We start from the raw sequence: 54,481 nt of genomic DNA on the forward strand, positions 1-54,481 counted from the left end.
CGCCCGGTTACATTCCGAACCCGGAAGCTAAGCCTTACAGCGCCGATGGTACTGCAGGGGGGACCCTGTGGGAGAGTAGGACGCCGCCGAACAATCATTGAGAAAAGGCCCACACCTTATGGTGTGGGCCTTTTCTGTTTTCCCTCTGGTCCCTTTCAGGACGGGCGGACCAGCTTTGTGTCGTACGCGAGAATCACCGCCTGGATGCGGTCCCGGGAACCCGTCTTGGCGAGGATGCGGCCCACGTGGGTCTTCACCGTCGACTCGGCCAGGTGGAGGCGGGTGGCGATCTCCGTGTTCGTCCAGCCCATGCCGATGACCGTGAGAATTTCCCGTTCGCGTCCGGTCAGGGACGCGAGGCGCGGGTCCTCGGCAGGGGCGGCGGAGGCGTCCGCGGGGCCGGCCGGCAGGTGATGGGCGTACGCGTCCAGGAGGCGGCGCGTGAGGCCGGGGGCGACCACCGCGTCGCCCGACGCCACCGCGCGGACACCGGACAACAGCTCCTCGGGCTGGGCGTCCTTCACCAGGAAACCGGAAGCTCCGGCCCTGAGGCCCGAGTAGGCGTACTCGTCGAGGTCGAAGGTCGTGAGGATCAGGACCCGGGTGCGGTCGCCGGCCGCGACGATGCGGCGGGTGGCCTCGATGCCGTCCAGGCCGGGCATGCGGACATCCATGAGGACCACGTCGGGCCGCAGCTCCGCCGTCATGCGGACCGCTTCGCTGCCGTTGGTCGCCTCGCCCACCACCGTCATGTCGTCCTGGCTCTCCAGAAGCATCCGGAAACCGAAACGCTGCAAGGGCTGGTCGTCGGCGATCAGGACCGTGGTCACTGCGGGTTTTCCTCCGGTAGGTGAAGACGGACGTACCAGCCCTGCTCCGGGGCGGGGCGGGGACCGGCCTCAAGTGTGCCGCCGTACAGGGCCGTCCGCTCGCGCATTCCCGGCAGTCCGCGGCCGTCGGAGGCGGTGACGGGCCGGCCGCCGCGGCCGCTGTCGGTGACCGTGACGGTGACGGCGCCGCCGGGGCCGTAGGAGAAGACGATGTCGGCCGTGGCGTGGGGGCCGGCATGCTTGAGGGTGTTGGTGAGGGCCTCCTGGACGACGCGGTACACGGTGAGCTGACGGCCCGGGGGGAGGGCGGGGTCGCCGTGGACCGTGGTCGTGACGGGCAGGCCCGCCGACCGTACGCCGGTCAGGAGCTGGTCCAGATCCGTGAGGGTGGGCTGTGGCGACAGTTCGGCCGAGCCGTCCTCCTCCTCGCGCAGGACGTCCAGCAGGCGGCGGAGTTCGCCCATGGCCTGACGGCTCGTGGTGCCGATGGCGTCGAGGGCCTGTGCGGCGCGCTCGGGGGCCTTGGTGGCCGCGTACTTGCCGCCGTCGGCGAGGCCCGTGATGACGGAGAGGTGGTGACCGATGATGTCGTGCATCTCGCGGGCGATGCGGGCGCGTTCGGCGGCCGTGGCGAGCTGGGCCTGCTGGTCGCGTTCGATCTCCAGGCGGCGGGCACGGTCCTCCAGGGCCTCGGTGTGGGTGCGGCGGGTGCGGACCGTGATGCCGATCAGGATCGCCACCGCGGTCGACATCAGCTGGGAGCCGATCTGCTGGTCCCAGGAGCCCTCCCCGTACCGGGCCGTCGACACCGCGACCGGTGCCAGTGTCAGGGCCGACGCCCACCACAGGTCGCGCGGGGGGCGGGCCAGGGCGATGTGGTAGACGACGCACAGCTGGAGCAGCGCCGCTTGGAGAGCGGCGCCGGTCCACGCGTTGACCAGGGCGAACGGCGCCATCGCGAGCAGGACGGCCGCGGGGTGGCGGCGCCGCCACAGCAGCGGTACCGAGAGGCCGAGGCTCAGGGCGAGGACGAGCCAGCCGGGCACATCCGGGTGGTGCGCGTTGTTGTGCCAGCCGCCGCCGATGTAGTCGGTGAGGGCGGCCGTCACCCAGAAGCCGGTGAAGTGCAGGTCCCACAGCAGCGGGTGGCGCCGGTCGAAGGCGCGCGCCCGCCGGCTGATCCGCTGGACGTGCTCGGTGAGGGGCTCGGCTGCCCGTTCTTGCGTCACGGGCTCCATGGTGGGGTGCGCGGCCCCCGGGGAGAACCTCATACGTCCCGGCGCCTCAGGGTCACCGCGGCCAGCGCCAGGGCGGCCGCCGCCCACAGGGCCATCGCCAGCAGTGCCGCTCCCCACGGCAGGGAGCCCGGGTGCGGTTCGGCGGTGGTGAGGGTCTGCAGCGCCGGACCGGGGAAGTGGCGCGCGGCGTCGTCGACGAACTTGTACGGCAGCATCGAGAGCACCTCGGGGAGGATCATCACCAGGGCGATGAAGGCGCCGGAGGCGATCGGGACGGAGCGGGCCAGTGCGCCGATGCCGAGGGCGAGGACGGTGAGGAGGGTGAGGCCCGCCGCGTTGCCGGCGAGGGCGCGCAGGACGCCGTCGTCGCCGAGGGAGGCCGCCTTGTCGGTGCCGGAGAGGAAGGACTGGGCGAGCGGGAAGGTGAGGAGGTTGGTCCACAGGGTGAGCGGGAAGGCGACCGCGGCCAGGACCGCCGCCTTGCACCACAGCACGGGCAGGCGGCGCGGCACGGCCGTCATCGTCGCCCGGATCTGGCCCGTCGAGTACTCGCCGGCCGTCGCCATGATGCCCAGTACGCCCAGGTTGATCTGCGCGAACTGCATGCCGAGCAGCACCAGGACGACCGTGTCGAGCTGTTCTCCGCCGCCGTCGTAGGCGGCGCTGAGGCCCACGCCCATGGCGACTGTCAGGACGGTCGTGGCGATGAGGTTGATCCAGGTGGAGCGCAGGGTCCACAGCTTGTGCCATTCGGAACGCAGCACGCGCGCCGGGGTCACGCGGTACGGGCCCGCGGGGAGGGTCGTCGTGCTCATGCTGCGGCTCCTTCCAGGGTCGCGGCGAACTCCACGTCGTCGCGGGTGAGTTCCATGAAGGCCTCCTCCAGGGAGGCGCGTCCCGGGGTGAGTTCGAACAGGGGGATGCCGTGGGCGGCGGCGGTGCGCCCGATGTGCTCGGCGTCCGTGCCGGCGACCCGGAGCGCCCCGGGGGCCTCGGCGGTGATGTCGGCGCCGGACGCGGTGAGCAGCCGTACCAGGGCGTCGGCCTCGGGGGTGACGACCCTGACGGTGCCCGCGCCGGACTGCCGTACGAAGTCGGTGACGGTCGTGTCGGCCAGCAGCCGGCCGCGGCCGATGATGACGAGGTGGTCGGCCGTGAGGGCCATCTCGCTCATGAGGTGTGAGGAGACCAGGACGGTACGGCCCTCGGCGGCGAGCGACTTCAGCAGGGTGCGGATCCACAGCACGCCCTCCGGGTCGAGGCCGTTGACCGGCTCGTCGAGGACGACGGTGGCCGGGTCGCCGAGCAGGGCCGCGGCGATGCCGAGCCGCTGGCCCATGCCGAGGGAGAAGCCCTTGACCCGGCGGTCGGCCACGTCCGTGAGCCCGGTGAGGCCGAGGACGTGTTCGACGCGGGTGCGGGGGATGCCGTGGGTGAGGGCGAGGGCCCGCAGATGGTGGCGGGCCGTGCGGCCCGGGTGGACGGAGCGGGCCTCCAGCAGGGCGCCGACCTCGGTGAGGGGCGCGGGATGGTCGGCGTACGCCCGGCCGCCGACGGTGGCGTGGCCGCGGGTGGGGGCGTCCAGGCCGAGGATCATGCGCATCGTCGTGGACTTGCCGGCGCCGTTCGGGCCGAGGAAGCCGGTGACGGTGCCGGGCCGGACGGTGAACGACAGGTCGGTGACGACGGTCTTGTCGCCGTAGCGTTTGGTGAGTCCCTGAGCTGAAATCATGCTTCGATGCTCGGCCGTGCGGGGGCGCCGGGCGTCGGGCCGTGGGCGGTATTCCAGGTGAGCGCGGTGGTACCCCGGTACTACGGTGACCGGTATGAGTGCGACGGCCCCCGGGGACTACGTGATCCGCTCCATACGCGCCGACGAGTGGCGTGCCGTGAAGGAGCTGCGGCTGGCGGCGCTGCGCGATCCGGTCGCGCCCATGGCCTTCCTGGAGACGTACGAGCAGGCCGCGGCCCGGGACGACGCGTTCTGGCGGGACCGGGCGGCCGGGTCCGCCGAGGGCTCGACCGGCGTGCGGCAGTTCGTCGCCGAGACGCCGGACGGGCTGTGGGCCGGGACGGTGACCGTCCTGATGGAGGAGGCCGGGACGACGGACTGGGCCGGGCATGCGGTCGAGCGGCGACAGGGGCACGTGGTGGGCGTGTACGTGCGGCCCGGGCACCGGGGCATCGGGCTGACCGAGGCACTGTTCGACGCCGGTGTGGAGTGGGCGTGGGGGCGCGGCGCGCAGCGGGTGCGGCTCATCGTGCATGAGCACAACGAGCGCGCGCAGGGCTTCTACCGCAAGGCGGGATTCGTGCCGAGCGGCGTCGTCGTGCTGCTGCCGCAGGCGGAGGGGGAGCGGGAGCTGGAGTTCGTCCTCGAACGGTGACCTTGCGTGCTACACCGGCAGTTCGTGGTGCGGCCAGCGGGCGCGGCCCTGTTCGCGGGAGCGCAGCAGGGCGAGGGTGTGCATGCCGAGGTCCGCTCCGCCGGCCAGCAGCTCCGGGAGCTGGGGGAGGGGGGCGACGGCCGCCACGTCGTCGAGGACGAGGGTCAGTGGTGGGTCGAGCCGACCGGAGGATGACCGTTCGGCCATGCGCCGGCCGTGCTCGACCACGCTTGCGACGAGCGCTGTCAGGAACGGCATCGCGCCCGGGTTCGTCCTGGGGTCCTCGATGGATTCACCCACCACATAAAGCGTGCCCCCTTCGTGCACGAAGGAATCCAGGGCGAGGGCATCAGTTCGGTTGGGATTGCACGCCTCGCGCACATTGACCCTGAACAGGGCGCCCAGCGCACGGCTCGTCAGTTCCTGGGCGACGTCCCGGCGTTCGGGATGCGCGGTGAGCGCGGCCTCCAGCTCGCCCGCCGAGCCCGGCGCCGCCTTGGGGTTGGTGCGGAGGATGCGTACGGCGTCCTGCACCTGGGTGCCCTGCGCCCAGCGGTGGAGGTGGCGGACGGTACGGCCGTCGACGGCGGCGGCGTGCAGATGGCAGCGCAGCAGGGTCTCTGCGGTGTCGCTCACGGCCTGGTCGATCCTGGCGGTGGGCCGGACGGGGGCGAGGAGCGCGGTGGCCCTGGCGGCTGCCGTCCGCTTGTCCTCGCAGCCCGCCGTGGGCGACCAGTGGAGGCGGGCCGGGGTGTCGCACAGGTGGGTGGGGTCGTAGAGGAGGACCGGGCCCAGCTTGGCGCGGGCGTCCTTGGTGTCCTGCCACAGGGCGGCGTTCGACGTGACGACGAGGGCGGGGCCCGCGGCGTCGCGTACGGCGGTGGCGGCGGTGGCGCGACGGGTGTCTTCCGGGGCGACCAGGACCTTTTCCCAGCCGGTGGTGGGTTCGGTGCCGAAGGGCGCGGTGGTCGTCGTGGCCGGCGGGGGCGCTGCCGGGCCGGGCTCGGGGGCGGTGCGTGGGGTGGGCAGCTCCTGCGGGGGTGCCGCCTCGTACGGGGCCGGGGCGGGCGCCTGCTGCAGGGCCTGAGGAGCCTGCTGAGGCGCTTCGTGACGCGCCGGTGCCGCCCTGCGCTCCGCGCGCCTGCGCAGCCGTACCGCCTTCCAGCGGGCGAGGGTGCCCACCGTGAACACCGTCAGGACGAACAGCAGCATCAGCTCGCCGATGAACAGTCCCCAGAACAGGCCGTACCCCGGCAGCTGGGCGGCCGGGGTGTCCGCCCAGGCGCCGGCCATGTCGTGCGGCTCGCCGATCAGGCGGCGCATGGCCAGCGGCGTACGGGTGAACGTGACGCCGTCGGGCCAGGCGCCGTGGGAGAACAGCCCGGCCAGGCCGGTGGCCGTCCACACCAGCAGGGTCATGCCGAGGAGGAACGCGAGTATGCCGATCAGCAGGCCGTCGGGGATGCCGCCCTGGCGCCGCCGCTCTCGGTGGTCGTCCGCTGTCACGCCCGTCCTCCCCCTACGCCACCGTCGATTCGGAGTCGCCGATGTGCTGCTCCACGAAGGCCGCCGCCCGCTCCTCCGCCTCCAGCTCGGCGGCGCGCAGGGCGTCGTCCGTGAGGTGGTCGTCCGACGACTCGGTCATCGCGCGGTCGGTGAAGACCAGCGGGCGTTCGGCCTCGGTGATGAGGTGCTTGACGACCTGGACGTTGCCGTTGACGTCCCAGACGGCGATGCCCGGGGTCAGCGACGGGATGATCTCCACGGCCCAGCGGGGCAGGCCGAGCACCCGGCCGGTGGCCCGTGCCTCGTCGGCCTTCTGGGCGTAGATGGTCCGGGTCGAGGCCATCTTCAGGATCGCCGCGGCCTCCTTCGCCGCCGCGCCGTCGACCACGTCGGACAGATGGTGCACGACCGCGACGAACGACAGGCCCAGCCGGCGCCCGAACTTCAGCAGCCGCTGGAACAGCTGCGCCACGAACGGGCTGTTGATGATGTGCCAGGCCTCCTCGACCAGGAAGATGCGCTTCTTCCGGTCGGGGCGGATCCAGGTGTGCTCCAGCCACACGCCGACGATCGCCATGAGGATCGGCATGGCGATGGAGTTGCGGTCGATGTGGGACAGGTCGAACACGATCAGCGGCGCGTCGAGGTCGATGCCGACCGTGGTCGGGCCGTCGAACATGCCGCGCAGGTCACCGTCGACCAGCCGGTCCAGGACCAGCGCGACGTCCAGGCCCCACGCGCGGACGTCGTCTATGTCGACGTTCATCGCCTCGGCGGACTCGGGTTCCGGGTGGCGCAGCTGGTCGACGATGTCGGACAGGACGGGCTGGCGGTCGACGACGGTCTCGTTGACGTAGGCGTGCGCGACCTTGAGGGCGAAGCCCGAGCGCTCGTCCAGACCGTGCCCCATCGCCACCTCGATGATGGTGCGCAGCAGCGCGAGCTGGCCGGTCGTCGTGATTGCCGGGTCGAGCGGGTTGAGGCGGATGCCGTGGTTCAGGGCGGCCGTCGGGTCCAGCCGGATCGGCGTTATGCCCAGTTCCTGCGCGATGAGGTTCCACTCGCCGACGCCGTCCTCGCCCTGCGCGTCCAGGACGACGACCTGGCGGTCCTTGAAGCGGAGCTGCCGCAGGACGTAGGTCTTCTCCAGGGCCGACTTGCCGTTGCCGGACTCGCCGAGGACGAGCCAGTGCGGGGCGGGGAGCTGCTGGCCGTACAGCTGGAAGGGGTCGTAGATGTAGCCCTTCCCGGAGTAGACCTCGCGGCCGATGATGACGCCCGAGTCGCCCAGGCCGGGGGCCGCCGTCGGCAGGTAGACCGCCTGGGCCTGTCCCGTCGAGGTGCGCACCGGCAGTCTGGTCGTCTCGACCTTCCCGAACAGGAAGGACGTGAAGGCGTCCGTGAGGACGGACAGCGGATCCCGCATCTGTTCCTCAGCCCCTACCTTCGAATGCCGGTGGCGAACGGAAGAGTGTTCACGAAGGCGCGGTGGTGCTCGCGGTCGCACCACTCCAGCTTCAGGTACGACTTTCCGGCCGACGCCCGGATGGTCCGCTTGTCGCGGGCCAGGGCCTCGGGGGAGCGGGAGGAGACGGTGATGTAGCCGACGAGGTTGACGCCCGCCGCGCCGCTGGCCAGGTCCTCGCCGCGCTGGTCGAGGCGGTTGTGGGCGGCGATGTCGCGGGGGTCGACGGTCCGGTTCATCTTGGCGGCGCGGGACGCCTCGGCCTCGTCGTTCGTCTTCTCCGTCAGCATGCGCTCGATGGCGACCTCGGTGGGCTCCAGGTCCATCGTCACGGCGACCGTCCGGATCACGTCCGGGGTGTGCACCAGCAGCGGGGCGAGGAAGTTGACGCCGACCGGGGTCATCGGCCACTCCTTGACCCAGGCGGTGGCGTGGCACCAGGGGGCGCGGGTGCTGGACTCCCGGGTCTTCGCCTGGAGGTAGGTGGGCTCCATGGCGTCCAGCTCGGCCGGCCAGGCGTTGCGCTTCGACATCGCCTGGATGTGGTCGATGGGGTGGTCCGGGTCGTACATCGAGTGGATGAGGGAGGCCAGCCGGGCCTGCCCGAGCGGCTGGCGCACCCGGATGTCGGCTTCCTGCAGCCGCGAGCAGATGTCGGTCAGCTCGCGCGCCATGACGACCGCGAGACCGGCGTCCCGGTCGAGCTTGCGGCCGCCCAGCGGGCGTGCGGCGCGGGCCATGGCCTGGCCCTCGGCGGCCAGCTCGCGCGTGTAGTGCATGCAGGCGACGAGGTACGCGCGGTGCTGCTCGCTGCTGGTCGACACCATCGACTGGAGCTGGTCGTACGACTCCTGGAGCCAGGCCGGGGCCCGGTCGTCGCCGCGGACGGCGACGTCCTTGGCGTGGGCGTCCGGGTCGGCGGGCAGGGTGCGCGCGAGCATCTGGATGCGGGTGACGAAGCCGTCGCCGTTCGCCACGTGCTTGAGCAGTGTGCCGAACCGGTCGACGAGCGCCTCCTGGTCCTCGGAGTCGCGCAGGCCGACGCCGGGGCCCTCGATCTCGATGGCGGCCGTGACGGTCTTGCGGTCCGCATGCAGCAGCACGGCGATCTCGTCCGGACCGAACGGCGCGGACAGCCAGGTGATGCGGCCGATGCCGGGCGGCGGGCCGATCTCCACCTCCCGCCCGTCGAGCCGGGTGCCGGCCTCCATGACGGCGGAACGGTACGTCGCGCTCCGCCGCAGGGTCCGCTTGTAGCTGCGGTTGATCTCGAACCACTTGTAGAACGTGCGGCGCTTGTACGGCACGTAGACCGCGGCCAGCGCGAGCAGCGGGAAGCCCATCAGCAGCACGATGCGCAGGGTCAGGACGGGGACGAGGAGCCCGCACATCATGCCGAGGAACGCGCCCGCGATGATCAGTGCGATCTCGCCGGTCTCGCGGTTGCGGCCGACGATGCCGTTCGGCCGGGCGCGGCCGATCAGGTATGTACGGCGGGGCGTGACCGGATGGGACAGGTGGGACTCGGTCGTCAACGCCCTTCACCTCCCGTGCGGTTGGTACTGATGTTGCGGGTGTTGCTGGCGTGCGGGGTGTTCGCCGGGCTGGCCTGGCGGGGCGCGGGGGCGGCGGAAGGGACGGATCCGCCGCCGGCGCGGGAGCTGTGCGCGGCGACGCCACCCGAGGCCGGGTTGGACGGGCGGGGCGTGGAGGAGTTCGCCTGGCCGTTGTTGTCGGCGCGGGAGCTGTGCGTCTTGATGCCCTGGGCGACGAGGGTGGCCGGGGAGCTGATGACGGCCGCCGCCTTGTTCTCGGCGCCCTGCATCAGGCGGTTGTTGCGGGAGCCGGCGATCTCGTCGCCGAAGCCGGGGACGAAGCGGTAGATCATCGCGGACGCGAAGATGGCGAGCAGGATGATGGCGAGGCCGGAGACCACGGCGGAGAAGGCGTCGGGCCCCTCCTCGGCGGACAGCGCCCCGGCGAGGCCCAGCACGATGACGATCACCGGCTTGACCAGGATGACGGCGATCATGATGCCGGCCCAGCGGCGGACGTGACCCCACAGGTTCTTGTCCACGAGCCCGGCGTAGACGACCGTGCCGAGCAGGGCGCCCACGTAGAGCAGCGCGGCGCGGATGACGAGTTCCAGCCACAGGACGCCGGCGGCGACGATCGACACCAGCGACACGACGATGAGCATGATCGGGCCGCCGCCGATGTCCTCGCCCTTCTTCAGGGCGGCGGAGAACGTCCCGAAGAACGTGTCCGTCTGCTCGCCGGTCGCCTTGGCGAGGACCTCGGTGACGCCGTCGGTCGCCGACACGATCGTGTAGAGGATCAGGGGCGTGAAGGCGGAGGCCAGCACGGTGAGCCAGAGGAAGCCGATGGCCTCCGACAGCGCGGTGGTGAGCGGCACGCCGCGTACCGCCCGCTTGGCGACGGCCAGCAGCCACAGCAGCAGCGTGAGGATCGTCGACGCGGCGAACACGACGGCGTACTGCTGGAGGAACGTGGGGTTCGTGAAGTCGACGTTCGCGGTGTCCTCGACGGCGGCGCTGAGCTTGTCGACGGTCCACGCGGCGGCGTCGGCGCAGCCCCGGGCGAGGGAGGAGAGGGGGTCGGTGGTGCCGGAGGGCTCGAACGAGGAGGACCCCGCTCCGCCGTCGCTGCCTCCGCTTTCGCAGTAGTCCCGGGCTCGGCCGCGGATGAGGTCGCAGGGGTTGTTGCTGGTCGTCGGCGTGGGGGTGGGATCGGCGACGGCCCGGGTGGCGAACAGCAGCAGCGTGCCCTGGACGACGGCGAGGGAAGCCGTGAGCTTGAGGAGGGGACGGTCAGCGCGCATAGGTGAAGCCTCCGTACTCCTCGACGGCCTTCGTCATGTCGTCGGCAGTGGAAACCCTCTGGTCGCCGCCGACCGGAACGGGTCCGTCCTTCTGCTGGAGGTCGGTGACCTTCCAGTCGTTGCCGACCCACCGCAGCGTGTACGAGGTCGTGTACCAGCTCTCGGTCACGGGATTCTTCGAGTTGTCGCCGGACAGGCCGAACAGCGAGGTGTACCAGACCTCGACCTTGGTCTCGGCCGAACCGGACGCGGTGACCTTGGTGCCCACCGGAATGACACGGGAGACGAAGGTCTGCCCGACCGGGGCGGAGCCGTCCTTCTCGAGGCCGATGTTGGTCAGGAACTTCTCGCTCGCATACGCCTTGTCGAGCTCCGCCTGCCGGGCGGCGGCGACATCGGGCGCGTACACGGTCTCGACGATCTCTTTCCGCCTGGCCGTGGTGAACATGTCGGCCGAGCCCAGCGCCACGGAGTAGTTGGCGGCGGCGCTCTGGGCGCCCTGCGCATCATGGGCATACCCGGTCGGGATCCCGCCGGCCTTCGCCCCCACGGGCCGCCGCCCGGTGGGGGCCGTCGCCGCTGATTCCGGCTTGTCCGCCGCCGTTTCGCCCGGTGCGGAATCGTCTCCTCCGCGGTTCGCGAAGGCGATGGCCGCGATGAGGAGGGCGACCACGCCGGCGACCGTCACCATGCTGCGGGACGACGACCGGCCGCCCCGCCGCGCGCCGCCGTAGACGTCGCCGCCCGCGCCGGGCAGCCGGGTGCGGGTCTGGCCCGTGCCCCCGTAACCGCCGGAGGCCTCGTGCTCGTCACCGAGACTCATGCCGCGTACGCCCCCTCGACGTCGAACGGATACACCTCGTGCGGGAATCCCTCGCGGTACGACGGTAGCCGCGCTGGCGCCTGCGCGGGCGCGGTGTGGTGACTCGGCATCAGGGAGACGCAACCTCAGTCGGTGGCACGACGGGCGGGTGGGTCGGAGGGGCAACCGGGCGGGCCCGGGGTGGACTGACCGACGGTATGAGCGCGCCGCTACACGGCCATGCCGTACACGATGGTGAAGAGCGTGCCGAGGGAGCCGATGATGAACACACCGGTCAGGCCCGCGATGATGAGGCCCTTGCCCTGCTCGGCGCTGAAGGTGTCGCGGAGCGCGGTGGCACCGATGCGCTGCTTGGCGGCGCCCCAGATGGCGATGCCCAGGCAGATGAGGATGGCGACCGCCATGACCACTTCGATCATCACCTTGGCCTCGTTGCCCAGGCTGCCGAAGGGGCCCCAGTCCGGAGCGATCCCGCCGATAATGGTGTTGATGTCTCCCTCGTCGGCTGCAAAGAACATGTAAGTCACCGCCCCTGGTGGATAGTTCCGCAGTCTCCCCTGCGGTGTGCAGAGGTCACGCCTCATTGTCGCCGACAAATCCGCCGTCGCATGTCGACTTGGCGTCATTGGTTGGCGGGTTTCGTGCGAATACCTTGCCACCGCCGCACACCGGCCCCGTCCCGGAGGGGCGGAGCGGTGTGCGAAGAGTCGTATCGTCACTCTGTGTATCACGGCAGGTCACGCCGGGCAATGAGGCCTGAGCGGAACCTGTCGTACGGTTGTGTCGTTGAACCCTTTCGCGGCTGTGCCGGGTTCCTGACGGCCGGTCGGGTGAGCGCGGTGGTGATATTCCGCCGACCGTGAGCGGTCACCCCACGGCGGGTTCCCCGCCTCTACACTGCCTGTGACGACGGACTCGTGGGTGGCGAGGGGCGGTTGACGGTGCGTAGGGCATGGATCGTGGGGCTCGCCGCCGTGGGTTCCGCCCTCGCCTTCGTGATGCTCCTCGTCGTCGGGGTCTACGTCGTCGCGGGGAACACGATGGGCGGCGCGGGCGGCGCGGGCCGGCAGCTCGCCAAGGGCTCGGTGCCCGCCGCGTACCAGAGGCTCGTGCAGCAGTGGGGGAACCTCTGCTCCGCCATCAACCCCGCGCTGCTCGCCGCCCAGCTCTACCAGGAGAGCGGCTTCAACCCGGGCGCGCAGAGCCCGGCGCAGGCCCAGGGCATCGCCCAGTTCATCCCCGGCACCTGGGCCACGCACGGCATAGACGGTGACGGGGACGGCGACCGTGACGTCTGGGACCCGAATGACGCGATTCCGTCGGCCGCCTCCTACGACTGCGAACTCGCGAAGTACGTCAAGGACGTCCCCGGGGACCCGACCGAGAACATGCTGGCGTCCTACAACGCGGGTGCCTACGCGGTCATCAAGTACGGGGGCGTGCCGCCGTACAAGGAGACCCAGAACTACGTCAGGACGATCACCACGCTGGCCGAGAGCTTCGCCGCGCCGGTCAGCCGCGTCGACCCCTCCGAGCAGGCCGCGGGCGCCATCGCCTACGCCCAGAAGAAGCTCGGCACGCTCTACCTCTGGGGCGGCAACGGCACCGCTGACCAGGGCGGACGCTTCGACTGCTCGGGTCTGACCAAGGCCGCGTACGAGAGCGTCGGCATCACCCTGCCGCGGGTCGCCAACGACCAGTACAACGCCGGTCCGCACCCGCGCCGGGACGAGCTGCTCCCCGGCGACCTGGTGTTCTTCTCGGACGACCTCACCAACTCCCGCGCCATCCGGCACGTCGGCATCTACGTCGGTGGCGGATACATGATCAACGCGCCCCGTCCGGGGGCCGTCATCCGCTTCGACCCGATCGACACCCCGGACTACTTCGGTGCCACCCGGGTCACCGAAGATGGCGCGAAAGCGCTCCCCACCGGGGTGTGACCCGATGGTGAACCCGCCCCCTGAGCTGCGGCGATGGGTCTCTCTTCGGTAACGTCTGCGTGATCATTCGGTGGAGTGTGGAACGTATTTGCGGGGGCCGTGCGTTCCTGATGACGTGTCCGGTACGACCGCGCGGACACACGTGGGCGCGATCCACAGACCACGGGGGTGGCAAGCGGCGCACCACACAGGGGTGCGCCGGGAAATGAACACGACGAAGGGGCCGCAGCACCATGGCTGGACTCGCCGCATCCGGGTCGAACCCCGACGTCGAGCTGCTCTACGACATCAACGGCCTGGCCAAGGACGCACCGGCCTGGTTCGACCGGGTCATGCAGTACGTCGGTGAGTACGGACTGCTGCTCGCGCTGCTGCTGCTCGTGCTTGCGTGCTGGTGGACCGTGCGGCGCCGTGGCGGCGAGGACGCCGCGCCGTCCGTCGCGGCCCTGGTGTGGGCCCCGCTCGCGGCGGGCGTCGCCGTCCTGGTGAACGTGCCGATACGCGGGTTCGTGGAGCGGCCCCGCCCGTTCCGTGTCCATCAGGGGCTCGAGGTCCTCCAGCCCGGCAAGACCGACTTCTCCTTCGTCAGCGACCACGCCACGATCACCATGGCGATGGGCGTCGGCCTGTTCGTCGCCCACCGCAGATTCGGCCTCGTCGGCATCGCGCTGGCGCTCATCGAGGGCTTCTGCCGGGTCTACATGGGCGTGCACTACCCGACGGACGTCGTCGGCGGGTTCGCGCTCGGCACGGCCGTCGTGCTGCTGCTCTCGCCGGTCGCCATGGCGCTGCTGACGCCGCTGGCCACGGCGATCGAGCGGTCCCCGCGCGCCGGACGGCTCATCACCGCCCGCCGCACCCCCGGTCACGACACGGTGGTCCCGGGCGCCACGGCGGAGCGGCACCCCGGCTCCGAGGAGCGCGACCTCGCCGCCTGACGCGGACGCCGGAGGAGCCCGCGCGTCCACGGGGCGTGGGGGCGCCCGACGCCGGCGGCGCCCGCGCGTCTACGGGGCGTGCGGGTGGTCGAAGAAGCGGTGCGGGTCGTACTGCCGCTTCAGCCGCGCCAGGCGCGGCGCCGCGTCCCCGTAATAGGCCGTGCGCCAGTCGGTGAGCGTCGGGTCGGTGTAGTTCTGGTACGCCGCGCCCGACGCGTACGGCCGCATGGCCCGGTGAGCCCGCGTCAGCCAGGCCTGGGCGGCCTCGCCCGGCGTGCCCGGCCGCCAGGCCGCGATGTACTGGGCCAGCATCCGGTGACGCCGGTGCACGAACGCCGTGGCCGTCGGGGAGACCCGGTTCACGGCGCCGCCCAGCGCCGTCAGCGAGAAGCTGCCCGTGCCGCCGCGCACCGACCCGATGCCCGAGAGCAGTGCGCGGACGCCCGCCGCCGGCAGCGGCCGGTCGTAGAAGTCCGAGCGTGCCGTGTACGTCTCCCGGCGCAGCGAGCCCTGCGGGGAGCGGCCCGGTGTGCGGCCCGGCAGATGGCAGGCGGCGTCGGAGGCGAAGCCGGAGCAGCCGGCGTAGACCTCCATGGACTCCTCGTACGAGCGGCGGCGCAGCGACACGCTGCTCGCCGGGGCGCCGATGCGGCCGGCGAGCCGGTCCACGGCGTTCTGCAGTTCGCCGTGGGTGCCGAGGGAGAACGCGCTGACGGAGACCGCCGGGGTGCCGCCCGCGGTGCTCGCCAGGTGCAGCGCCGACCAGATCTCGTCCGGCTGTCCGGGCCCCCACTCCTGCCAGGCGCGCACCACGGCGGCGGCTTTCGGCCAGGGCCAGGTCAGGTACGCCGTCACGCCCTGCGGCGCGGGGCTGGTGCGGAAGCGCAGCCCGGTGACGACGCCGAAGGTGCCGTTGCCGGCGCCGCGCAGCGCCCAGAACAGGTCCGGGTGCTCGCTCGCGTCGGCGGTGAGCAGCCTGCGGTCCGCGGTGACCAGCGTGGCCCCCGTCAGGCTGTCGCAGGTCAGGCCGTACGCGCGGGAGACCACGCCGTGCCCGCCGCCGAGGGCGAGCCCGGAGATGCCGACCGTGGGGCACGAACCGGCCGGGACCGTCACGCCCTTGGCGGCCAGGGCGCGGTAGACGTCGATGAGCTTGGCCCCGGCGCCGACGACGGCCTCGCCGCCGCCCGGCCTGATCGAGGCCAGCCGGGAGACGTCGAGGACGAGACGTCCGTTGCCCGAGGACCAGCCGGCGTAGGAGTGGCCGCCGTTGCGGACGGCGACGCGCAGGCCGCGGGCGCGGGCGTAGGACAGGACCGTGCGGATGTCGTCGGAGTGGGCCGGGTAGGCGACGGCGGCGGGTGTCAGGCCGTCGAAGCGGGTGTTGTAGAGCTGCCGGGCCGTCGGCCAGTCCGCGTCCCCGGGCCGCACCAGCGCGCCGTCCAGGTCCCCGGCGAGGGCCGGCCAGTCGGCGGCCGTGACCGCCGGGCGCGGCGGCGTGCGGGAAGCGGAGGAGGCCTTCGGGCCGGCGTGCGCCGGGCCGGGGCCGCCGCCGTCGCACGCGCCCGCGACGACCGCCGCGGCGGCCACCGCGCCGCCCGAGATGAACGTACGCCGGTCCATGTGCGCCTCCCGAGGGCCCCGTGGAACGAGACGGGACAGTGCCCACAAGGGTTCCACGGCGTGCGCCCGGTGGCGGTCAGCCGGGCGTGTGCTCCTCCGCGTCCGCCCGCGCCAGGCTGCGCGCCCGGCGCGCGGGGCCGCGCCAGCCGCAGGAGCAGCGGGCCATGCAGAACGGCCCCTGTTCGACCGTCGTGGTCCGGTGCTGTGCCGAGTCCCCAAAAGGTTCGGGCCCGTCCTGCTGCGTCACGCGCTCCACGGTAGCGGGGACGGGTGGCGGGCTGTGTACGGGCGCGTGACGGGGCTCCCTACCCGTCGTTAACCGGAACGACGGAGAGCCGGGACGGACGGCGGCGGTTGGGGGTAGGCAGGCGATGGCTGGGCGGCGGCACAGGCGGATGGGCGGGGCGTTCGTCGCGGCGGGGCTCGTGGGCTGCGTCTGCCTCGGCACCGGCGGCTGCTCCGGGAGTCCGCGGGCCGCCGCCGACGACGCGCGGGCGGGCGATCCCGTCGAGGTGCTGCACCGGGCGGCGGACCGGCTGGCCGAGGCGGGCAGTTCCCAGGCCCGTACGTCGATGGAAATGGCGACCGGCGGGACCCGGGTGACCATCCGGGGCGAGGGCGTCTACGACTACCGCAGGCAGCTCGGCCGGCTGCGGGTGCTGCTGCCGCACGGCCCGGCCGGCACCGGGCCGCAGCGGCCCATCACCGAACTCCTCGCGCCGGGCGCCCTGTTCATGAAGAACCGCGGCGCCGGGGTGCCCGCCGACAAGTGGGTGCGGGTGGACACGGCCACGCTGTCCGACGGGAACCTGGTCACCGGCGGCGCCACGGACCCGTTCACCGCCGCCGAGGTGCTGCGCGGCACCCGGCGAGCGGCCTACGTCGGGGACACCGAGTTCGCCGGGACCCAGGTGCGGCACTACCGGGGGACCGCCGACCTCGTGCTGGCCGCGCGGTCCGCCACGGCGGCCAACCGGCAGGCTCTCGCGGCGGCGGCGAAAGGGTTCGCCACGGCCGTCGTCCCGTTCGACGTCTATCTGGACGACGTCGGCCGCATCCGCAAGGTCCGCCACCGGTTCAGCTTCGTCAACGGCCGCCAGAAGGCCCCGGTCGCCGTCGCTTCCACGACGCTGCTGTTCGACTTCGGCGCCCCCGTGCGCGTACGGCTGCCGAAGGCCGAGGACATCTACGCCGGCCGGATCGCCGAAGAGTGAGCAAGGTCACGCGTGTGCCTGACGGGCGTCAAGAACTAGCCCTTCCGTGCCATGCGCGGCGCGTGGGCCGCTGCCTACTCTAGGAAGCCGGTGACGGCAGAGACGAGGTGACGCACGTGGCTCCGGTCGGCGGTACGGCAGTTCAGGACCACGTGGCCCTCGCCGAGATCGAGCTGTGCGGGGAGCTGATCATCGCGGCCTCGGCCGCCCACGAGGAGCGGCTCAGCCTGGAGAGCATCGACGAGGTGCTGAAGGTGGCCGAGGAGAGGTCCCGCGGCACGGCCCGGTGACCGTGGAAGCCGTCCGGCGCCGGGTGGCCGGAAATCGTCCCTGTCCGGTTCCGGCCGGAAGCTGAACCCCGCTCAGGTGCGCAGCAGCCGTCCGATCGCCTTCGTCGCCTCCTCGACCTTCGCGTCGATCTCGGCGCCGCCCTTGACGGCCGCGTCGGCGACGCAGTGGCGCAGGTGCTCCTCCAGCAGTTGCAGCGCGAAGGACTGCAGGGCCTTGGTGGAGGCGGACACCTGGGTGAGTATGTCGATGCAGTAGACGTCCTCGTCCACCATCCGCTGCAGGCCCCGGATCTGGCCCTCGATGCGGCGCAGGCGCTTGAGGTGTTCGTCCTTCTGCTTGTGGTAGCCGTGCACGCCGTGGTTGTGGTCGGTCGAGGCGTCCGTTTCATCCACGGTCTCCGGCGCGGAGGGCGCACCGGCGCCGGCCTCGGTGGTCGTCATCGCGTCCTCCTGGTGAGCGGATGGCGGACATATACCCCTAGAGGGTATATGGTAGCGAACTTCGTGGGTATAGGCCTGTTGGCGCCCCCGTGCTCATCACTGTGCCTGATGGGCGACACTGGTGGGCGGCCCGATAGCCGTGGCCGGATGATGCGCCTAGCATCAGCCTGACCGAAACCGATGCATCCCGAGGACCCCACGTGCGCTTTCGTCTGACCCCCAGGGAGACGAGCTTCTACGACATGTTCGCCGCATCCGCGGACAACATCGTCACCGGCTCGAAACTCCTGATGGAACTGCTCGGGGCGGACGCCTCCGCCCGGGCCGAGATCGCAGAGCGTATGCGGGCCGCCGAACACGCGGGTGACGACGCGACGCACGCGATCTTCCACCAGCTGAACTCCTCGTTCATCACGCCGTTCGACCGTGAGGACATCTACAGCCTCGCATCGTCCCTCGACGACATCATGGACTTCATGGAAGAGGCCGTCGACCTCGTCGTCCTCTACAACGTCGAGGAACTGCCGAAGGGCGTCGACCAGCAGATCGAGGTCCTCGCCCGCGCCGCCGAGCTGACGGCCGAGGCGATGCCGAACCTCCGCACCATGGACAACCTCACCGAGTACTGGATCGAGGTCAACCGCCTGGAGAACCAGGCCGACCAGATCCACCGCAAGCTGCTCGCCCACCTCTTCAACGGCAAGTACGACGCCATCGAGGTGCTGAAGCTCAAGCAGATCGTGGATGTGCTGGAGGAGGCGGCGGACGCCTTCGAGCACGTGGCGAACACGGTGGAGACCATCGCCGTCAAGGAGTCCTGACCCGTACATGGACACCTTCGCTCTGGTTGTGACCATCGGGGTCGCGCTCTTCTTCACGTACACCAACGGCTTCCACGATTCGGCGAACGCGATCGCCACGTCCGTGTCCACGCGCGCGCTGACGCCGCGGGCGGCGCTGGCGATGGCCGCCGTCATGAACCTGGTCGGCGCGTTTCTCGGCTCGGGGGTCGCCAAGACCGTCAGCGAAGGGCTGATCGAGACGCCCGAGGGGTCGACGGGGATGGGCATCCTCTTCGCGGCACTCGTGGGCGCGATCACCTGGAACCTGATCACCTGGTACTTCGGGCTGCCGTCGTCCTCCTCGCACGCGCTGTTCGGCGGCATGGTGGGCGCGGCGCTGGCCGGCGGCACGACCGTGTACTGGCACGGGGTGCTGGAGAAGGTCGTCATCCCGATGTTCATCTCGCCCGTCGTCGGCCTGCTCGTCGGCTACCTGGTGATGACGGGGATCATGTGGATCTTCCGGCGGGCCAATCCGCACAAGACGAAGCGGGGCTTCCGGATCGCGCAGACGGTGTCGGCGGCGGGCATGGCCCTGGGGCACGGTCTGCAGGACGCCCAGAAGACGATGGGCATCGTGGTGATGGCGCTCGTCATCGCCGACGTCGAGGACTACGGGGACCCGATTCCGATCTGGGTGAAGATCGCGTGTGCGGTGATGCTGTCGCTGGGCACGTATGCCGGTGGGTGGCGGATCATGCGGACGCTGGGGCGCAAGATCATTGAGCTGGATCCGCCGCAGGGGTTCGCCGCGGAGACGACGGGGGCGTCGATCATGTTCGCGACGGCGTTCCTGTTCAAGGCGCCGATCTCCACGACGCACGTGATCACGTCGGCGATCATGGGTGTGGGGGCGACGAAGCGGTTGAACGCCGTGCGGTGGGGTGTGGCGAAGAACATCATCCTGGGATGGTTCATCACGATGCCGGCGGCTGCCGGGGTGGCGGCGTGCGCGTTCTGGGTGGTGAACCTGGCGTTTCTGTAGGGCCGCGGGTTTCCGGCGCGGCGCGCTGCCGTGACGCCAGGGGGGTCGCGCGGCCCGGCGCTGACGGGTTGCCGTCCGCGCCGCCGCCGTCTCGCCACCCACTGCCCGCGGTCGCCGACGGCGAGCAGGGGTCGTGTCGGGCGAACCGCGCGCTACGCGCACCCCCACCCAATCCGCGCAGGCCGCCGCAGGCATCCGTGTCGGCCGCCGGAGACGTGGCGCGGGCCCGCCCCCGGGAGCCGGGGGCGGGCCCTTTGCCTCACGGTGGCACCGCCATGCAGCACCGCGAGGGGTCTCGCGCCGTCGGCTCAGCCGAAGCGGCCGGAGATGTAGTCCTCGGTCGCCTGGACCGACGGGTTGGAGAAGATCCGCTCGGTGTCGTCGATCTCGATCAGCTTGCCCGGCTGCCCCACGGCGGCCAGGTTGAAGAAGGCCGTGCGGTCGGAGACCCGCGCCGCCTGCTGCATGTTGTGCGTCACGATGACGATCGTGAAGCGTTCCTTCAGCTCACCGATCAGGTCCTCGATCGCGAGCGTCGAGATCGGGTCCAGCGCCGAGCACGGCTCGTCCATGAGCAGGACGTTCGGCTCGACCGCGATCGCCCGGGCGATGCACAGACGCTGCTGCTGACCGCCGGACAGGCCGGAACCCGGCTTGTTCAGGCGGTCCTTGACCTCGTTCCAGAGGTTCGCGCCGCGCAGCGACTTCTCGACCACGTCGTCCAGCTCGGACTTCCTGTACTTGCCGTTCAGCCGCAGGCCCGCCGCCACGTTGTCGTACACCGACATCGTCGGGAACGGGTTCGGCCGCTGGAAGACCATGCCGACCTCGCGCCGCACGGCGACCGGGTCGATCCCGGCGCTGTACAGGTTCTCGTCGTCGAGCATGACCTTGCCCTCGACGCGTCCGCCCGGCGTGACCTCGTGCATGCGGTTCAGCGTCCGCAGGAACGTGGACTTGCCGCAGCCGGACGGGCCGATGAAGGCCGTCACGGAGCGGGGCTCGATCGTCATCGAGATGTCCTCGATGGCGAGGAAGGAACCGTAGTAGGCGTTGAGGCCGCTGACATCAATGCGCTTGGCCATGGTGAATCACTGCTTCTTTCGAGTCCGAGTCGCTGACTGTTCGTCCCTGGCCGCGTCAGCGACCGGTCTTCGGGGCTTTCCAGCGGGCGATGCCGCGGGCCCCCAGGTTGAGGATCATGATGAAGGCGATGAGTGTCAGTGCCGCCGCCCAGGCACGGTCGTAGGCCGCACCCGAGCCGCCGCTGTTCGCGTACTGGAGGTAGATGTACATCGGCAGCGAGGCCTGCGGGTCGGAGAAGGGGTTGGTGTTGATGAAGTTGGTGCCCCAGACCAGCAGCAGTACGGGCGCGGTCTCGCCGGTGATACGGGCGATGGCGAGCATCACACCGGTGGTGATGCCGCCGAACGACGTCGGCAGGACCACCTTCAGGATGGTGCGCCACTTCGGCACGCCCAGCGCCAGCGACGCCTCGCGCAGCTCGTTCGGGACGAGCTTGAGCATCTCCTCGGTGGAGCGGACGACCACCGGGATCATCAGGATGGACAGGGCGAGCGAGCCGGCGAAGCCGGAGTAGCCCATGTCCAGGATCACGATCCACAGACTGAGGATGAACAGACCGGCGACGATCGACGGGATGCCCGTCATGACGTCGACGAAGAAGGTGACGGCCTTGGCGAGCTTGCCGCGCCCGTACTCGACGAGGTAGATCGCGGTGAGCACGCCGACCGGTACGGAGACCAGGGTGGCGAGGCCGACCTGCTGCAGCGTGCCGAGCAGTGCGTGGTAGACACCGCCGCCGGGCTCGGTGTCGGCGACGACGCCCATCGAGTGGGTGAGGAAGTAGCCGTCGAGGACCTTCACGCCCTGCTCGACGGTCTCCCAGATCAGCGAGGCGAGCGGCACGAGGGCGATGATGAACGCGACCCACACCAGGCTGGTCGCGATGCGGTCCCTGGCCTGCCGGGGGCTCTCGACGGACGCGGAGATTCCGTACGTACCGACGACGAAGGCGAGTGCGGCGATCAGGCCCCACTGGATGTTGCTGTCCAGCCCGGCGGCGGCGCTGATGCCGAGGCCGACGCCGACGGAGCCCACGGCGAGCGCCCAGGGGAACCACTTGGGCAGCGTCGCGCCGCGCAGGGAGCTGCGCTTTTCGGTGACGGTTGCGTTGCTCATGCGTTGGCCCCCGAGTACTCCTTGCGGCGGGCGATGATCAGGCGGGCCGCGCCGTTGACCAGCAGGGTGATGACGAAGAGCACCAGACCGGACGCGATCAGGGCGTCCCGGCCCATCGTGGTGGCCTCGTTGAACTTGCTGGCGATGTTCTGGGCGAAGGTGCCGCCGCCCGGGTCGAGCAGGCTGGCGGTGATGTCGAAGCTCGGGGAGAGGACCATCGCGACGGCCATCGTCTCGCCGAGGGCGCGGCCGAGGCCGAGCATCGAGGCGGAGATGACGCCCGAGCGGCCGAACGGCAGCACAGTCAGGCGGATGACCTCCCAGCGCGTGGCGCCGAGGGCCAGGGCCGCCTCCTCGTGCATCTGCGGGACCTGCCGGAAGACCTCGCGGCTCACGTTGGTGATGATCGGCAGGATCATGATGGCGAGCAGGATGCCGACGGTGAACAGCGAGCGGGGCGCGCCGCCGTTCCACTCCAGGATGCCGGTCCAGCCGAGGTACTCGTCCATCCAGCCGTAGAGGCCGTTGAGGTTCGGGACCAGGACGAGGGCGCCCCACAGGCCGTAGACGATGGACGGCACGGCGGCGAGCAGGTCGATGACGTAGCCGATGGTGCCGCCCAGCTTGCGCGGGGCGTAGTGGGTGATGAACAGGGCGATGGCCACGGCGATCGGGACCGCGATGACCATGGCGATGATCGACGACACGATGGTGCCGAAGACCAGCACGGCGATGCCGAACTCGGGCGGCATCCCGCTGGGGTTCCACTCGAAGGTGGTGAAGAAGTTGGCCTCGTCCTTGCCGATGGCGAGGACGGCCCGGTAGGTCAGGAAGGCCGCGATGGCGGCCATGATCACCAGGACCAGGATGCCGGACCCGCGGGAGAGCGCGAGGAAGACCCGGTCTCCGGGGCGGGTGGCGCCTCGTGCGGCGCGCTTCTGCTCGGCGGTGGGCGGCTGCACGGGTGGGGGTGCGGTGGGGTTCTGTGTCGATATGTCCATTGAGTTCTCCGGTCTGCGGAGCAGCCCGCGGGGCGGCTCTCACGGAGCCCCGCGGGTCGCGGGCTCCTGGCGGCGGTGCACCGGACAGTGCGGTCCGGCCCCGGGGAGGGGCCGGACCGCGACTCAGGTCAGCTCAGGCCCGAGATGGTCTCGCGGACCTTGGTGATGATCTCGGTGGGCATCGGGGCGTAGCCGACGTCGGCCAGCAGGCCCTGGCCCTCTTCGGAGGCCATGTAGTTCAGGAAGGACTTGGTGGCGGGCAGGGTGTCCGCCTTGTTGCCCTTGTCGCAGACGATCTCGTACGTCACGAGGACGATCGGGTAGGCACCGTCGGCGGACGGCGTGTAGTCGAGCTCCAGCGCCAGGTCCTTGCCGGTGCCGACGACCTTGGCGGCGCCGATGGCGGCGGTCGCGTTCTCGATCGTGGCCTTGACGGGCTCGGCGGCCTCGGTCTTGATGTCGACCGTCTTGATGCCGTCCTTGGCGTACGACAGCTCGAAGTAGCCGATCGCGCCGGAGGTGGCCTTCACCTGCTGGGCCAGGCCGGAGGAGCCGTTGGCGGACTGGCCGCCCGCGCCCTTCCACGCCTTCTCCGGCTCGTACTTCCAGTCCTTCGGCGCGGCGGCCTTCAGGTACTTGGTGAAGTTGTCCGTGGTGCCGGACTCGTCGGAGCGGTGGAAGGCCTGGATCTGCAGGTCGGGAAGGTCCGCCTCGGGGTTCAGCTTGGCGATGGCGGGGTCGTTCCACTTCTTGATCTTGCTGTCGAAGATCTTGGCGAGCGTGGAGGCGTCCAGGTTGAGCGTGTCCACGCCCGGGACGTTGAAGCCGACCGCGATCGGGCCGCCGACCATCGGCAGGTCGATGCCCTGGCCGTCCTTGCAGACCTTCTTGGACGCCTCGACCTCCTCCGGGTCCAGCGCGGAGTCCGAACCGGCGAAGGCGGTCTGGCCCTGGACGAACGCGGTGATGCCGGCGCCGGAACCGTCGGGACGGTAGTTGACCTGCACGTCCTTGCAGCTGGCCGTGTACTGCTTGATCCACGCGTCGATGGCGTTCTTCTGGGCCGAGGAGCCGGAGGCCTGGAGCTGGCCCTTGGCGTCGCCGCAGTCGATGTTGCCGGCCTGCGTGGTCTCCGAGGAGTCGCCACCGGGGTTGCCGGTGTCGTCGGAGCCGCACGCCGTGAGGGCCAGGGCGCCGGAGACGGCGAGAGCACCGAGAGCGAGGGCCCGCCGGTTCTTGCGCTGAAGCTTCACTTGAGGGAGTTCCTTCCAGGAGCCGCCGTCCTGATTCGGCGGCGTGCGAAGTCTGTTGGATGCGGACGCGTGGTCGAGGGATTTCGCGGCACGGCTCGCATCGGCTAAGGCCGAAATTAGGCAGAACAGGTGAAGGCGCCGATGGCCGTAAATGAACGGCAGGTGAACCCCTGAGGACGGTGCGGTGAGGTAACGGAAAGCTTACGTCAAGGACACGGAATGATTCCGGCGTCCTGGGACATCCGGGGCCTCCCGCCGGACCGTCACCGCGTCGCCGAAGGGCGGGCATGCGTCAGACACCTCTAGGTCAGGCGCAGCGCCTCCAGCAGCGCGTCCACCAGGTCCCGGTCGTGCGGGCGGGTGAGCCGCAGCCGCGCGGGACCGGGGGGCAGCCACAGGACGCGGTCGACCTCGTCGGACGGGACGAAGGAGCCGGCGACGGCCTCGGCCGCCCAGTAGCGCACCTGCTTGGGGCGGCCGTTCGCCACGTACCGCACCGTGGGCAGCGCGGGGCCCGGCGCGGCGACGTGGCCGGTTTCCTCCTCCACCTCGCGCAGTGCGCCGGCGAGCGGTTCCTCGTCGCGCCGCAGCTTGCCCTTGGGGTGCGACCAGTCGTCGTACTTCGGCCGGTGCACCAGGCAGATCTCCAGCTCGCCGTCGAGCGGGGAGCGCCGCCACAGGACGCAGCCGGCCGCCTGAACGGTGCCGTTGCCGGGAGTGCCCACCGCGTACTCACCGCCTCCGGGAGGATGTCGTCCGCTTTCGGCCAGGCCCTAGGGGGTGCCGACCGTTTCCTTCTGCCAGCAGCGCTGGAACGCGTACCGGGCCGCCTCCACCTCGTGCCGCTGATCGGCGTGCAGCACGCCGAGCGCGTACGCCGTCGCCGGGGCGATCCGGGGCGTACGGGCCGCCTGCGCGGCGGCGGCTGCGGCCTCCGAGGCGTCGCGGTGCCGGTCCAGGGCCTGCCCCGCGGCCAGCAGCCGCAGGTCCACGGGGGCGTCCTCGCCGTGCAGCACCTCGCGCGCGTACCGGTGCAGGCGCAGCAGCAGGCGGACCTGGTGCCAGGGCGCGTCCTGCGGGTGCGGGGCCGGGTCCGGGGACAGGCCGTGGATCAGCGCCTCCGAGTTGTACGGGCTGCCGGCGGTGACCAGCGGCAGCGCCGCAACCGCCGCCGCGAGCCGCTCCTCGGCCGCCGCTGCCGCCGGACCCAGCTCCGCGGTCGCGCCGGTCTTGGCGAGGGGGACCTCACTGGCCAGTACGGCGACCTTGTCGGCGACCGCGTGGAAGCGGCTGCTGCCGAGCGCCTGGAGGGCGGTGGAGTGGGCGCGGGTCCGGGCCAGGGTCAGCTGGCGTTCGAGGAGGGCGCCCGCCTTGGCCGCGCCGACGGTGAGGTTGCCGCGGTCGGTGGCGGCGGGCGGGTGAGGGCGGGAGCCCGGGCTGCCGGGGTCCGCGGTGGCCGACGAGTGGGCCCGGGCGCCAGGGCCGCCGGGGTCCGCCGTGCCCACGGCCACGCCGCCCCGGGCCGGGCCCGTGCCCACGGCCACGCCCCCCTGGGCCGGGACCACCGCCGCGCCCGACAGGCGGTGCAGAGCCTGCAGCAGCCGCTCCAGGCGGGACGCGTACGCGTGCTCCAGCGCCAGCGTGCCCGACACCCAGGCCAGTTCGGGGCGCATCGACTCCGCCCAGTCGGCGTCCAGGAGCGCCTGGAAGGTGTGCAGGCTGCCGCTGATCCGGCGGGCCGAGCGGCGCAGCGCCCGGGCCGCGTCGACGGGACCCCCCGGGCCGCCCGCCGCGCCCGTCCCCCCGGTCTCCCGGTGCAGGCGCAGCGCGCGGAGGAACTCGGTGGCCTGGCCGCGCAGGTAGCCCGCGAGGGCGTCCCCCGTCACCGGTACGGCCGTGGGGTCCGTCGGGTCAAGGTGTTGCTGTGCCACGCCGGCGCCTCCGGGCGTCAATGAGCATCTCCTGGATGTTGCGCAGCGGCACGCCGTCCGCGTCCGTCGCGTGCCGGGTCCAGTCGCCGTCCGAACCGAGGTGCCAGGACGCGGTGGTGTCCGACATCCCGGTCTCCAGCAGGCGGTTGAGGGCCGCCCGGTGCCCGGGGTCGGTGACGCGGACCAGTGCCTCTATGCGGCGGTCGAGGTTGCGGTGCATCATGTCGGCGCTCCCCAGCCACACCTCCGGCTCGCCGCCGTTGCCGAAGGCGAAGACCCGGGAGTGCTCGAGGAACCGGCCGAGCACGGAACGCACCCTGATGTCCTCCGACAGGCCCGCCACGCCGGGGCGCAGCGCGCAGATGCCGCGCACCCACACGTCCACCGGCACGCCCGCCTGGGACGCGCGGTACAGGGCGTCGATGATGGCCTCGTCCACCATGGAGTTGACCTTGATGCGGACGTAGGCGGGACGTCCGACACGGTGGTGCTGGACCTCCTTGTTGATCCGCGCGATCAGTCCGTCGCGCAGGGACTTGGGGGCGACCAGCAGCCGGCGGTACGTCTCGCGGCGCGAGTAGCCCGACAGCCGGTTGAACAGGTCGGACAGGTCCGCGCCGACCTGCGGATCGGCGGTGAGCAGGCCGAGGTCCTCGTAGAGGCGGGCCGTCTTCGGGTGGTAGTTGCCGGTGCCGACGTGACTGTAGCGCCGTAGTGTCTCGCCCTCCTGGCGGACCACCAGGGACAGCTTGCAGTGCGTCTTCAGGCCGACCAGGCCGTAGACGACGTGACAGCCGGCCTCCTCCAGCTTGCGCGCCCACTTGATGTTGGCGTGCTCGTCGAAGCGGGCCTTGATCTCGACCAGGACCAGGACCTGCTTGCCGGACTCGGCGGCGTCGATGAGCGCGTCGACTATGGGGGAGTCGCCCGAGGTCCGGTACAGGGTCTGCTTGATGGCCAGCACGTCCGGGTCGGCGGCAGCCTGCTCCAGGAAGGCCTGCACGGACGTCGAGAACGAGTCGTAGGGGTGGTGCAGCAGCACGTCACGGCTGCGCAGCGCGGCGAAGATGTCGGGCGCGGACGCCGACTCGACCTCGGCGAGGTCCCGGTGGGTGCCGGCGATGAACTTCGGGTACTTCAGCTCCGGCCGGTCGAGGCTGTGGATGCGGAAGAGGCCGGTGAGGTCCAGGGGGCCGGGCAGCGGGTACACCTCGGCCTCGCTGATCTTCAGCTCCCGCACCAGCAGGTCCAGCACCTCGCGGTCGACGGACTCCTCGACCTCCAGGCGGACCGGCGGCCCGAAGCGGCGCCGCATCAGCTCCTTCTCCAGGGCCTGGAGGAGGTTCTCCGCGTCGTCCTCCTCGACCTCGAGGTCCTCGTTGCGGGTGAGGCGGAAGGCGTGGTGCTCCAGCACCTCCATGCCCGGGAACAGCTCCTCCAGGTGGGCCGCGATGACGTCCTCTATGGGGACGAACTGGCCGGGGGAGGCCTCCAGGAAGCGGGACAGCAGCGGCGGCACCTTGACGCGCGCGAAGTGGCGGTGCCCGGTGACGGGGTTGCGGACGACGACCGCGAGGTTCAGCGACAGGCCCGAGATGTACGGGAAGGGGTGCGCGGGGTCGACGGCCAGCGGCGTCAGCACCGGGAAGATCTGGTGCCGGAACAGCGTGAACAGGCGCGCCTGCTCCTTCTCGGCCAGCTCGTTCCAGCGGACCAGGTGGATGCCCTTCTCGGCGAGGCCGGGGGCGACGTCCTCGTGGAAGCACGCGGCGTGCCGGGCCATCAGCTCCCGGGAGCGCGCCCAGATCATCTCCAGGACCTCGCGCGGCTGGAGGCCCGAGGCGGAGCGGGTGGCCACGCCGGTGGCGATGCGGCGCTTCAGGCCCGCCACCCGGACCATGAAGAACTCGTCCAGGTTGCTGGCGAAGATCGCGAGGAAGTTGGCGCGCTCCAGCAGGGGCGTGTTCGGGTCCTCGGCGAGTTCGAGGACGCGCTCGTTGAACGCGAGCCAGCTGCGCTCCCGGTCCAGGAACCGTCCCGTCGGCAGCGGCACGCCGTCCGACGGCGCCTCCTCGTAGCCGTCGAGATCGGCGTCGATGTCGGGTTCCAGATCGGACACCGTGGCCGCCACGGTGTGCGGGCGGTGCGCGGCTATGGAGCCCACGGAGGGCTGCGCGTGCTGGACCTGTGCCTGGGTGTTCGGCTGGCTCATGGATCCATTGTTCCGCGCACCGGGCGACACGGGCGCGTCGGAACGCGCGGGCGTCAGCGCGGCGGCGATTGGGCGGTCCCCGTTGCGCGCGTTCCCCTCGGGAGGCGGCGAAGGCTCTGGCACGGCGGGCGTCATTCGCCGAGCCTCGCAAGCCAGTCTGAATCGACGGTTACGGAGACATGACGTGCGGGATAGCGGGGGGCGGATCGCAGGGGTCGGAGGCGGTGAGGTCAGGGGGCCGGGGTGGGGGCGGGGTCCCTCCACAGGGACTTCGGTTCACGGGTGTGTGGAGAACCTGTGGAGGGGGACGCTCGGCTCCCGGGTGGTGCACGGTGAAGGCCGGCGGAGGCCCCCGGGCCGCCCGCCCCCGGGTCTCACGTCTCCGTCCGGTACATCAGGTCCGTCTCGTACGTCGTGAAGCCCAGCCGTTCGTACACCGACACCGCCGCCTTGTTGTCGGCGTCGACGTACAGCATCGCCGTGGGCAGGCCCCGGGCCGTCAGGTGGCGCAGGCCGATGGTGGTGAGGGCCTTGCCGAGGCCGGTGCCCTGGGCCGTGGGGCTGACGCCGAGGACGTAGACCTCGCCGAGGCGCTCCTGGGCGTGGACCTTCGTCCAGTGGAAGCCGATCAGCTCGCCGTCCCGCTCGGCCAGGAAGAACCCGGCCGGGTCGAACCACGGTTGGGCCTTGCGGTCGTCGAGGTCGCGCTGGGTGAGGGAGCCCTGCTCGGGGTGGTGGGCGAAGGCGGCGGCGTTCAGCGCGAGCCACGCGGCGTCGTCCCGGCCGGGGACGAAGGTGCGCACCGTGACGCCCTCGGGCAGCACCGGCTCGGGCGCGTCGAAGCCGGCCAGGGGGCGGCGCAGCTGGCGCAGTTCGCGGAACAGGGTGAGCCCGAGGACCTGCGCGAGGTGCCGGGCGGCGGAGTGCCCGCCGTGCGCCCAGACCCGCAGCCGCTTTCCGGAGGCGGCCAGGAGCGCCGAGCCGAGCGCCCGGCCGTGGCCCCGGCCGCGGTGCGCGGGGTGGACGACGAGTTCGGCGGCGGGCGGCTCCACCGGGTCGGTGTCCTCCAGCTGCGCGTATCCGACGAGCTCGCCGCCGTACAGGGCCAGCAGATGGCTGACGCCCTCGCGTTCGCCGCCGCGCAGCTGGAGCCGTCCCTGCTCGGACACCGCCTGCTGCCCGTCGTGCCGGGCGGCCTCGGCGAGCAGGGCGAGGACGGCCTCGGTCCGCTCCGCGGAGAGCGCGGAGGAGGTCTCGATCGAGCGGCCGCCGGCGGGCTGGGCGATGTCGTCGCTGGTCATGCGTACGAGGGTAAGGGGCGCCTCCTCTCGGGGGCGCGAAGAAGCAACCAGGATGTAACCAGGGACACCCTGTCGCGCTACGCGCGTTGACCTTAGGCTGCGCCGCACGGGGCCCACATTCCCAGCACATCCACAGGGGGGCGCATGCCTACCACATCCCACCCGAGCCGCAGACGCCGTACGTACCGCCTGATCGCGGCGGCAGCCGGTGTCGCCACGGCCGGCGCGCTGGCCGCCGCGCTGCCCGGCTCGGCGAGCGCGGACGACAGCGCGCAGCCGGCCGGCCACCACCGGCCCGGCCGCTACCAGGACGTACAGCTGCTGTCCTTCAACGACCTGCACGGCAACCTGGAGCCGCCGTCCGGTTCGGCCGGCCGGGTCAGCGAGCTGCAGGCGGACGGCACGACGAAGACGGTCGACGCGGGCGGCGTGGAGTACCTCGCCACGCACCTGCGCACGGCGCGCGAGGGCAACCCGTACTCGATCACCGCGGCCGGCGGCGACATGGTCGGCGCCTCCCCGCTGATCTCCGGCCTGTTCCACGACGAGCCCACCGTCGAGGCGCTGAACAAGCTCGACCTGGACGTCACCTCCGTCGGCAACCACGAGTTCGACGAGGGCGCGCGCGAGCTGTCCCGCCTGCAGAAGGGCGGCTGCCACCCCACCGAGGGCTGCTACACGGACGAGGAGTTCGCGGGCGCCGACTTCCCGTTCCTCGCGGCGAACGTCCTGGACGACAAGACCGGCAAGCCGATCCTCAAGCCGTACTGGGTGTGGAAGAAGAAGGACGTCAAGGTCGGCTTCATCGGCGTGACGCTGGAGGCCACCCCGGCCATCGTGTCCGCCGAGGGCGTCAAGGGCCTCACCTTCAAGGACGAGGTCGAGACGATCAACAAGTACGCCAAGGAGCTGCAGAGGCAGGGCGTGAAGTCGATCGTGGCGCTCATCCACGAGGGCGGCTTCCCGGCCTCCTCCGCGTACAACTACAACTGCGACTCGCCGGGCCCCGGCGCCGGGGTCTCCGGCCCGATCGTCGACATCGCGAAGAACATCACGCCGCAGGTCGACGCGCTGGTCACCGGCCACACGCACAACCCGTACGTGTGCACGATCAACGACCCGGCGGGCCAGCCCCGCATGGTCACCTCGGCCGCGTCCTTCGGCCGCCTCTACACCGACACGACGCTCACGTACGACCGCTGGACGGGTGACATCGCCCGTACGGCCGTGAAGTCGGCGAACCACGTGGTCACCCGGACCGTCCCCAAGGCGCCCGACATGACCGAGCTGATCGGCAAGTGGAACGCCCTCGCCGCCCCGATCGGCAACCGCCCCATCGGCTACATCTCCGGTGACATAGGCAACACGGGCACCGAGTCCCCGCTCGGCGACCTGATCGCGGACGCGCAGCTCGCCCACGGCAAGGAACTCGACCCGGAGACCGACCTGGCGCTGATGAACCCGGGCGGCATCCGCGCGCCCCTCACCTACGCGGCCAAGGCCGGTGAGGGCGACGGCGTGGTGACGTACGCGGAGGGCTTCACCGTGCAGCCGTTCGCCAACACCGTGAACCTCCAGGACTTCAAGGGCAGCCAGCTCATCCAGGTCCTCAAGGAGCAGGTGAGCGGCGCGAACGCCGCGGCCCCGAAGATCCTCCAGGTCTCCTCGGGCCTCACCTACACGCTGGACATGACGAAGACGGGCGCGGACCGCGTCGTCACCGACTCCATCAGGCTGGGCGGGGCACCGATCGACCCGGCGGCCACCTACCGCGTCGCCACGAACAGCTTCCTCGCGGGCGGCGGCGACGGCTTCCCCACGCTGGGCCTGGGCACCAACGACCTCGTCGGCCTGGACGACCTGGCGGCGCTGGAGAAGTACCTGACGGCGAACTCCTCGCCGTCGAACCCGATCGCACCGCCGGCGGCGAACCGCATCACGATCGTGAAGTAGGCCGCCCGGCTGCCCCGGCGGGGCAGCCGTTCGCGGCGAAGGCGGTGGTGGACCGGAGGGTCCCCACCGCCTTCGCGGTGCCCGGGGCAGCGGGAAGCCCGAACCGCAGGACTCAATCTCGGTCTCCCTGACGGGGTCCTGCGAGCCGGGCCCCACGGCTGACGGCGACCCGCAGCACGTCCTCCAGGGACTCCGCGGCCCGCGTGAGCGCGAACCGCACGGCCCGCTCACCGGCCCCGCGATCGGCGAGCACGGCCCGCGCCCCGCCGAGCACGTTCTGCCCCGAGCTGATCTGCGCCTCCTCGATGTCGTCGGCGAGCCGGGAGATCAGCCCGCCGTCGTCGTCGGTGCTGAGGTAACAGGGCTTGCCGTCCGGGGTGGTCACCGCACGCTGCGGTTCCTCCGGGAGAAGGCGGGCAAGTCACTGGGCCAGCTGGCCGAGGACACCGGCTACGACAAGAGCTACCTGTGCCGGCTGGAGTCGGGGGAGCGGCTGTCCAAGGTGACGGTGATGGAGGATCTGGACAGTTATTACGGCGGGGAGGACCTGCTCGCCGGGCTGTGGAAGCCGGCTCGGTACGACGCGTTCAAGGACAAGTACAAGGAGTTCATGCGACTGGAGTAGACCGCGCGCATCATGGACAAGTACGCGCCGAGTGTGCCCGGGTTGCTTCAGACGGAATGCTTCGCGCGGGAGACGGTGTCCGCACCGCAGACAACGGACCAGGACCGGAAGTAGTCGAGGAGCAGGTGGCCGCGCGCCTCGGACGTCAACTGCTGCTCCGCAGGAGCCCGGCTCCCAGCGTCCGCTTCATCATCGACGAACTCGCCTTCCGGCGCCCCTCGGCGAGCGAGGAGACGTGGGAGGGTCAACTGGCCCACGTCGAGGCCGTGGCGCGGTGGCCCAACGTCGTCGTCCAGGTACTGCCGTTCTCGTCCGGGATTCACCCCCTCATGGGAAAGGGCTCCCTGACGCTGTTGTGGCAGCAGGACGGCAGCGCCGCCGTCTACACCGAGGGCGACAGCAGCGGGCAGCTCCTGGACGACCCGCAGGACGTCATGCACCACCGTTTGTCCTGCGATCGCCTTCGGGATCTGGCACTGACCCCGTCAGACTCTCTGACGTTCATCAGGGACGTACTGGAGGAGCACAGATCATGAACCGCACCCCCATCTCCACGGCGCTGTCTGGCGCAAGTCGAGTTACAGCGACGGGGGCGACAACAACTGCGTAGAAGTGGCCGAAGGCCTCCCCGGCGTCGTCCCCGTCCGCGACAGCAAACTCCCGGACGGGCCGGTGCTCGTGTTCGGTGCGTCGTCGTGGACGGCGTTCCTGACGTCGGCCGCCGCGAGGTCGTAGGGCCGACTTCGCGGGGACGAGTTTCGGTCAGTCCTCGGCCTTCGCGTTGCAGTCGCAACCCCGCGTGCGACAGTATGTTCGACATTTCGTGTGCCGAGTGGCACAGGAGACTGACGTGCACCGGGGGACCGTGTGACGGGGTGGGACATCTCTGTGTCCGGCGTCGAGTTCGTGACGTCGCTCGTGCGGGACGCGATGGAGGAGATGGCGAAGGACGTCAAGTCGTACGGCAAGAACATGGAGAGCGCGGTCGCGTCGGCGGGGACCATCAGCGGACCGACGTGCGGGGTGACGAGTCCGACCGGCCCCGTCGGCGCGGCTCTCTCCACGTTCGTGTACAGCACCACCAAGGACGTGCTGTTCCTGAACGCCCGTGCCGCCAAGTCGGTCCATGGCGCACGTGAGGCCATGGGGTGCTATCTCCAGGGGAATCTGGAGATGGCCGCGCACGCGCAGGAAGCCGCCCTGGCGGTACCAAAGATCGACATGCCCGGCAAGAACGGGGGCAACCTCCCCTGGTCGGCGCGGCAGTTGACCGACCTGGCACGCTCCCGCGCTCCCCGACCGACCTGGCTGGTCGCCGTCGGTCACGGCGACCGCGCCGCGCTCGCCACCCTCCGCGTGACGCGCACGCCGGACGGTGTGGAGGAGGACATGTTCGTGGCCGTCGGGTTCGGCGCCGACGAGGAACCGCCCCTCGACGCCGTCGAGCCCCTGGCCGCCGAACTCGGCGCCCACCACGGGCTCCTCACCCTCCTCACCACGCTCCGCGCCGCCCGCCGCGACCTCACTGTCCCGGCGACCTTCGAACCCCCGCCGAACCCCGTGTCGGTCACCCTCGGCCCCGACGAGGTGCGCAGGACCGCGGCGGAGGGCACCGGCCAGCCGCCCTGCGCCACCCCCGTCCCCGCCCCCGTTCGCCTCGGCCGGGGCCCCGCCACCACGCTCCACCACGACCTCGGAGACGGCACGCGGACCGAGGCGTGGGCCGCGGTCCGCGCCCTCGTGCGCCACCTCGGCCCCACGGCGGGCATGCGCCAGACACCTTCCTGAAGAGCTACGGAAGCTCCGGCGGCGGCGTCGGCGCCCCCGGCAGCCGGATCACCGCGACCGTGCCGCCGCCCTCCGCGGGAGACAGCCGTACCTCGCCGCCCGCCTGCTGCACCGTCCGCGCCACGATCGACAGGCCGAGCCCCGAGCCGGGCAGCGCGCGGGCGCTCGGGGAACGCCAGAAACGGTCGAAGACGTGGGGGAGTTCGTCGGCCGGGATGCCGGGGCCGTGGTCCCGGACGGTCAGCTCCCCGCCGGCCAGCCGCACCTCGACCGTCCCGCCACCGGGGCTGAACTTCACCGCGTTGTCGAGCACGTTGACCACCGCACGCTCCAGCGCCGACGGCTCCGCCCGGACGTACCACGGCTCCAGGTCCGCCGTGATCGCCAGCTCCGGGCCGCGCAGCCGCGCCCGGCGCAGGGCGTGCTCGACCGTGTCGTGGAAGGCCAGCACGCGCGCCTTGCCGCTGTGCTGCCCGGTGTCCGGCCGCGACAGCTCCTGGAGGTCGCCGATCAGCGCCGCCAGCTCCGTCATCTGCGCCTTCACCGACGCGAGCAGCGCCTTGCGGTCCGCCTCGGGGAGCGGGCGGCCCGTCTCCTCGCTGCGGCCGAGCAGCTCGATGTTGGTACGGAGGGACGTCAGCGGCGTCCGCAGCTCGTGGCCGGCGTCCGCGATGAGCTGCTGCTGGAGGTCGCGGGACGAGGCGAGCGAGGCGGTCATCGAGTTGAACGAGCGGGACAGCCGGGCCACTTCGTCGACGCTGTCGTCGTCCACGGGGATGCGGATGCCGAGGTCCTCGGTGCGGGCGACCTCCTCCACGGCCTCGGTCAGCTCGTCCACGGGCCGCAGCCCCGCCCGTGCGACGGCGAGCCCGGCCGCCCCGGCGCCGACGACCCCGATGCCGGAGACCAGGAGCAGCAGCAGGGCGAGTTCGTCGAGGGTGTTCTCGGTGTCCTCCAGCGGCAGCGCGATCAGCAGGGCGACGCCGTTGCCGAGGGGTACCGTCATCGTGCGTACGGCGTTGCCCTCGGTGTCCTTGCCGTTGCGGAACCGCAGGGACCCGTCCGGGTTCCGCGCCACGTCGACGTCGGCGGAGGCGACCTTCACGGCGCCCGCGGAGTCCTCGAAGAGGCAGTAGTCGCCGTCGGCCCTGACGAGCTGGAGGTAGGGCCGGTTGCGCGGGCCGGGCTGCACGGTGCCGTGGGGGACCTGGGTGCAGTTGTCGAGCGTGGACTCGATCTGCGGGATGGTCATCCGGATGTTCCCGTAGCGCAGGTTGTCGTCGATCTCGCCGTACAGCTTGCCCTGCACGATGAACCAGCACGTCAGGGAGACCGCCGCCACCGCGAACGCCACCGCCGCCGCCACCAGCAGCGACAGCCGCGCCCGGATGGGCAGCGCGCGGAAACGGCGTACCGGCCCGCTCACTCGGCGCCGCCCTGCCGCAGCACGTATCCCACGCCCCGTACCGTGTGCACGAGCCGCGGCTCGCCGCCCGCCTCGGTCTTGCGGCGCAGGTACATGACGTACACGTCGAGCGAGTTCGACGTGGGCTCGAAGTCGAAGCCCCACACCGCCTTGAGGATCTGCTCCCGGGTGAGGACCTGACGCGGATGCGCCATGAACATCTCCAGCAGCGTGAACTCGGTGCGCGTCAGTTCCACCGGCCGGCCGCCCCGGGCGACCTCCCGGGTGGCCAGGTTCATGCGCAGGTCGGCGAAGCCGAGCACCTCGTCGTCCTCGGCGGTGCCCGCGACGGCGGCGGCGTAGGAGCTGCGCCGCAGCAGCGCGCGGATCCGGGCGAACAGCTCGTCCAGCTCGAACGGCTTGACCAGGTAGTCGTCGGCGCCCGCGTCGAGCCCCGTCACCCGGTCGCCGACCGTGTCGCGTGCGGTCAGCATCAGGATCGGCGTCGTGTCGCCGGAGCCGCGGATGCGGCGGGCGGCGGTCAGCCCGTCCATGCGGGGCATCTGAATGTCGAGGACGACCAGGTCGGGCCGGTAGGTGCGCGCCTTCTCCAGCGCGTCGGCGCCGTCGACGGCGACCTCGGTGTCGTACCCCTCGAAGGCGAGGCTGCGCCGGAGGGCGTCGCGCACCGCCGGCTCGTCGTCGACGATCAGGATGCGCTGGGGGTCACGGTCGCCGTCGGCGGGGGTCATGGGCGCGGTTCCTCGGAATGCGGTGGGACACGGACGGGACGCCTTCAGCGTCGCACGTTTCGCTGTGACGGCTCGGGACGGGCCCCGTACGGGGAGGCGGGCGGGGCCCGTGCGCGGGGGCGTCTCAGCCGTTCGCGCCCGCCCGCAGCTCGGCCAGGTCCGCCTTGACCGTGTTGATCGGGATGGCGAAGCCGAGGCCGACGCTGCCCGCGTCCGACGAGGACTGCGCCGCGGAGGAGTACATCGCGGAGTTGATCCCGATGACGTTGCCGTTCATGTCGATCAGGGCGCCGCCGGAGTTCCCGGGGTTGAGGGAGGCGTCCGTCTGGATCGCCTTGTACGTCGTCCTGGAGGAGCCGGTGTCGCCGTTGAACTCCCGCCCGCCGAACTCGAACGGCCAGTCGCCGCCGCCCTGTTGCTGCTGTCCCTCCCCGGTGGAGACCGTGACGTCCCGGTGCAGGGCGGACACGATGCCGCTGGTGACGGTGCCGGTCAGGCCCTCGGGTGAGCCGATCGCCACGACCTGGTCGCCGACCCGCACACCGTCGGAGTTGCCCAGCGTCGCCGCCTTGAGGCCGGACGCGCCCTTGAGTGTGATCAGCGCCAGGTCCTTCGAGCTGTCGGTGCCGACGACCTCGGCGGCGTACTCCGTGCCGTCGCTGGTCGTCACCTTGATCGAGGAGGCGCCGGACACGACGTGGTTGTTGGTGACGACCTCGCCGCCAGCGGTGATGATCACGCCGGAACCGGTGGAGGACCCGGCGTTCGAGGCGGCCTTGATCTCGACGATGCTCGGGCCGACCGCCGTGGCGACCCCGGCGACCGTGCCCCGGTCGGCCGACGGCACCACGCCGGTGCTCGTGGAGCTGGAGGCGACCGCCCGGGCGCCGGTCAGCTCCTGGATGCCGTACGCCGTGCCGCCCCCGACGGCCGCCGAGACGATCGCCACGGCGGCGAGCAGGGACAGGGGCCGCCGCGCACGCCTCCTGCGCGGCGCGGACGGCGGCGGGCCCGGCGTCGGCGGCTGGGACGCCGGCTGACCGGGCGGCCGGGACGGCGGAGGCGGCCACTCCGGATCGACGGGGGACCCGACGGGCGACCCGGCGTGGGACCCGGCGTGGGCGTCGGCACCGGCCCCGACGTGGGAGCCAACAGGCCCTGGATGCTCGTACGCGCCGCTACGGCGGAAGCTCTCGTTCATGTCCACGAGCCTCGCCCGCGTCGATGAAAGCCTCCTGAGCGCCGCCTGAGAAGCCCGGCAGAACCTCGTATGCCCGGTATAAAGACGCTTCCCGGGGCCCGCGCGAACCTCTCAGCGGAGCTTCATGACAGCGGTCACCCGCAGCCGCACGACCGCCGCACCACGAGCCGCGACGGGAACACCTTGAGCCGCTCGCGCCGGGACCCCGCGACCCGCAGCCCGTCGTCCAGGACGAGGTCCACCGCCGCCCGGGCCATCGCGGAGCGGTCGGAGGCGACCGTCGTCAGCGGCGGGTCGGCCAGCGCGGCTTCCTTGATGTCGTCGAAGCCGGCCACCGCCAGCTCGCCGGGAACGTCGATGCGCAGCTCACGGGCCGCGCGCAGCAGGCCGATGGCCTGGTCGTCGGTGGAGCAGAAGATCGCCGGCGGGCGCTGGGGGCCCGCGAGGATCTCCAGGCCGACCCGGTAGGCGTCGTAGCGGTTGTACGGCGCCTCGAACAGCCGGCCCTCGGTCGGTATCCCGGCTTCGGCCATCGCGCGCCGCCAGCCCTCGACGTGGTCGGAGACCGGGTCGCCGACGGCCGGGGTCTCGGCGGTGCCGCCGACGCAGGCGACGTAGTCGTAGCCGTGCTCCAGGAGGTGACGGACGGCGAGCCGGGCGCCGCCGAGGTCGTCGGTGACGACGGCGACGTCGTCGATGGCCTCGGGCCGCTCGTGCAGCAGGACGACCCGGGCGTCCCAGGCGTCGATCTCGGCGGCGGCCAGGTCGTTGAGGGCGTGGCTGACGAGGATCAGGCCGGAGACCCGCATCCCGAGGAACGCCCGCAGGTAGTGGACCTCGCGCTCGCCCACGTAGTCGGTGTTGCCGACGAGGACCATCTTTCCGCGCTCGGCGGCGGCCCACTCGACCGCGTGCGCCATCTCCCCGAAGAAGGGCTGGCGCGCGTCGGGGATGATCAGGCCTATGAGGTCCGTGCGCCGCGAGGCCATCGCCTGGGCGACCCGGTCGGGCCGGTAGCCCAGCTCCTTGATCGCCGCGAGGACACGCTCGCGCGTGGCCGGGGCGACCGGCCGGGGTCCGTTGTTGATGACGTAACTGACGACCGCGGTGGACGTCCCCGCCAGTCGCGCCACATCATCCCGAGTCACCTTGGCCACGCGCGGAGTCTACGCGGATGGACCCGCCGTGGGCAGGGCGGAAGGGCACCGCTTTCGGCTCCCGCGACGCCCCGCCCGGCCGGTTCCTACGCGTCCGCCGGGGCCTCGGCGGTGACCGGAGAGGGCGCTTCGCCGGGAATTCCCGGCTTTGACCGGTCTGCCGCGGCCGCCTTGGCCGCCTTCGCCTTGGCGTCCTCGGCGGAGCGGTCGGTCTTCTCAGGCGTAACGAATCGATAACCGACGTTCCGGACGGTTCCGATCAGCGACTCGTGCTCGGGTCCGAGCTTGGCCCGCAGCCGCCGTACGTGCACGTCGACCGTGCGGGTGCCGCCGAAGTAGTCGTAGCCCCACACCTCCTGGAGGAGCTGGGCGCGCGTGAAGACGCGGCCGGGGTGCTGCGCGAGGTACTTCAGCAGCTCGAACTCCTTGAAGGTCAGGTCCAGGACCCGGCCCTTGAGCTTGGCGCTGTACGTCGCCTCGTCCACCGACAGGTCGCCGTTGCGGATCTCCATCGGGGAGTCGTCGTTGACGATCTGCTGCCGGCCCATCGCGAGCCGCAGCCGGGCCTCGACCTCGGCCGGTCCCGCGGTGTCCAGCAGGACGTCGTCGATGCCCCAGTCGGCGGTGACGGCCGCGAGGCCGCCCTCCGTCACGACGAGGACCAGCGGGCAGCCGGGGCCCGTGGAGCGCAGCAGCTGGCACAGGCTGCGGACCTGCGGGAGGTCGCGGCGGCCGTCGACCAGGATGACGTCGGCGCCCGGGGTGTCGACCAGGGCGGGACCCTCCGCCGGGGCCACGCGGACGTTGTGCAGCAGCAGGCCGAGAGCGGGGAGCACCTCCGTCGACGGCTGGAGGGCGTTGGTCAGGAGCAGCAGAGAACTCATCGCACTCCACCTGCCCGGGTCGTCGTGCGTTCGTGCTCGGTTCGCTCGCCCATAACGTCTGGTTCCTCCTCGGTCCCTGCGATGGGGCTACCTCCCGCGCCCGTGGGCCCCGCATGCGTCCGACGGCCCGTACACCCGCGGGTTCCCGCGTCGTATACAAACGCTTTTCGAATGCACAAAAGGACCCGGGGGCTACGCTGCCCGAGTCCTCTGGCAAGCAGAATAGCCGACATGGCCCTTTCTCCGGCAGGTCGTGTGGCGCGTTCCACCGCACGTCCGCATTCCGAGACAGGTGGGGACGCGCGTTTGCGGACGTTCCTGTACACGTCGGACGGCGTGCCGATCGATTCCGTATACGAACCGGGAACGGTCGTATACAGCACCGGCACGCCGCCCTCCGCCCGCCCCGCCTTCGTCGTCGCGCACGGGTTCACCGGGGACGCGGACCGGCCGCAGGTGCGGCGCGTCGCGGAGGCGTTCGGGCGGTACGGGGGCGTCGTCACGTTCTCCTTCCGGGGCCACGGGGCGTCCGGCGGGCGGTCGACGGTCGGCGACCGGGAGGTGCTGGACCTCGCGGCGGCGGTCGCCCGGGCGCGCGAGCTGGGGCACCGGCGGGTGGTGACCGTCGGCTTCTCGATGGGCGGCTCGGTGGTGCTGCGGCAGGCCGCGCTGTACGGCCGGGACAGCGAGCTGCACCCGGACGCGGTCGTGTCGGTGAGCGCGCCCGCCCGCTGGTACTACCGGGGCACCGCCCCCATGCGGCGCCTGCACTGGCTGGTCACCCGGCCCGGGGGCCGCCTGGTGTCCCGCTGCGCCCTGCGCACCCGGATCCACCACCGGGCCTGGGACCCGGTCCCGCTGTCCCCGGTCGAGGCGGTGCCGCGGATCGCGCCGACGCCGCTGCTCGTGGTGCACGGCGACCAGGACGGCTACTTCCCCGTCGACCATCCCCGCATGCTGGCCGCCGCGGCCGGTGACCACGGCGAACTGTGGCTGGAACCCGGCATGGGGCACGCCGAGCACGCGGCCGGCGACGGCCTGCTGCGCCGCATCGGCGACTGGGCCGCCGCCCGGACCGGCCGGGCGGGCTAGCCTTTCGCTGTCCGTCACCGAATCGATTGAGGAACCAGATGGCTAAGGTCACGGTGCGCTACTGGGCCGCCGCGAAGGCCGCGGCCGGGGTGGCCGAGGAGCCCTACGACGCCGCCACGCTCGCCGAGGCGCTCGACGCGGTGCGCGAGCGGCACCCCGGCGAACTCACGCGCGTGCTGCTGCGGTGCTCGTTCCTCGTCGACGGCGACCCCGTGGGCACCCGCGCGCATGAGACGGTACGGCTGGCCGACGGCGGCACGGTCGAAGTGCTCCCGCCGTTCGCAGGAGGATGAGCGACCGATGACGAACCAGCCGTACGAGGGCGCGCACGAAGGCCGCCCGTACGAGGGTCGGTACGAAGGCCGCCCGTACGAAGGCCGCCCGTACGAGGGCCCCTACGAAGGCCAGTACGGGGACTACGACCCGTATCGGCAGCAGCCGGATCCGCAGCAGCCGCAGCCGCCGTACCGGCAGCAGCCCTGGCCGGGACACCCGCAGGGCCCCGGCGACCCGCACGCGGCCGAGCCGCACACGCAGCAGTGGCAGGGCCAGACGTGGGAGACGCGGGTCCAGCCGCCGGTCTCCGCGGAGGAGACGGCGTACCTGCCGCCGCAGGGCCCGGACACGGGCCCGCACGGGCAGCAGCCGCACGGCGGCCACGGCACCGGGCACCACGCGGCACACGCGAGCCACGGCCACGACGCGTACGCCCAGGCCGAGCCCCAGGGCTACGGCGTCCGCAGGCAGCCCCAGCCGCAGCCGCAGCACGCGCAGCCGTACCAGCAGCCGCCCGCGTCCGCGCCGGGTGCGGGCGGCGGTGAGGCGCCCTCCTACGGGCCCGCCACCGTCGCCGGGAACCCCCGGATCACCGACGCCCAGCGGGCCCGCGCCGAGGGCCGCTCGCCGATCATCGACCCGGGCATGCAGCCGGCGCTGCTCACGGCGCTGCTGGGCCTGCTGCTGTCCGGCGCCGCGGCGATCGGCACGTACGCCCTGCTGGTGCCGCTGGTGCTGCTGCAGGCGGTGACGTCCGCGGGCTGGTTCCGGCTGAACGGCATGTGGCCCGCCCGGCAGGGCATCGCGCTGGGCTTCGCGGGCGCGCTGGCCGCGGACGCGGCGCTGCTGGTGTCCGACCGGTCCCCGGCCGCGATCCTCGGCACGCTCGGCGTGTGGGTGCTGCTTGCGCTGGTGCTCCAGCTGCGGTCGCACGCGGACCCGGACGAGCGGATGTACGGCCTGATGGCGACCGTCGCCGCCGCCGCGCTGGCCATCGTGGCCGGCGGCTGGCTCGCGGCCGACGCGGACGCGGTGTCGGCCGGCGCGGTCGCGGTGGCGGTGGCCGTCCTGGCCCGGGCGCTGCCGCTGCCGACCCCGGCGTCGGTGGTGGCGGCACTGCTCGCGGCGGCCGGCGCGGGCATCGCGGTGGGCCGGCTGACGGACCTGGGCGCGTCCGGGGCGCTGCTCGGCGCGGGCGCGGCAGCGTGCGCCCTGATCGGGCACCGCGTGGCGGCCTACGACTACCCGTCCCGCTTCGTCCACTTCACGGCGGGCGTAGCCCTCCCCCTGGCCGCGTCGGCCCCGGCGGTGTACGTCCTGGGACGCGCACTGGGCTAGACGGCGCCGCCGGACCGCGCACGTACGCCCGGTGCGCGGACGGCGGTCCTCAGCCGTGCGACCGCGCGCACCGCATACCGGCGCACCGCGGGCAGCAGGGTCGCCGCCCTGTCACAGGTGATCGACAATCCCCCTGCCCCGTCCCCGGCCGGGCTACGCTCGGCGTTCGACGGGCGCCGGCCGTGGCGGCCACCCGTCGCCGACCGCCGGAACCGGCCACGTGGGGGACACCACATGCGCGCACTGCGAATACTGCTGATCGTCGTCGTGATCCTCGGCGGGCTGTTCGTGATCGTCGACCGGGTCGCGGTGACCCTCGCCGAGGGCGAGGTGGCGGACAGGTTGCGGACCACCGAGAACCTGGCGCACACCCCGGACGTGTCGATCAACGGCTTCCCGTTCCTGACCCAGCTCGCCGGCGGTGAGCTGGACGAGGTGGAGGTCGGCATCGACGACTACGAGGCCGCCGCCGGCAGCGGCGGCGAGAAGATCCGCATTGCCGACCTCACGGCCCGCATGAGGGGCGTCGAGTTCTCCGGCGACTACAGCTCCGCGACCGCCGCCACCGCGACCGGCACGGCGACCATCGCGTACGACGAGCTGCTGAAGACCGCCAAGCCCGAGCCGGCGCAGGTCGCCCCGGGCGTCACCGCCAAGGTCGTGGGGCTCTCCGACGGCGGCAACGGCAAGATCAGGGTCGCGGTGGAGGCCACGCTGTTCGGCACCAAGCTGCCCGAGCCGGTCCACGTGCTCAGCACCGTCAAGGTCGAGGGCGACTCCGTCCGGGTGGACGCCGACGCCCTGCCCAGGATCGGCAGCGTCGAGCTGCCGGAGTCCCGGGTCCGCGCGATCACGGACTTCGAGCAGCGCATCGACGAACTGCCCGGCGGCATCGAGCTCGACAAGGTGCAGGCCGCGAAGAACGGCGTGGAGATCTCGGTGAAGGGTTCGGACGTCCGGCTCGCCGGGTAGCGCGCCGGACGGCGGGCCCGCGCCCCGCTGTCCGGTCCGCGAGACGGCCCTGTCCGCCCCTCAGCTGTGACGGGCGCCGCATCCGGCCGGGGACCCTGCGCCGACCACTCCCGGCGCCCACGCGTCCCGGCATCCGGACGATCGCGTCTCAGCATGCGACACCCCGGTGACATGCCCGCCTCCCCGTCCCTACGATCGACCTCATGAAGCGACAGGCGGACCTCACGAAGCGGCGGGCAGTAGACCTGTGCCGCGTGGCCGCCATGCTCTGTCGCACCTTCTGAGCGGAAGCTCCCGGCTTCCGCATCCCCGCGCCCCGCACAGGGGCCTTCCGTGCGCCGCTTTCCGCGTGAATCCGAACGCACGAGCGCGCACCCCTCGCACTCGCACGCCCCGCCGCAACTGCCCCGGAGGAGAAAGAGCATGAGCCGCAGCGACGTCCTGGTCGATGCCGACTGGCTCCAGGAGCACCTGGACGACCCGAACATCGTCATCGTCGAGGTCGACGAGGACACGTCCGCGTACGACAAGAACCACATCCGCAACGCGGTCCGCATCGACTGGACGCAGGACCTCCAGGACCCGGTCCGCCGCGACTTCATCGACCAGGCAGGCTTCGAGAAGCTCCTGTCGGAGAAGGGCATCGCCAACGACCACACCGTGGTCCTCTACGGCGGCAACAACAACTGGTTCGCCTCGTACGCCTACTGGTACTTCAAGCTCTACGGCCACGAGAACGTCAAGCTCCTCGACGGCGGCCGCAAGAAGTGGGAGCTGGACGCCCGCGAGCTGGTCGACGGCACCCAGGTGCCGGAGCGCCCGAAGACCGAGTACAAGGCCAAGCCGCAGGACACCTCGATCCGCGCCTTCCGCGACGACGTCGTGGCCGCGATCGGCCGGCAGAACCTGGTCGACGTCCGCTCGCCCGACGAGTTCTCCGGCAAGCTGCTCGCACCGGCCCACCTGCCGCAGGAGCAGTCGCAGCGTCCCGGCCACGTCCCGAGCGCCCGCAACATCCCCTGGTCGAAGAACGCCAACGACGACGGCACGTTCAAGTCGGACGAGGAGCTCAAGGCCCTCTACGCCGAGGAGAACGTGGACCTGGCGAAGGACACCATCGCCTACTGCCGCATCGGTGAGCGCTCCGCCCTGACCTGGTTCGTGCTGCACGAGCTGCTCGGCGTGGAGAACGTCAAGAACTACGACGGCTCCTGGACCGAGTACGGCTCCCTCGTCGGCGTGCCGATCGAGCTCGGCGCCAACAAGTAACCCGACCCGACCGACCTTTCCAGACCCCTTCAGGAGTAAGACATGTGCGGTGCGAAGGCCGGCGGCCCGGACGCCTCGACGATCAAGCCCGGTGAGACCACGATCCAGGGTCAGGTGACCAAGGACGGCGAGCCCGTGGTGGGCTACGTCCGCCTGCTGGACTCGACCGGTGAGTTCACCGCCGAGGTGCCCACCTCGGCGACCGGACAGTTCCGCTTCTACGCGGCCGAGGGCACCTGGACCGTCCGCGCCCTCGTGCCCGGCGCCACCGCCGACCGCACGGTCGTCGCCCAGCAGGGCGGCCTGGCCGAGGTCGCCATCGCGGTCTGAGCCACCGGACGACGAGAGGGCCGCACCCCGCGGGGTGCGGCCCTCTGGCGTGTCCGGCGCCCGGACCTAGGCTGGAGACATGTACGCACGACGGCGTCAGCGGTACTTCGTCATGATGGGGACGTGCCTCGCGCTCTTCGTCCTGGCCTGGGGCGTCGTGCGCCTGTGGTCGGTCCCGGTGGCCGTCGGCATGTGCCTGGTGGCGATGGTCATCCCGCCGCTCGCCGCCGTGGTCGCCAACCGCAGGGGTCCCGACGACCGCTGGTGGGACGACCCCTCCGGCGACCCGACGTCCGACGAGTGGTGGGACGAGCTGGACGGCAGACGCCGCCGCTGAGCCCGGGGCGCCGCCGTCTCAGTAGACGAGCGCCTGCGTCTCGTCGGCGAGCGCCTCCTGCACGAAGACCTGCGCCCCCGCGATCCGCACGCCCTCGATCACGTCCTTCTCCGTGATGTCCCGGCGCGCCGCGCACTGTGTGCACAGCGTCACGCGCCCGCCCGCCAGCAGCGAGTCCAGCAGGTCCGGAAGCGGGGCGGCGTGCGGCAGCTCGAACTGCGCGGCGCGGCCCGGCAGCGCGAACCAGGCCGACTCGCCCGTCAGCCACAGGGAGACGTCCACACCGCTGGCCACGGCCACGGCCGCGACGGTGAACGCCTGGGAGCAGCGCTCGGGGGCGTCGGCCCCGGCGGTCACCTTGATCACGAGCTTCTTCGCCATGACTGAATCGTAATCAACCTCCCCACAACCCAAGGGTTTGGCCAGGCGCACGCCTGGCGCGGCGACATCGCCATGGAGATCTGGGTGTCGGGCACCGGTCCGATCCCCAAGTCGAAGATCATGAGCCTGGCCGAGCGTCAGACGGAGCGCCTGTGAGCGACCAGCAGCAGTTCGAGGAGCAGCCCGAGGCGCAGCCCCGGCCGGTGGCGCCCGGCGAGCCGACGGCCACCGCGGCCGAAGAGGTGGCGACGGCCGCAGGGGAGCCGGCCGCGCCGGCCGTCCCGCCCGCGGGCGAGCCCCGCCGTCGCCCGCGGGCCCGCACCGTCACCGTCGCCCTGACCGCCGCACTGGCCGTCCTCGGCGGCGTCGGACACACCGTCGTGACCGTGCAGGGCGCCGACCGCGACGCGGGAGCCGCCGTGTGGACGTTCCCGAAGCGCGGGGACGCCGGCGAGGCGCACGACCGCAAGGGCGAAGCGGGCAAGGGCTCCGGGCTCGTCGGCATGCTCGTGCCGTACGGCACCGACGACTTCGTCCGCGGCCCCGACCTCGGCGAGCACGGCTCCGAGGCGGACCTGGAGGGCGAGCGGGCGACCGCGCTGCGCAAGGAGGCGCTGAGCGGCCTGCCCCGCACCCAGCGCAAGCGGCTGGAGAAGGACATCGACCGCCAGCGCATCAGCGGCATCGCCATGCGCAGCTACCTCCTGCCCCACACCTCCCGCGGCTCCGTGACCGTGAGCATCCAGCTCGCCCGGATGGAGAACAGGTCGGCCGCGCGCACCATCGCGGAGAACCAGAGCGCGTTCCTCGACGCCCTGGACGTCCTGCGCGACGGCCCGGTGATCAAGGGCCACAAGAACGCCCACTGCTTCCTGCCGCCGAAGGACGCCGACGAGGACCTGGAGTCGATGTTCTGCACGGCGTACGTCGGGAACGTCCTGGTCACGGCCACGACCGACGCCGCGAAGCCGTTCGACACCGACAACGTCGCGTCGCTGCTGCGCGAGCAGCTCGACCGCATCGCCGAGCCGGGGGAGGCCGTATGACGACCGAGCAGCAGCACCAGCGGGAGATACCCGGGGTCCTGGCGGCGCCGCCGCCCCCCGTGCCCCCGGCCCCCGCCGCGCCCCCGGCGGCTCCCGGGGACCGCCGCGTCCTGCGCGCCGTCCTGCGCTGGACGTCCGCCGTCGTCGTGTTCGCCGCCGTCGGCGCGTCCACGGCGTACGGCATCACGCGGATGGAGCGCACCGACGTACCCGGGCTCGCCACCGCGTCGGACGGCCGCTGGGACTACCCCACGCTCGTCAGCCCGCCGCGGCCGGCGGGCAGTCCCGGTCCGGTGGACCCGTCGAACCCGGCCGGCACCCACTACGCCGATCTGCGCGAGCTGGTGCTGCCCGCACCGGAGGGCGCCGAGCAGGACCGGGCGCTGCGCGGTGCCGACGGCTGGCTGGCCACGAAGGACTTCCTGGCGGAGTGGCCGGACAAGAAGGAGCGCGAGGAGTTCGGCGACGACCTCACCGAGACCGGCCTGCGGCACATCGCGGCGCGCGGCTGGCGCATGCCGGACGGCACGCACACCCGTATCTACCTGCTCCGTTTCAACACGGAGGCCGGCGTCGCGCGCGCCTTCGGCGGGGACAGCCCCCGCTTCGTGGTGCGCGGCACCGAGGACAGCCAGCTCGACGAGGACTTCCCCGCCGAGGCCGATCTGGTGTGGGCCGACCGGTCGGTGTACGTCGAGACGAAGCCGCACGGGGCCGAGCAGGTGCGGCACGCCGCTGTCCAGGTCGGGGACACCCTCGCGGTGATCATCCAGTCCCGCAGGGGCACCGCGCCCGCCGTGCCGTTCCGGCAGACGGTGACGCTGCAGAGCCAGCTGCTCGGCTGAGCCGCGGGGACGCACCTCGCCCGACAGGGCCCGGCCCCGGCCGCGTAAGCTGGGGGCCGGCCCTGTCTACCGCACCCTCTGCTCACCGAGGAGCACCCCGTGGAACTCTTCTTCGAAATCCTGCTGGTCCTGATCGTCGTCGGCGTCCTCGCCTTCGCCGGCCTGGCCGTGAAGAAGCTGTACCAGGGCCAGCGCTGATCGCGCCCGCACCGACGTATCCCACGCACCCGAAGCACCCGACGAAAAGCAGCTCATGATCGAGATCCCGTCCGACCTCCACAAGGACCTCGTCCCGCTCGCCTTCCTGCTCGGCAGCTGGGCCGGCGCGGGCGTCCACGACTTCCCCGGCGCCGAGAAGTGCAACTTCGGGCAGGAGGTCACCTTCTCGCACGACGGCCGGGACTTCCTGGAGTACTCCTCGCGCAGCTGGGTCCTGGACAACGACGGCAACAAGGTCAGGCCGCTGGAGTCCGAGCACGGCTACTGGCGGATCGACGCCGAGCGCAAGGTCGAGGTGACCATGGTCCGCGACGACGGCGTCGTGGAGGTCTGGTACGGCGAGCTGGCCGACAAGAAACCGCAGATCGACCTGGTGACGGACGCGGTGGCCCGGACGGCCGCCTCCCGCCCCTACACCGGCGCCAAGCGGCTGTACGGCTACGTCAAGAGCGACCTGATGTGGGTCGGCGAGAAGCAGACCCCCGACATCGAGCTGCGCCCCTACATGTCGGCCCACCTGAAGAAGGTCGTCACCCCGGAGGACGTCGAACGCTGGGCGAAGGCCCTCCCGGACGACATGCCGGACGACGGCATCGCGTTCTTCAAGTAGTCCTAGACTTCGGCGTGTGGTGAGCACCGACTGGAAGAGTGATCTCAGGCAGCGCGGCTACCGGCTGACGCCGCAGCGCCAACTCGTGCTCGAAGCCGTGGACACCCTGGAGCACGCGACCCCCGACGACATCCTCGTGGAAGTGAGGAAGACCGCGTCGGGGGTCAACATTTCCACCGTCTACCGCACGCTGGAGCTGCTGGAGGAGCTGGGCCTCGTCTCGCACGCCCACCTCGGGCACGGCGCCCCCACCTACCACCTGGCCGACCGGCACCACCACATCCACCTCGTCTGCCGCGACTGCACGAACGTGATCGAGGCCGACCTGGAGGTGGCCGCCGAGTTCACGGCCAAGCTGCGCGAGACGTTCGGCTTCGACACCGACATGAAGCACTTCGCGATCTTCGGCCGGTGCCGGGACTGTTCCCTGAAGGGTTCAACTACCGAGTCGTAGGCTAGGCGTATGAAGAGCCCTCTGCTGACCCTGCCCGGCGCCGTCCCCGCCGAAGGCGTGGACGAAGGCGTCGCCGCCCACTACGGCGACCTGTTCCGCGAGCAGCGCGCCCTCGCCGACGGCACCGGCTTCGTGGACCTCTCGCACCGCGGCGTCGTCGCCGTGTCCGGCGAGGACCGGCTCGGCTGGCTGCACCTGCTGCTCACCCAGCACGTCAGCGAGCTCCCGGCGGGGCAGGCCACCGAGGCACTGATCCTCTCCGCGAACGGCCACATCGAGCACGCCCTGTACCTGGTGGACGACGGCGCGACGACCTGGGCGCACGTCGAGCCCGGCACCCAGGGGGCGCTGATCGCGTACCTGGAGTCGATGAAGTTCTTCTACCGGGTCGAGGTCGCCGACCGCACCGCCGACACCGCGGTCGTGCACCTGCCGGCCGGCTCCATCGCCGAGATCCCCAAGGACGCCGTCGTCCGCGAGACGCCGTACGGCCGTGACGTCCTGCTGCCGCGCGCCGACCTGGAGTCCTGCGCCGGGTCGGCCGGACCGCCGGCCGGGATCCTGGCGTACGAGGCGCTGCGCGTCGAGCAGCACCGGCCGCGCCTCGGCTTCGAGACCGACCACCGCACCATCCCGCACGAGCTGGGCTGGATCGGCTCCGCGGTGCACCTGCAGAAGGGCTGCTACCGGGGCCAGGAGACCGTCGCCCGGGTGCACAACCTGGGCAAGCCGCCGCGCCGGCTGGTCTTCCTGCACCTGGACGGCAGCGAGGTCCACCTGCCGCCGCCCGGCACCGGGCTGCGGCTGGCCGACGACGGCCCCGAGGGCCGCAAGGTCGGCTTCGTCACCACGTCCGTACGCCACCACGAGCTGGGCCCGGTCGCCCTCGCCCTGGTGAAGCGGAACGTGCCGGTGGACGCCCGCCTCGTCGCCGGGGACACGGCGGCGGCCCAGGAGACCGTGGTCGAACCCTGAGCCTGCCGAGCCCCTGGGGTCCGCAGTTCAGATGTCCAGCAGGACGGTGAACGGGCCGTCGTTCGTCAGGGACACCCGCATCCGCGCGCCGAACCGGCCCGTCGCCACCGTCGCGCCCAGGGCGCGCAGCTGCGCCACGACCTCGTCCACCAGCGGCTCGGCCACGTCGCCGGGGGCCGCCGCGTTCCAGGTGGGGCGGCGGCCCTTGCGGGCGTCGCCGTACAGCGTGAACTGGCTGACCACCAGCAGCGGGGCGTCGATGTCGCTGCACGACTTCTCGTCCGTCAGCACGCGGATCGACCACAGCTTGCGGGCGAGCTGCGCCGCCTTCTCCTTGGTGTCCTCGTGGGTGACCCCGACCAGGACGCACAGTCCCTCGCCGGTGATCTCCCCGACCGTCTCGCCGTCCACGACGACGCTCGCGCCGTCCACCCTCTGCACCACTGCACGCATAGGACCATCATGACGGGCGCCGCGGTGTGCTCCGTGCCGGTGATCTCCGGCGGATCTCCGGTGGATTTTTCTACCGTACGCCCCCATCTGGGGCCGATCGGGGGCACTCATTCACATTGCGGCCACTTGGGATGGCACGATGCTGCCCACACGCCGGTCGAGGGGACGGTAGAGGCACATGAGCACACCGAGTACGGGGCAGCCGCCTGGCGCTGTCCCGTTGACCTGTCCGGGAGACGCCGCCCTGGAGGGCTTGAGGGCGCCCGCGCAGCGCACCGACAGCCCGCCGCTGCCCGGCGATCCTCCACCCGGCTCCGCGGGCGCGGGCTGCCCCGAGGAGCACGACCTGACCCTGCTGAGCCTGCCCGAGCTGCGCACCCTGCGCCGGGACGCGCAGCGCGACGAGGCCGACCTCAGCTATCTGCGGCGGCTGCTGCAGGGCCGCATCGACATCCTGCGGGCGGAACTGACCCGCCGCTCGCCGGTGGGCGCGGCCTCGGTCGCGGCCCCGCCCGAGGCGTCCGTCATCGAGCGGCTGCCGGAGATCCTGACCGACGCGCCAGCCCGGCACCGCTCCTCCGCGCGGCACGTGACGCTGGGGACGCCGCAGGGCGAGGAGTACCGGCTGCTGGCCGCCGAGATGCTCGCCGAGGTCGAGCTGTCGGACCTCGGCGCCCGCACCGACCCGGAGCTGCACGCCGCGATGGGCCGCCTGGTGCGCTACGAGCAGCAGGTGTCCCGCCGCCGCCAGCGGCTGCAGCGCACGGCCGACGACTGCAGCGCGGAGATCGCCCGCCGCTACCGGGAGGGCGAGGCGCAGGTGGACGACCTGCTGACCTGAGGCGGGGGCCCGGTGCCGGGCGGGCGCAAAATGCCGCGACACCCCCGCCCGGGTCGACCTACCGTGCCCCCATGACCCGCAGCGCCGACATCGGCATCCGTCCCATCGGCGAGGCCGAGTTCGCCGACTGGCACCGCGCCGTGCAGACCGGGTTCCTCCAGGAGCCCGCGGTCACCGAGGAGGAACTGGCCGCCCGCCGGGAGCAGTGGGTGGCGGGCCGGCTGCTCGGCGCCTTCGACCGGGGCCGCTGCGTCGCCACGTTCCGCTCCTTCGCGCAGGAGATCACCGCGGTCGGCGGCGCGCCCGTACCGGCCGACGGCGTCTCGAACGTCACCGTCAGCCCGACCCACCGCCGCCGCGGCCTGCTCCGCCGCATGATGGCGGCCGACCTGGCCGCCGCGAAGGACCGCGGCGACGTCGTCGCCACGCTGATCGCCGCCGAGTACCCGATCTACGGGCGGTACGGCTTCGGGCCCGCCACCTGGACCACCGAGTGGACCGTCGACGTGCCGCGGGCCGGCCTCGACCCGCGCCGGCGGGGCCCGGAGGACGGCGGCCGTGTCGACCTGGTGGACGGCGCGGACGTCCGCGGGCTCGGACCCGAGCTGCACGAGCGGCTGCGCCGCGTTCGGCCGGGCGCCGTGAGCCGGGGCGACCTGTGGTGGCGGGTCAACACGGGAGCCGCCCGCTTCCGCCCGTCGTGGACCGAGCCGTTCTACGCCGTGTACCGCGCGGCGGACGGCACGGTCGAGGGAATGGTGTCGTACGAGTCGGACGACAAGTGGGGCGACGCCAAGCAGCCGCTGCACACCCTCGCGGTGAACTGGCTGATCGGCGTGGTCCCGGCCGCGGAACGCGCGCTGTGGCACTACCTGTGCACGATCGACTGGGTCACCACCGTCAAGAGCGGCTGGCGGGCCCCCGACGACCTGCTGCCCCTGTTGCTGCCGGACCCGCGCGCGGCCAGGGTCACCACGCACGCCGACTGGCTGTGGGTGCGGATCCTGGACGTCGTACGGGCGCTTCAGGCGCGGACGTACGAGGAGGAGGGCTCGCTGGTGCTGGAGGTCGTGGACGCCTGGGAGGGCGGCGGGGCCGGCGGGCGCTACCGGCTGGAGGCGGCGGCGGACGGGGCGTCCTGCGCGCCGACCGCCGAGACCGCGGACCTGACGCTGGACATCGGTGACCTGGCGGCGCTGTGGCTCGGTGACGAGTCGGCGGTGCGGCTCGCGGCGCTGGGCCGGGTGCGGGAAGAACGAGCGGGCGCCGCCCGGGTGGCCGACGCCCTGCTGCGTACGTCCAGGCGTCCGTGGTGCCCGGACATGTTCTGAGTCTCCTTCCTGCCCTGGGCCGGCCGGGCTCCCGGCTCCCCTCCGGAAGGGAGCCCGCAGCCGTCCCCCGTCGCCTCTCGCATCGGCCAACCTCCGTAGCGCGTGACCATGTCGTGCGAGTTGGCAGCCAACTTCACTGTATCTCTCTCCATTTGGGCGCGCCTTATCACCACCTTCACACGAACTCCCCATAGCTGGCCGAGGGTTGTAGGGTGGGAACGTGGGCCCGGAACACACCTCCGTCACTGGACGGAAGAGGTCACAGCGGTCACAGCGCACCCACCGCGACGTGGCCGACGAACTGCGCTCCCGGATCAGGTCCGGGGTGCTGCGGCCGGGACAGCGCATGCCCACCCAGGCGGAACTGGCCGACGAGTTCGGCGTGGAGCGCGGTGCCATACGCCAGGCGCTGCGCCTGCTGCAGTCGGAGCGGCTGCTCACCGACGTCTCCAAGGGCAGCCCGGCACGGGTCGCGCCCCACCCCGTCCCGCCGCCGACCGGCCCCGGGGCGCCGCCGCTGCCCACCACGGTCGCCCTCGGCCCCCGCATCGCCGAGGCCTTCGCCGCCCCGCACGTCGAGATCGACGCCCTCTGCCTGACCTCGGTCTCCCTCAACCTCGCCCTCGGCGAGCCGCTGCGCCGCATCCACGCCGGGCAGCTGACGCCGGCCAGGATCGACGTGCGGGTGCTGCTGCCCAGCCGGAACATCGACCTCGCCTTCCCCGTCCCGGTGGAGCGGCACGGCGGCGACGACGTGATCCACGACCGCTGGGTGGCGCAGCGCAACGCGCAGGGCCAGGTCCTCCGGCACAACCTGCTGGCACTGCGCGCCCTGCACGGCATCGACGTACGGGTCGCCTTCCGCGCCCTGCCCTTCACGCCGCCGGTGAAGCTGTACCTGCTCAACGGGGCGGAGGCGCTGTTCGCGTACTACACGCTGCGGCGCCGCGAGGAGGAGATCGACCACGAGCCCCTGCAGATGTACGACACCGAGGGCACCCGGTCGATGCTGTTCGCCTTCGAGCAGGGCGCGGGCCGCCGGGACACGACGTTCGTGGAGCAGTCGCGCCTGTGGTTCGACGCACTGTGGGAGACGATCAGTTCGGAGCTGGTGCTCACGGTCTGACGTCTCCCACGGCGCCGATCAGGAGGTCTTTCGCTCACAGCACCGGCCCCGAGAGCAGCAGCGCGAGCAGGACGGCCCCCGCCGAGCTGATGGCCGGGCTGTTGGCCTTGATGCCCACGGTGAACAGGAGCAGGCCGACGACCCCGGTGACGCCGAACTTCCATTGGACGAGCTGCTCGAGGCCGATGACGAACACGGCGGAGAGGAGGGCGAGAGCAGGCATGGTGGTTCCCCCTTCTGGCTGTGGGCCGGTCATGGAAGCAGGGCTTCGAAAGCCGGGGCTTCGGAAGCAAAACTTCCGCCAACTCTGAGCAAGTAAGCCAAGTTGGTGGCCAACTCTTAGTAAGTTGTCCCCACTTGGCGACCAGCCGTAAACAACTGCCGAGCAACTCCCTCTGGCTGGATCAGAGTTGTAGCGTTTGGCCGTGACCCAGGAGAACGTGGCAGTGAACGGCAGCGGCAAGCTCACGCCCCAGGAGATCGCCGACGTCCTGCGCGAGCGCATCCGCGCCGGCGAACTCAGAGCGGGAGACCGCCTGCCCACCCAGGCCGAGCTGGCCGGGGAGTTCGGCGTGGAACGCGGCACCGTGCGCCAGGCGCTGCGGGTGTTGCAGGAGGACGGGCTGCTCAGGGATGTGAGCAAGGGGAGTCCGCCGCGGGTCGCCGCCCCCGGCCCGGCCCGGCACGACCCGCAGCCGACCATGGTGGCCCTCGCGCCCCGCCTGGCCGAGGCGTTCCACGCGCCGCGCGTGCGCATCGACGCGGCCTGCCTGACGGCCGAGACGCTGATGGTGGGGCTCGGAGAGCCGCTCCGCCTCATACACGAGGGCCGTATCCGCCCCGAGTCGATCGACATCCGCATCCTGCTGCCGTCCCGCGACATCAACCTGGCCTTCCCGACCTCGGTCGGCGACCACGGCGGCGACGACCCGGTCCACGAGCGCTGGCTCAAGCAGCGCAACGCCCAGGGCCACGTCCTGAGCCACAACATGTGCTCGCTGCGCCACTCGCACGGCATCGACGTACGGGTCGCCTTCCGCGCGCTGCCCTTCACACCCCCGGTGAAGCTGTACCTGCTCAACGGCACCGAGGCGCTGATGGCGTACTACATGGTCGCCCGCCGGGAGGAACCCTCGGACCACGGGACGCTGGACATGTACGACGTCCTGGGCACCGAGTCCCTGCTGTTCTCCTTCGAGGCGACGGCCGGGGCGCGGGACGCGGCGTTCGTCGCGGAATCCCAGAAGTGGTTCGACGCCCTCTGGGAAACCATCACCACGGACCTGACACTCTCCTAGTGACCTCTGATACGACGCACAGTGCTCCAGTGGCAGCGCGGGCGGCGCAGACCGCACCCGGTCCCGACGGGCTCCGGGAGCTGGTCGCGCCGGCCCGCGTCGTGCTCTGGGACTTCGACGGGCCGATCTGCCGGCTGTTCGCCGGGCACTCGGCGGAGCGCGTGGCGAGCGACCTGGTGGAGTGGCTGGAGGGGCGGGGCCTGCACGGCCTGCTGACGGACACCGAACGCGCGTCCCTCGACCCGCAGGTCGTGCT

The 54,481-nt window shown here is 71.9% G+C and carries 58 protein-coding genes, 1 rRNA gene and 2 pseudogenes (1 of these 61 cut by a window edge); 31 read left to right on the forward strand and 30 right to left on the reverse strand.

Annotation, left to right across the window (positions count from 1 at the left end; genetic code table 11):
- Positions 1 to 92 (forward strand): 5S ribosomal RNA (gene rrf, locus AB0M97_RS17245); the annotation flags it as partial.
- A 63-nt stretch (positions 93 to 155) separates the two neighbouring features.
- Here the strand turns inward: rrf and AB0M97_RS17250 are convergent.
- From AB0M97_RS17250 to AB0M97_RS17265, 4 genes are read right to left on the reverse strand one after another with little or no spacing between them, the layout of a single operon-like run.
- Entirely contained in the window at positions 156 to 830 is a 675-nt protein-coding gene (locus AB0M97_RS17250; RefSeq protein WP_365961693.1) for a response regulator transcription factor, read from the reverse strand.
- Complete coding sequence (locus AB0M97_RS17255; protein WP_365961837.1) at positions 827 to 2,068, reverse strand: histidine kinase; 1,242 nt, start codon at positions 2,066 to 2,068, stop codon at positions 827 to 829. The genes AB0M97_RS17250 and AB0M97_RS17255 overlap by 4 nt, the downstream gene beginning before the upstream one ends.
- A 29-nt stretch (positions 2,069 to 2,097) precedes the next feature.
- Positions 2,098 to 2,883, reverse strand: coding sequence for an ABC transporter permease (locus tag AB0M97_RS17260; protein WP_365961694.1), 786 nt, complete (start codon positions 2,881 to 2,883; stop codon positions 2,098 to 2,100).
- Positions 2,880 to 3,800, reverse strand: a complete 921-nt coding sequence (locus AB0M97_RS17265) for an ABC transporter ATP-binding protein (protein ID WP_365961695.1) — start codon at positions 3,798 to 3,800, stop codon at positions 2,880 to 2,882. Before AB0M97_RS17265 ends, AB0M97_RS17260 begins: the two co-directional genes overlap by 4 nt.
- 94 nt (positions 3,801 to 3,894) lie before the next feature.
- Here AB0M97_RS17265 and AB0M97_RS17270 point away from each other — a divergent pair, with 94 nt between their 5' ends.
- Complete coding sequence (locus AB0M97_RS17270; protein ID WP_365961696.1) at positions 3,895 to 4,455, forward strand: GNAT family N-acetyltransferase; 561 nt, start codon at positions 3,895 to 3,897, stop codon at positions 4,453 to 4,455.
- Positions 4,456 to 4,464: 9 nt separating this feature from the next.
- On the opposite strand, the gene AB0M97_RS17275 is transcribed toward AB0M97_RS17270, so the two are convergent.
- From AB0M97_RS17275 to AB0M97_RS17300, 6 genes are all read right to left on the reverse strand, one after another.
- Positions 4,465 to 5,961, reverse strand: a complete 1,497-nt coding sequence (locus AB0M97_RS17275) for a type VI secretion protein (protein ID WP_365961697.1) — start codon at positions 5,959 to 5,961, stop codon at positions 4,465 to 4,467.
- 13 nt (positions 5,962 to 5,974) lie between these two features.
- Positions 5,975 to 7,387: an ATP-binding protein gene (locus tag AB0M97_RS17280; RefSeq protein ID WP_365961698.1), complete on the reverse strand. Its 1,413-nt coding sequence runs from the start codon at positions 7,385 to 7,387 to the stop codon at positions 5,975 to 5,977.
- A gap of 14 nt (positions 7,388 to 7,401) precedes the next feature.
- Positions 7,402 to 8,961 (reverse strand): SCO6880 family protein, encoded by a 1,560-nt coding sequence (locus tag AB0M97_RS17285; protein WP_365961699.1) that lies wholly within the window; start codon positions 8,959 to 8,961, stop codon positions 7,402 to 7,404.
- Positions 8,958 to 10,268, reverse strand: a complete 1,311-nt coding sequence (locus AB0M97_RS17290; RefSeq protein WP_365961700.1) for a hypothetical protein — start codon at positions 10,266 to 10,268, stop codon at positions 8,958 to 8,960. The genes AB0M97_RS17285 and AB0M97_RS17290 overlap by 4 nt, the downstream gene beginning before the upstream one ends.
- Positions 10,258 to 11,091 carry a hypothetical protein gene (locus tag AB0M97_RS17295; protein WP_365961701.1) on the reverse strand — a complete coding sequence of 278 codons (834 nt, stop codon included), beginning with the start codon at positions 11,089 to 11,091 and terminating at the stop codon, positions 10,258 to 10,260. The genes AB0M97_RS17290 and AB0M97_RS17295 overlap by 11 nt, the downstream gene beginning before the upstream one ends.
- Before the next feature lie 209 nt (positions 11,092 to 11,300).
- On the reverse strand, positions 11,301 to 11,609 hold the full coding sequence (locus AB0M97_RS17300) for a hypothetical protein (RefSeq protein ID WP_332888069.1): 309 nt from the start codon (positions 11,607 to 11,609) through the stop codon (positions 11,301 to 11,303).
- A 417-nt stretch (positions 11,610 to 12,026) separates the two neighbouring features.
- Between AB0M97_RS17300 and AB0M97_RS17305 the strand changes: the two genes are divergently transcribed.
- Complete coding sequence (locus tag AB0M97_RS17305; protein ID WP_365961702.1) at positions 12,027 to 13,034, forward strand: bifunctional lytic transglycosylase/C40 family peptidase; 1,008 nt, start codon at positions 12,027 to 12,029, stop codon at positions 13,032 to 13,034.
- Between the two features lie 233 nt (positions 13,035 to 13,267).
- Complete coding sequence (locus AB0M97_RS17310) at positions 13,268 to 13,972, forward strand: phosphatase PAP2 family protein (protein ID WP_365961703.1); 705 nt, start codon at positions 13,268 to 13,270, stop codon at positions 13,970 to 13,972.
- Between the two features lie 69 nt (positions 13,973 to 14,041).
- On the opposite strand, the gene AB0M97_RS17315 is transcribed toward AB0M97_RS17310, so the two are convergent.
- Positions 14,042 to 15,595 carry an FAD-binding oxidoreductase gene (locus AB0M97_RS17315; RefSeq protein WP_365961704.1) on the reverse strand — a complete coding sequence of 518 codons (1,554 nt, stop codon included), beginning with the start codon at positions 15,593 to 15,595 and terminating at the stop codon, positions 14,042 to 14,044.
- A gap of 76 nt (positions 15,596 to 15,671) precedes the next feature.
- Positions 15,672 to 15,842 (reverse strand): hypothetical protein, encoded by a 171-nt coding sequence (locus tag AB0M97_RS17320; protein WP_365961705.1) that lies wholly within the window; start codon positions 15,840 to 15,842, stop codon positions 15,672 to 15,674.
- A 124-nt stretch (positions 15,843 to 15,966) separates the two neighbouring features.
- Here AB0M97_RS17320 and AB0M97_RS17325 point away from each other — a divergent pair, with 124 nt between their 5' ends.
- Positions 15,967 to 16,809: a hypothetical protein gene (locus AB0M97_RS17325; protein WP_365961706.1), complete on the forward strand. Its 843-nt coding sequence runs from the start codon at positions 15,967 to 15,969 to the stop codon at positions 16,807 to 16,809.
- A gap of 107 nt (positions 16,810 to 16,916) precedes the next feature.
- On the forward strand, positions 16,917 to 17,099 hold the full coding sequence (locus AB0M97_RS17330; protein ID WP_365961707.1) for a hypothetical protein: 183 nt from the start codon (positions 16,917 to 16,919) through the stop codon (positions 17,097 to 17,099).
- A 72-nt stretch (positions 17,100 to 17,171) separates the two neighbouring features.
- Here the strand turns inward: AB0M97_RS17330 and AB0M97_RS17335 are convergent, their stop codons facing one another.
- On the reverse strand, positions 17,172 to 17,540 hold the full coding sequence (locus AB0M97_RS17335; protein ID WP_365961708.1) for a metal-sensitive transcriptional regulator: 369 nt from the start codon (positions 17,538 to 17,540) through the stop codon (positions 17,172 to 17,174).
- Between the two features lie 200 nt (positions 17,541 to 17,740).
- Here AB0M97_RS17335 and AB0M97_RS17340 point away from each other — a divergent pair, with 200 nt between their 5' ends.
- Positions 17,741 to 18,361, forward strand: coding sequence for a DUF47 family protein (locus tag AB0M97_RS17340; RefSeq protein ID WP_365961710.1), 621 nt, complete (start codon positions 17,741 to 17,743; stop codon positions 18,359 to 18,361).
- A 7-nt stretch (positions 18,362 to 18,368) separates the two neighbouring features.
- Positions 18,369 to 19,367, forward strand: coding sequence for an inorganic phosphate transporter (locus AB0M97_RS17345; protein ID WP_365961711.1), 999 nt, complete (start codon positions 18,369 to 18,371; stop codon positions 19,365 to 19,367).
- Between the two features lie 308 nt (positions 19,368 to 19,675).
- Here AB0M97_RS17345 and pstB read toward each other — a convergent pair whose 3' ends face one another.
- The 8 genes from pstB to mshD form a co-directional block, all read right to left on the reverse strand.
- A complete protein-coding gene (gene pstB / locus AB0M97_RS17350; RefSeq protein WP_365961712.1) occupies positions 19,676 to 20,452 on the reverse strand; it encodes a phosphate ABC transporter ATP-binding protein PstB in 777 nt (258 codons plus the stop codon).
- Between the two features lie 55 nt (positions 20,453 to 20,507).
- The gene (gene pstA / locus AB0M97_RS17355; protein WP_365961713.1) at positions 20,508 to 21,569 is read right to left on the reverse strand and encodes a phosphate ABC transporter permease PstA; all 1,062 of its coding nucleotides are present in this window, start codon (positions 21,567 to 21,569) and stop codon (positions 20,508 to 20,510) included.
- Positions 21,566 to 22,570: a phosphate ABC transporter permease subunit PstC gene (pstC, locus tag AB0M97_RS17360; protein ID WP_365961714.1), complete on the reverse strand. Its 1,005-nt coding sequence runs from the start codon at positions 22,568 to 22,570 to the stop codon at positions 21,566 to 21,568. The genes pstA and pstC overlap by 4 nt, the downstream gene beginning before the upstream one ends.
- A 128-nt stretch (positions 22,571 to 22,698) precedes the next feature.
- Positions 22,699 to 23,823, reverse strand: coding sequence for a phosphate ABC transporter substrate-binding protein PstS (gene pstS, locus AB0M97_RS17365; protein WP_365961715.1), 1,125 nt, complete (start codon positions 23,821 to 23,823; stop codon positions 22,699 to 22,701).
- A gap of 302 nt (positions 23,824 to 24,125) precedes the next feature.
- Positions 24,126 to 24,548 carry an NUDIX hydrolase gene (locus AB0M97_RS17370; protein WP_365961716.1) on the reverse strand — a complete coding sequence of 141 codons (423 nt, stop codon included), beginning with the start codon at positions 24,546 to 24,548 and terminating at the stop codon, positions 24,126 to 24,128.
- 48 nt (positions 24,549 to 24,596) lie between these two features.
- On the reverse strand, positions 24,597 to 25,754 hold the full coding sequence (locus tag AB0M97_RS17375) for a CHAD domain-containing protein (protein WP_365961718.1): 1,158 nt from the start codon (positions 25,752 to 25,754) through the stop codon (positions 24,597 to 24,599).
- The gene (locus AB0M97_RS17380; RefSeq protein WP_365961719.1) at positions 25,735 to 28,101 is read right to left on the reverse strand and encodes an RNA degradosome polyphosphate kinase; all 2,367 of its coding nucleotides are present in this window, start codon (positions 28,099 to 28,101) and stop codon (positions 25,735 to 25,737) included. The genes AB0M97_RS17375 and AB0M97_RS17380 overlap by 20 nt, the downstream gene beginning before the upstream one ends.
- A 239-nt stretch (positions 28,102 to 28,340) precedes the next feature.
- Positions 28,341 to 29,267: a mycothiol synthase gene (gene mshD / locus AB0M97_RS17385; RefSeq protein ID WP_365961721.1), complete on the reverse strand. Its 927-nt coding sequence runs from the start codon at positions 29,265 to 29,267 to the stop codon at positions 28,341 to 28,343.
- A 144-nt stretch (positions 29,268 to 29,411) separates the two neighbouring features.
- Between mshD and AB0M97_RS17390 the strand changes: the two genes are divergently transcribed.
- A complete protein-coding gene (locus tag AB0M97_RS17390; RefSeq protein WP_365961722.1) occupies positions 29,412 to 31,220 on the forward strand; it encodes a bifunctional metallophosphatase/5'-nucleotidase in 1,809 nt (602 codons plus the stop codon).
- A 112-nt stretch (positions 31,221 to 31,332) separates the two neighbouring features.
- On the opposite strand, the gene AB0M97_RS17395 is transcribed toward AB0M97_RS17390, so the two are convergent.
- A complete protein-coding gene (locus tag AB0M97_RS17395) occupies positions 31,333 to 31,605 on the reverse strand; it encodes a hypothetical protein (RefSeq protein ID WP_365961723.1) in 273 nt (90 codons plus the stop codon).
- A gap of 48 nt (positions 31,606 to 31,653) precedes the next feature.
- On the opposite strand from AB0M97_RS17395, the pseudogene AB0M97_RS17400 reads away from it, so the two are divergent.
- The 4 genes and pseudogenes from AB0M97_RS17400 to AB0M97_RS17415 all read left to right on the forward strand — a co-directional run.
- Positions 31,654 to 31,704, forward strand: a pseudogene (locus tag AB0M97_RS17400) (hypothetical protein); the annotation flags it as partial.
- Between the two features lie 266 nt (positions 31,705 to 31,970).
- Complete coding sequence (locus AB0M97_RS17405) at positions 31,971 to 32,381, forward strand: DUF5753 domain-containing protein (protein WP_365961724.1); 411 nt, start codon at positions 31,971 to 31,973, stop codon at positions 32,379 to 32,381.
- Positions 32,382 to 32,406: 25 nt separating this feature from the next.
- Positions 32,407 to 32,580: pseudogene (locus AB0M97_RS17410) on the forward strand (DUF397 domain-containing protein); the annotation flags it as partial.
- 132 nt (positions 32,581 to 32,712) lie between these two features.
- Entirely contained in the window at positions 32,713 to 33,633 is a 921-nt protein-coding gene (locus AB0M97_RS17415) for a DUF6177 family protein (protein ID WP_365961725.1), read from the forward strand.
- Between the two features lie 4 nt (positions 33,634 to 33,637).
- Here the strand turns inward: AB0M97_RS17415 and AB0M97_RS17420 are convergent, their stop codons facing one another.
- The 5 genes from AB0M97_RS17420 to AB0M97_RS17440 all read right to left on the reverse strand — a co-directional run bounded on the left by AB0M97_RS17420 (position 33,638) and on the right by AB0M97_RS17440 (position 39,032).
- Positions 33,638 to 35,059, reverse strand: a complete 1,422-nt coding sequence (locus AB0M97_RS17420; protein WP_365961726.1) for a HAMP domain-containing sensor histidine kinase — start codon at positions 35,057 to 35,059, stop codon at positions 33,638 to 33,640.
- Positions 35,056 to 35,790, reverse strand: a complete 735-nt coding sequence (locus AB0M97_RS17425) for a response regulator transcription factor (protein ID WP_365961727.1) — start codon at positions 35,788 to 35,790, stop codon at positions 35,056 to 35,058. Before AB0M97_RS17425 ends, AB0M97_RS17420 begins: the two co-directional genes overlap by 4 nt.
- 124 nt (positions 35,791 to 35,914) lie before the next feature.
- Positions 35,915 to 36,991, reverse strand: a complete 1,077-nt coding sequence (locus AB0M97_RS17430; RefSeq protein WP_365961728.1) for a trypsin-like peptidase domain-containing protein — start codon at positions 36,989 to 36,991, stop codon at positions 35,915 to 35,917.
- A 134-nt stretch (positions 36,992 to 37,125) separates the two neighbouring features.
- Positions 37,126 to 38,148: a LacI family DNA-binding transcriptional regulator gene (locus AB0M97_RS17435; protein WP_365961729.1), complete on the reverse strand. Its 1,023-nt coding sequence runs from the start codon at positions 38,146 to 38,148 to the stop codon at positions 37,126 to 37,128.
- A gap of 86 nt (positions 38,149 to 38,234) precedes the next feature.
- The gene (locus AB0M97_RS17440; protein ID WP_365961730.1) at positions 38,235 to 39,032 is read right to left on the reverse strand and encodes a response regulator transcription factor; all 798 of its coding nucleotides are present in this window, start codon (positions 39,030 to 39,032) and stop codon (positions 38,235 to 38,237) included.
- A 231-nt stretch (positions 39,033 to 39,263) separates the two neighbouring features.
- On the opposite strand from AB0M97_RS17440, the gene AB0M97_RS17445 reads away from it, so the two are divergent.
- The 8 genes from AB0M97_RS17445 (at position 39,264) to AB0M97_RS17480 (ending at position 44,646) form a co-directional block, all read left to right on the forward strand.
- Positions 39,264 to 40,124 (forward strand): alpha/beta fold hydrolase, encoded by an 861-nt coding sequence (locus AB0M97_RS17445; RefSeq protein ID WP_365961731.1) that lies wholly within the window; start codon positions 39,264 to 39,266, stop codon positions 40,122 to 40,124.
- Between the two features lie 38 nt (positions 40,125 to 40,162).
- A complete protein-coding gene (locus AB0M97_RS17450) occupies positions 40,163 to 40,417 on the forward strand; it encodes a MoaD/ThiS family protein (protein ID WP_365961732.1) in 255 nt (84 codons plus the stop codon).
- Between the two features lie 7 nt (positions 40,418 to 40,424).
- The gene (locus tag AB0M97_RS17455) at positions 40,425 to 41,738 is read left to right on the forward strand and encodes a hypothetical protein (protein ID WP_365961733.1); all 1,314 of its coding nucleotides are present in this window, start codon (positions 40,425 to 40,427) and stop codon (positions 41,736 to 41,738) included.
- A gap of 234 nt (positions 41,739 to 41,972) precedes the next feature.
- Positions 41,973 to 42,710 carry a DUF2993 domain-containing protein gene (locus tag AB0M97_RS17460; protein WP_365961734.1) on the forward strand — a complete coding sequence of 246 codons (738 nt, stop codon included), beginning with the start codon at positions 41,973 to 41,975 and terminating at the stop codon, positions 42,708 to 42,710.
- 203 nt (positions 42,711 to 42,913) lie between these two features.
- Entirely contained in the window at positions 42,914 to 42,994 is an 81-nt protein-coding gene (locus AB0M97_RS17465; RefSeq protein WP_350310325.1) for a putative leader peptide, read from the forward strand.
- 139 nt (positions 42,995 to 43,133) lie between these two features.
- A complete protein-coding gene (locus AB0M97_RS17470) occupies positions 43,134 to 43,979 on the forward strand; it encodes a sulfurtransferase (RefSeq protein ID WP_365961735.1) in 846 nt (281 codons plus the stop codon).
- Between the two features lie 42 nt (positions 43,980 to 44,021).
- Positions 44,022 to 44,309 (forward strand): DUF1416 domain-containing protein, encoded by a 288-nt coding sequence (locus AB0M97_RS17475; protein WP_003991226.1) that lies wholly within the window; start codon positions 44,022 to 44,024, stop codon positions 44,307 to 44,309.
- A gap of 79 nt (positions 44,310 to 44,388) precedes the next feature.
- The gene (locus AB0M97_RS17480) at positions 44,389 to 44,646 is read left to right on the forward strand and encodes a DUF3099 domain-containing protein (RefSeq protein WP_365961736.1); all 258 of its coding nucleotides are present in this window, start codon (positions 44,389 to 44,391) and stop codon (positions 44,644 to 44,646) included.
- Positions 44,647 to 44,664: 18 nt separating this feature from the next.
- Here the strand turns inward: AB0M97_RS17480 and AB0M97_RS17485 are convergent, their stop codons facing one another.
- Positions 44,665 to 45,027 (reverse strand): DsrE family protein, encoded by a 363-nt coding sequence (locus AB0M97_RS17485; RefSeq protein ID WP_365961737.1) that lies wholly within the window; start codon positions 45,025 to 45,027, stop codon positions 44,665 to 44,667.
- 152 nt (positions 45,028 to 45,179) lie between these two features.
- Here AB0M97_RS17485 and AB0M97_RS17490 point away from each other — a divergent pair, with 152 nt between their 5' ends.
- From AB0M97_RS17490 to AB0M97_RS17510, 5 genes are all read left to right on the forward strand, one after another.
- A complete protein-coding gene (locus AB0M97_RS17490; protein WP_365961738.1) occupies positions 45,180 to 46,073 on the forward strand; it encodes a hypothetical protein in 894 nt (297 codons plus the stop codon).
- Positions 46,070 to 46,918 carry a hypothetical protein gene (locus AB0M97_RS17495; protein WP_365961739.1) on the forward strand — a complete coding sequence of 283 codons (849 nt, stop codon included), beginning with the start codon at positions 46,070 to 46,072 and terminating at the stop codon, positions 46,916 to 46,918. The genes AB0M97_RS17490 and AB0M97_RS17495 overlap by 4 nt, the downstream gene beginning before the upstream one ends.
- Positions 46,919 to 47,171: 253 nt before the next feature.
- A complete protein-coding gene (locus AB0M97_RS17500; protein ID WP_365961740.1) occupies positions 47,172 to 47,747 on the forward strand; it encodes an FABP family protein in 576 nt (191 codons plus the stop codon).
- 16 nt (positions 47,748 to 47,763) lie between these two features.
- Positions 47,764 to 48,201, forward strand: a complete 438-nt coding sequence (locus AB0M97_RS17505; protein ID WP_365961741.1) for a transcriptional repressor — start codon at positions 47,764 to 47,766, stop codon at positions 48,199 to 48,201.
- Between the two features lie 9 nt (positions 48,202 to 48,210).
- Complete coding sequence (locus AB0M97_RS17510; protein WP_365961742.1) at positions 48,211 to 49,176, forward strand: folate-binding protein; 966 nt, start codon at positions 48,211 to 48,213, stop codon at positions 49,174 to 49,176.
- A 27-nt stretch (positions 49,177 to 49,203) separates the two neighbouring features.
- On the opposite strand, the gene dtd is transcribed toward AB0M97_RS17510, so the two are convergent.
- On the reverse strand, positions 49,204 to 49,629 hold the full coding sequence (dtd, locus tag AB0M97_RS17515) for a D-aminoacyl-tRNA deacylase (protein ID WP_365961743.1): 426 nt from the start codon (positions 49,627 to 49,629) through the stop codon (positions 49,204 to 49,206).
- 178 nt (positions 49,630 to 49,807) lie between these two features.
- Between dtd and AB0M97_RS17520 the strand changes: the two genes are divergently transcribed.
- From AB0M97_RS17520 to AB0M97_RS17530, 3 genes are all read left to right on the forward strand, one after another.
- A complete protein-coding gene (locus tag AB0M97_RS17520) occupies positions 49,808 to 50,470 on the forward strand; it encodes an aerial mycelium formation protein (protein ID WP_365961744.1) in 663 nt (220 codons plus the stop codon).
- Positions 50,471 to 50,541: 71 nt separating this feature from the next.
- Positions 50,542 to 51,801: a GNAT family N-acetyltransferase gene (locus tag AB0M97_RS17525; RefSeq protein WP_365961745.1), complete on the forward strand. Its 1,260-nt coding sequence runs from the start codon at positions 50,542 to 50,544 to the stop codon at positions 51,799 to 51,801.
- Positions 51,802 to 52,021: 220 nt separating this feature from the next.
- Positions 52,022 to 52,927: a GntR family transcriptional regulator gene (locus tag AB0M97_RS17530; RefSeq protein ID WP_365961746.1), complete on the forward strand. Its 906-nt coding sequence runs from the start codon at positions 52,022 to 52,024 to the stop codon at positions 52,925 to 52,927.
- A 34-nt stretch (positions 52,928 to 52,961) separates the two neighbouring features.
- Here the strand turns inward: AB0M97_RS17530 and AB0M97_RS17535 are convergent, their stop codons facing one another.
- A complete protein-coding gene (locus AB0M97_RS17535; protein ID WP_365961747.1) occupies positions 52,962 to 53,150 on the reverse strand; it encodes a hypothetical protein in 189 nt (62 codons plus the stop codon).
- A 196-nt stretch (positions 53,151 to 53,346) separates the two neighbouring features.
- Between AB0M97_RS17535 and AB0M97_RS17540 the strand changes: the two genes are divergently transcribed.
- Both AB0M97_RS17540 and AB0M97_RS17545 read left to right on the forward strand, forming a co-directional pair.
- The gene (locus AB0M97_RS17540) at positions 53,347 to 54,225 is read left to right on the forward strand and encodes a winged helix-turn-helix domain-containing protein (protein ID WP_365961748.1); all 879 of its coding nucleotides are present in this window, start codon (positions 53,347 to 53,349) and stop codon (positions 54,223 to 54,225) included.
- Positions 54,174 to 54,481: the 5' portion of an HAD family hydrolase gene (locus tag AB0M97_RS17545; protein ID WP_365961749.1), read on the forward strand. 496 nt of this gene lie beyond the right edge of the window; 308 of the gene's 804 nt are visible here — the first part of the coding sequence; its start codon is at positions 54,174 to 54,176; its stop codon lies beyond the right edge, outside the window. Before AB0M97_RS17540 ends, AB0M97_RS17545 begins: the two co-directional genes overlap by 52 nt.

Source organism: Streptomyces sp. NPDC051207 (assembly GCF_040682395.1).
Classification (GTDB): Bacteria; Actinomycetota; Actinomycetes; order Streptomycetales; family Streptomycetaceae; genus Streptomyces.

What these genes read in the sequence shown, in the direction of transcription:
- AB0M97_RS17430 (WP_365961728.1), bottom strand. Translation starts at nt 36,991, where the DNA reads ATGAACGAGAGCTTCCGCCGTAGCGGCGCGTACGAGCATCCAGGGCCT.
- pstC (WP_365961714.1), bottom strand. Translation starts at nt 22,570, where the DNA reads ATGGACATATCGACACAGAACCCCACCGCACCCCCACCCGTGCAGCCG.
- AB0M97_RS17345 (WP_365961711.1), top strand. Translation starts at nt 18,369, where the DNA reads ATGGACACCTTCGCTCTGGTTGTGACCATCGGGGTCGCGCTCTTCTTC.
- AB0M97_RS17270 (WP_365961696.1), top strand. Translation starts at nt 3,895, where the DNA reads ATGAGTGCGACGGCCCCCGGGGACTACGTGATCCGCTCCATACGCGCC.
- AB0M97_RS17310 (WP_365961703.1), top strand. Translation starts at nt 13,268, where the DNA reads ATGGCTGGACTCGCCGCATCCGGGTCGAACCCCGACGTCGAGCTGCTC.
- AB0M97_RS17335 (WP_365961708.1), bottom strand. Translation starts at nt 17,540, where the DNA reads ATGACGACCACCGAGGCCGGCGCCGGTGCGCCCTCCGCGCCGGAGACC.
- AB0M97_RS17535 (WP_365961747.1), bottom strand. Translation starts at nt 53,150, where the DNA reads ATGCCTGCTCTCGCCCTCCTCTCCGCCGTGTTCGTCATCGGCCTCGAG.
- pstA (WP_365961713.1), bottom strand. Translation starts at nt 21,569, where the DNA reads ATGAGCAACGCAACCGTCACCGAAAAGCGCAGCTCCCTGCGCGGCGCG.
- AB0M97_RS17510 (WP_365961742.1), top strand. Translation starts at nt 48,211, where the DNA reads ATGAAGAGCCCTCTGCTGACCCTGCCCGGCGCCGTCCCCGCCGAAGGC.
- AB0M97_RS17460 (WP_365961734.1), top strand. Translation starts at nt 41,973, where the DNA reads ATGCGCGCACTGCGAATACTGCTGATCGTCGTCGTGATCCTCGGCGGG.
- AB0M97_RS17520 (WP_365961744.1), top strand. Translation starts at nt 49,808, where the DNA reads ATGAGCACACCGAGTACGGGGCAGCCGCCTGGCGCTGTCCCGTTGACC.
- AB0M97_RS17380 (WP_365961719.1), bottom strand. Translation starts at nt 28,101, where the DNA reads ATGACGCCCGCCGTGCCAGAGCCTTCGCCGCCTCCCGAGGGGAACGCG.
- AB0M97_RS17300 (WP_332888069.1), bottom strand. Translation starts at nt 11,609, where the DNA reads ATGTTCTTTGCAGCCGACGAGGGAGACATCAACACCATTATCGGCGGG.
- AB0M97_RS17480 (WP_365961736.1), top strand. Translation starts at nt 44,389, where the DNA reads ATGTACGCACGACGGCGTCAGCGGTACTTCGTCATGATGGGGACGTGC.
- AB0M97_RS17465 (WP_350310325.1), top strand. Translation starts at nt 42,914, where the DNA reads ATGAAGCGACAGGCGGACCTCACGAAGCGGCGGGCAGTAGACCTGTGC.
- pstB (WP_365961712.1), bottom strand. Translation starts at nt 20,452, where the DNA reads ATGGCCAAGCGCATTGATGTCAGCGGCCTCAACGCCTACTACGGTTCC.
- AB0M97_RS17325 (WP_365961706.1), top strand. Translation starts at nt 15,967, where the DNA reads ATGGCTGGGCGGCGGCACAGGCGGATGGGCGGGGCGTTCGTCGCGGCG.
- AB0M97_RS17290 (WP_365961700.1), bottom strand. Translation starts at nt 10,268, where the DNA reads ATGCGCGCTGACCGTCCCCTCCTCAAGCTCACGGCTTCCCTCGCCGTC.
- AB0M97_RS17255 (WP_365961837.1), bottom strand. Translation starts at nt 2,068, where the DNA reads ATGGAGCCCGTGACGCAAGAACGGGCAGCCGAGCCCCTCACCGAGCAC.
- dtd (WP_365961743.1), bottom strand. Translation starts at nt 49,629, where the DNA reads ATGCGTGCAGTGGTGCAGAGGGTGGACGGCGCGAGCGTCGTCGTGGAC.
- AB0M97_RS17525 (WP_365961745.1), top strand. Translation starts at nt 50,542, where the DNA reads ATGACCCGCAGCGCCGACATCGGCATCCGTCCCATCGGCGAGGCCGAG.
- AB0M97_RS17280 (WP_365961698.1), bottom strand. Translation starts at nt 7,387, where the DNA reads ATGCGGGATCCGCTGTCCGTCCTCACGGACGCCTTCACGTCCTTCCTG.
- AB0M97_RS17390 (WP_365961722.1), top strand. Translation starts at nt 29,412, where the DNA reads ATGCCTACCACATCCCACCCGAGCCGCAGACGCCGTACGTACCGCCTG.
- AB0M97_RS17445 (WP_365961731.1), top strand. Translation starts at nt 39,264, where the DNA reads ATGGCCCTTTCTCCGGCAGGTCGTGTGGCGCGTTCCACCGCACGTCCG.
- AB0M97_RS17485 (WP_365961737.1), bottom strand. Translation starts at nt 45,027, where the DNA reads ATGGCGAAGAAGCTCGTGATCAAGGTGACCGCCGGGGCCGACGCCCCC.
- AB0M97_RS17495 (WP_365961739.1), top strand. Translation starts at nt 46,070, where the DNA reads ATGACGACCGAGCAGCAGCACCAGCGGGAGATACCCGGGGTCCTGGCG.
- AB0M97_RS17295 (WP_365961701.1), bottom strand. Translation starts at nt 11,091, where the DNA reads ATGAGTCTCGGTGACGAGCACGAGGCCTCCGGCGGTTACGGGGGCACG.
- AB0M97_RS17470 (WP_365961735.1), top strand. Translation starts at nt 43,134, where the DNA reads ATGAGCCGCAGCGACGTCCTGGTCGATGCCGACTGGCTCCAGGAGCAC.
- AB0M97_RS17455 (WP_365961733.1), top strand. Translation starts at nt 40,425, where the DNA reads ATGACGAACCAGCCGTACGAGGGCGCGCACGAAGGCCGCCCGTACGAG.
- AB0M97_RS17475 (WP_003991226.1), top strand. Translation starts at nt 44,022, where the DNA reads ATGTGCGGTGCGAAGGCCGGCGGCCCGGACGCCTCGACGATCAAGCCC.
- AB0M97_RS17260 (WP_365961694.1), bottom strand. Translation starts at nt 2,883, where the DNA reads ATGAGCACGACGACCCTCCCCGCGGGCCCGTACCGCGTGACCCCGGCG.
- mshD (WP_365961721.1), bottom strand. Translation starts at nt 29,267, where the DNA reads ATGACCAGCGACGACATCGCCCAGCCCGCCGGCGGCCGCTCGATCGAG.
- AB0M97_RS17500 (WP_365961740.1), top strand. Translation starts at nt 47,172, where the DNA reads ATGATCGAGATCCCGTCCGACCTCCACAAGGACCTCGTCCCGCTCGCC.
- AB0M97_RS17425 (WP_365961727.1), bottom strand. Translation starts at nt 35,790, where the DNA reads ATGACCCCCGCCGACGGCGACCGTGACCCCCAGCGCATCCTGATCGTC.
- AB0M97_RS17265 (WP_365961695.1), bottom strand. Translation starts at nt 3,800, where the DNA reads ATGATTTCAGCTCAGGGACTCACCAAACGCTACGGCGACAAGACCGTC.
- AB0M97_RS17315 (WP_365961704.1), bottom strand. Translation starts at nt 15,595, where the DNA reads ATGGACCGGCGTACGTTCATCTCGGGCGGCGCGGTGGCCGCCGCGGCG.
- AB0M97_RS17440 (WP_365961730.1), bottom strand. Translation starts at nt 39,032, where the DNA reads ATGAGTTCTCTGCTGCTCCTGACCAACGCCCTCCAGCCGTCGACGGAG.
- AB0M97_RS17450 (WP_365961732.1), top strand. Translation starts at nt 40,163, where the DNA reads ATGGCTAAGGTCACGGTGCGCTACTGGGCCGCCGCGAAGGCCGCGGCC.